The sequence below is a fragment of the Steroidobacter cummioxidans genome (assembly GCF_003104955.1).
In genome coordinates this window covers 115,343-163,924 of the sequence record NZ_LSRW01000035.1, presented here as the reverse complement: position 1 = coordinate 163,924, position 48,582 = coordinate 115,343, and the positions used below count along the sequence as shown (strand labels likewise).

The 48,582-nt window shown below is 61.8% G+C and carries 39 protein-coding genes (1 of these 39 running past the window's edge); 10 read left to right on the top strand and 29 right to left on the bottom strand.

Annotated features, from left to right (window positions below; all coding sequences use genetic code 11):
- Positions 1–103: 103 nt before the first annotated feature.
- From D0550_RS18180 to D0550_RS18170, 3 genes are all read left to right on the top strand, one after another.
- Entirely contained in the window at positions 104–637 is a 534-nt protein-coding gene (locus D0550_RS18180; protein WP_116810600.1) for a glycosyltransferase family protein, read from the top strand.
- A gap of 182 nt (positions 638–819) precedes the next feature.
- Positions 820–1,722, top strand: a complete 903-nt coding sequence (locus D0550_RS35545) for a glycine zipper 2TM domain-containing protein (protein WP_116810599.1) — start codon at positions 820–822, stop codon at positions 1,720–1,722.
- A gap of 87 nt (positions 1,723–1,809) precedes the next feature.
- Entirely contained in the window at positions 1,810–3,198 is a 1,389-nt protein-coding gene (locus D0550_RS18170; protein WP_116810598.1) for a M23 family metallopeptidase, read from the top strand.
- Between the two features lie 133 nt (positions 3,199–3,331).
- On the opposite strand, the gene D0550_RS18165 is transcribed toward D0550_RS18170, so the two are convergent.
- A complete protein-coding gene (locus tag D0550_RS18165; protein ID WP_116810597.1) occupies positions 3,332–3,586 on the bottom strand; it encodes a hypothetical protein in 255 nt (84 codons plus the stop codon).
- A 677-nt stretch (positions 3,587–4,263) separates the two neighbouring features.
- Between D0550_RS18165 and D0550_RS18160 the strand changes: the two genes are divergently transcribed.
- Both D0550_RS18160 and D0550_RS18155 read left to right on the top strand, forming a co-directional pair.
- Positions 4,264–5,166, top strand: coding sequence for an NAD(P)-dependent oxidoreductase (locus D0550_RS18160; protein ID WP_116810618.1), 903 nt, complete (start codon positions 4,264–4,266; stop codon positions 5,164–5,166).
- Positions 5,163–5,906 (top strand): SDR family NAD(P)-dependent oxidoreductase, encoded by a 744-nt coding sequence (locus tag D0550_RS18155; RefSeq protein ID WP_116810596.1) that lies wholly within the window; start codon positions 5,163–5,165, stop codon positions 5,904–5,906. The genes D0550_RS18160 and D0550_RS18155 overlap by 4 nt, the downstream gene beginning before the upstream one ends.
- Positions 5,907–5,930: 24 nt before the next feature.
- Here D0550_RS18155 and D0550_RS18150 read toward each other — a convergent pair whose 3' ends face one another.
- The 8 genes from D0550_RS18150 to D0550_RS18115 form a co-directional block, all read right to left on the bottom strand.
- Positions 5,931–6,884 (bottom strand): MBL fold metallo-hydrolase, encoded by a 954-nt coding sequence (locus D0550_RS18150; protein ID WP_116810595.1) that lies wholly within the window; start codon positions 6,882–6,884, stop codon positions 5,931–5,933.
- A 100-nt stretch (positions 6,885–6,984) separates the two neighbouring features.
- On the bottom strand, positions 6,985–9,960 hold the full coding sequence (locus D0550_RS18145; RefSeq protein ID WP_116810594.1) for a TonB-dependent receptor plug domain-containing protein: 2,976 nt from the start codon (positions 9,958–9,960) through the stop codon (positions 6,985–6,987).
- Between the two features lie 55 nt (positions 9,961–10,015).
- A complete protein-coding gene (locus D0550_RS18140) occupies positions 10,016–10,282 on the bottom strand; it encodes a hypothetical protein (RefSeq protein ID WP_116810593.1) in 267 nt (88 codons plus the stop codon).
- A 267-nt stretch (positions 10,283–10,549) separates the two neighbouring features.
- The gene (locus D0550_RS18135) at positions 10,550–11,632 is read right to left on the bottom strand and encodes a hypothetical protein (protein ID WP_153067222.1); all 1,083 of its coding nucleotides are present in this window, start codon (positions 11,630–11,632) and stop codon (positions 10,550–10,552) included.
- Between the two features lie 17 nt (positions 11,633–11,649).
- Positions 11,650–13,005 (bottom strand): COG4315 family predicted lipoprotein, encoded by a 1,356-nt coding sequence (locus D0550_RS18130; RefSeq protein ID WP_116810591.1) that lies wholly within the window; start codon positions 13,003–13,005, stop codon positions 11,650–11,652.
- A gap of 23 nt (positions 13,006–13,028) precedes the next feature.
- A complete protein-coding gene (locus D0550_RS18125) occupies positions 13,029–14,372 on the bottom strand; it encodes a DUF1552 domain-containing protein (RefSeq protein WP_116810617.1) in 1,344 nt (447 codons plus the stop codon).
- Positions 14,373–14,411: 39 nt separating this feature from the next.
- Positions 14,412–16,148: a DUF1592 domain-containing protein gene (locus D0550_RS18120; RefSeq protein WP_161965908.1), complete on the bottom strand. Its 1,737-nt coding sequence runs from the start codon at positions 16,146–16,148 to the stop codon at positions 14,412–14,414.
- A 222-nt stretch (positions 16,149–16,370) separates the two neighbouring features.
- Positions 16,371–16,793: a c-type cytochrome gene (locus D0550_RS18115; RefSeq protein WP_206606384.1), complete on the bottom strand. Its 423-nt coding sequence runs from the start codon at positions 16,791–16,793 to the stop codon at positions 16,371–16,373.
- A 69-nt stretch (positions 16,794–16,862) separates the two neighbouring features.
- On the opposite strand from D0550_RS18115, the gene paaX reads away from it, so the two are divergent.
- The gene (gene paaX, locus D0550_RS18110; protein ID WP_116810588.1) at positions 16,863–17,795 is read left to right on the top strand and encodes a phenylacetic acid degradation operon negative regulatory protein PaaX; all 933 of its coding nucleotides are present in this window, start codon (positions 16,863–16,865) and stop codon (positions 17,793–17,795) included.
- On the opposite strand, the gene D0550_RS18105 is transcribed toward paaX, so the two are convergent.
- From D0550_RS18105 to D0550_RS18085, 5 genes are all read right to left on the bottom strand, one after another.
- Entirely contained in the window at positions 17,788–18,264 is a 477-nt protein-coding gene (locus tag D0550_RS18105) for an Lrp/AsnC family transcriptional regulator (RefSeq protein ID WP_116810587.1), read from the bottom strand. The genes paaX and D0550_RS18105 overlap by 8 nt on opposite strands.
- A gap of 20 nt (positions 18,265–18,284) precedes the next feature.
- Positions 18,285–19,157 (bottom strand): creatininase family protein, encoded by an 873-nt coding sequence (locus D0550_RS18100; RefSeq protein WP_161965907.1) that lies wholly within the window; start codon positions 19,155–19,157, stop codon positions 18,285–18,287.
- Between the two features lie 25 nt (positions 19,158–19,182).
- Entirely contained in the window at positions 19,183–20,496 is a 1,314-nt protein-coding gene (locus tag D0550_RS18095) for an MFS transporter (protein ID WP_206606383.1), read from the bottom strand.
- Positions 20,497–20,665: 169 nt separating this feature from the next.
- On the bottom strand, positions 20,666–21,757 hold the full coding sequence (locus tag D0550_RS18090) for a hypothetical protein (protein ID WP_206606382.1): 1,092 nt from the start codon (positions 21,755–21,757) through the stop codon (positions 20,666–20,668).
- A gap of 13 nt (positions 21,758–21,770) precedes the next feature.
- On the bottom strand, positions 21,771–23,207 hold the full coding sequence (locus tag D0550_RS18085; RefSeq protein ID WP_116810585.1) for a COG4315 family predicted lipoprotein: 1,437 nt from the start codon (positions 23,205–23,207) through the stop codon (positions 21,771–21,773).
- 466 nt (positions 23,208–23,673) lie between these two features.
- On the opposite strand from D0550_RS18085, the gene D0550_RS18080 reads away from it, so the two are divergent.
- On the top strand, positions 23,674–25,260 hold the full coding sequence (locus D0550_RS18080; protein ID WP_116810584.1) for a PQQ-dependent sugar dehydrogenase: 1,587 nt from the start codon (positions 23,674–23,676) through the stop codon (positions 25,258–25,260).
- Positions 25,261–25,275: 15 nt separating this feature from the next.
- Here the strand turns inward: D0550_RS18080 and D0550_RS18075 are convergent, their stop codons facing one another.
- The 6 genes from D0550_RS18075 to D0550_RS18050 all read right to left on the bottom strand — a co-directional run bounded on the left by D0550_RS18075 (position 25,276) and on the right by D0550_RS18050 (position 33,968).
- The gene (locus D0550_RS18075) at positions 25,276–26,346 is read right to left on the bottom strand and encodes a hypothetical protein (protein WP_153067221.1); all 1,071 of its coding nucleotides are present in this window, start codon (positions 26,344–26,346) and stop codon (positions 25,276–25,278) included.
- 23 nt (positions 26,347–26,369) lie between these two features.
- Complete coding sequence (locus D0550_RS18070; RefSeq protein WP_116810582.1) at positions 26,370–27,746, bottom strand: COG4315 family predicted lipoprotein; 1,377 nt, start codon at positions 27,744–27,746, stop codon at positions 26,370–26,372.
- Positions 27,747–27,761: 15 nt separating this feature from the next.
- A complete protein-coding gene (locus tag D0550_RS18065; protein WP_116810614.1) occupies positions 27,762–29,099 on the bottom strand; it encodes a DUF1552 domain-containing protein in 1,338 nt (445 codons plus the stop codon).
- 5 nt (positions 29,100–29,104) lie between these two features.
- Positions 29,105–30,889: a DUF1592 domain-containing protein gene (locus D0550_RS18060; RefSeq protein WP_116810581.1), complete on the bottom strand. Its 1,785-nt coding sequence runs from the start codon at positions 30,887–30,889 to the stop codon at positions 29,105–29,107.
- Positions 30,890–31,057: 168 nt separating this feature from the next.
- Positions 31,058–32,095, bottom strand: coding sequence for a TonB-dependent receptor domain-containing protein (locus D0550_RS18055; RefSeq protein ID WP_161965906.1), 1,038 nt, complete (start codon positions 32,093–32,095; stop codon positions 31,058–31,060).
- A complete protein-coding gene (locus D0550_RS18050) occupies positions 31,989–33,968 on the bottom strand; it encodes a TonB-dependent receptor plug domain-containing protein (RefSeq protein WP_116810579.1) in 1,980 nt (659 codons plus the stop codon). The genes D0550_RS18055 and D0550_RS18050 overlap by 107 nt, the downstream gene beginning before the upstream one ends.
- 121 nt (positions 33,969–34,089) lie before the next feature.
- Between D0550_RS18050 and D0550_RS18045 the strand changes: the two genes are divergently transcribed.
- Positions 34,090–34,557 (top strand): Lrp/AsnC family transcriptional regulator, encoded by a 468-nt coding sequence (locus D0550_RS18045; protein WP_116810578.1) that lies wholly within the window; start codon positions 34,090–34,092, stop codon positions 34,555–34,557.
- A gap of 1 nt (position 34,558) precedes the next feature.
- Here the strand turns inward: D0550_RS18045 and D0550_RS18040 are convergent, their stop codons facing one another.
- The 4 genes from D0550_RS18040 to D0550_RS18025 form a co-directional block, all read right to left on the bottom strand.
- A complete protein-coding gene (locus tag D0550_RS18040; protein WP_174842502.1) occupies positions 34,559–35,020 on the bottom strand; it encodes an Lrp/AsnC family transcriptional regulator in 462 nt (153 codons plus the stop codon).
- 226 nt (positions 35,021–35,246) lie between these two features.
- Positions 35,247–36,305: an AraC family transcriptional regulator gene (locus D0550_RS18035; RefSeq protein WP_116810577.1), complete on the bottom strand. Its 1,059-nt coding sequence runs from the start codon at positions 36,303–36,305 to the stop codon at positions 35,247–35,249.
- Between the two features lie 186 nt (positions 36,306–36,491).
- Complete coding sequence (locus D0550_RS18030; RefSeq protein WP_116810576.1) at positions 36,492–36,914, bottom strand: hypothetical protein; 423 nt, start codon at positions 36,912–36,914, stop codon at positions 36,492–36,494.
- A gap of 226 nt (positions 36,915–37,140) precedes the next feature.
- Positions 37,141–39,807, bottom strand: a complete 2,667-nt coding sequence (locus tag D0550_RS18025) for a glycosyl hydrolase (RefSeq protein ID WP_116810575.1) — start codon at positions 39,805–39,807, stop codon at positions 37,141–37,143.
- Between the two features lie 101 nt (positions 39,808–39,908).
- Here D0550_RS18025 and D0550_RS18020 point away from each other — a divergent pair, with 101 nt between their 5' ends.
- Positions 39,909–41,330 (top strand): glycoside hydrolase family 88/105 protein, encoded by a 1,422-nt coding sequence (locus tag D0550_RS18020; RefSeq protein WP_116810574.1) that lies wholly within the window; start codon positions 39,909–39,911, stop codon positions 41,328–41,330.
- 4 nt (positions 41,331–41,334) lie between these two features.
- Here the strand turns inward: D0550_RS18020 and mltB are convergent, their stop codons facing one another.
- Positions 41,335–42,354, bottom strand: coding sequence for a lytic murein transglycosylase B (gene mltB, locus D0550_RS18015; RefSeq protein ID WP_116810573.1), 1,020 nt, complete (start codon positions 42,352–42,354; stop codon positions 41,335–41,337).
- 235 nt (positions 42,355–42,589) lie between these two features.
- Here mltB and D0550_RS18010 point away from each other — a divergent pair, with 235 nt between their 5' ends.
- Positions 42,590–43,315, top strand: coding sequence for a DUF2238 domain-containing protein (locus D0550_RS18010; RefSeq protein WP_116810572.1), 726 nt, complete (start codon positions 42,590–42,592; stop codon positions 43,313–43,315).
- Here D0550_RS18010 and D0550_RS18005 read toward each other — a convergent pair.
- From D0550_RS18005 to D0550_RS17990, 4 genes are all read right to left on the bottom strand, one after another.
- Entirely contained in the window at positions 43,305–44,165 is an 861-nt protein-coding gene (locus tag D0550_RS18005; RefSeq protein WP_116810571.1) for an aldo/keto reductase, read from the bottom strand. The two genes, D0550_RS18010 and D0550_RS18005, sit on opposite strands and share 11 nt — an antisense overlap.
- A gap of 90 nt (positions 44,166–44,255) precedes the next feature.
- The gene (locus D0550_RS18000) at positions 44,256–45,875 is read right to left on the bottom strand and encodes an amidase family protein (RefSeq protein ID WP_241520835.1); all 1,620 of its coding nucleotides are present in this window, start codon (positions 45,873–45,875) and stop codon (positions 44,256–44,258) included.
- A gap of 228 nt (positions 45,876–46,103) precedes the next feature.
- Positions 46,104–47,882, bottom strand: coding sequence for a CocE/NonD family hydrolase (locus D0550_RS17995; protein ID WP_161965905.1), 1,779 nt, complete (start codon positions 47,880–47,882; stop codon positions 46,104–46,106).
- A 71-nt stretch (positions 47,883–47,953) separates the two neighbouring features.
- Positions 47,954–48,582: the final stretch of a metal-dependent hydrolase family protein gene (locus D0550_RS17990; protein WP_116810568.1), read on the bottom strand. It continues 637 nt past the right edge of the window; the window shows 629 of its 1,266 coding nt (coding positions 638–1,266); its start codon lies beyond the right edge, outside the window; it ends in the stop codon at positions 47,954–47,956.

Below are 48,582 nucleotides of genomic sequence, written 5' to 3'. Positions count from 1 at the left end.
GGCTCGGAGATGTGTATAAGAGACAGGGCGCGACCCAGGCGGCGCACGACTGGATCTTGTATCTCGACGCGGACGAGTATCTGTCGCCGAACTGGTCGGCGAAATGATGCGTCATCTGCCCGCCCTGCTCGCTTCGGAGAGTGCTGGCGCGACGTTGGTTCGCGCCTCCTGGTTCATGGGCGCGCCGATGCGCTGGTATCGGCCCATGGCGCGAGAAAAGATCACGCGTCTGTATCATCGACGACGTGCCCGCTGGCGCGACGTGCGTGTGCATGAATCGCTGGAATTCACCGGGCACGTCACCCGCTTTCGCGCCCCGGTCTACCACGACCACAATCCCACCCTCGTACATCGTCAATGCAAGCTGCTGCGTTATGCGGAGCTGAAGATGCTCGACTGGCGCGATCGCGGCCGACCCACGCGGCTGTGGGAATGTCCCTTCGTATTCGCGGCGATCTTCAGCAAGGACTACCTGTTGCGGCTCGCGTTTCTGGACGGCTCGCGCGGCTTCGTGGCCGCGTTCATCGAAGCGAGCTATGCAGTCTACAAGCGGCTCCGCTATTTCGAGCTGATCCGCAACCCGGCATCGGCCCACTCCTCTGCCGAGGAGTTCGGTCGGCGCAACCTGCGACTGTAGGAAACAAAGGGGCGCCGTCGGCCCTCAGCGACATCGTCAATCGCCTGAGACGATTTCGAGATGCCGGCTGGTATCGACCCGGTTCGAGAATCTGTGAAATGCGTGTCGGGACGCACCGTCTCGATGACGTAATTTGTGCGTCACTGTCATAACGCGGCCAACGCCGCTGAAGGATTTTCCCGATGAAATCTCAGCACTTGGGTATGTATCTGGCCACCTGCGTGATGGCGGTTGCGCTGACCGGTTGCGGCCGCCAGGACGCCGCCCCTGCAGCGGCCAATACGCCTGATGCGGCGGCTGCGAAGGCAGCCGAACTCGAAGCGCGAGAGCAGCAGCTCGCCCAGCGCGAGGCCGAAATCAAGACCAAGGAAGCCGAGCAGGAGGCGCAGCGCCGTGCCGAGGCTGAAGCAGCTGAACGAGAAGCGGCGAAGGTCGCGGCAGCCAAGAAAGCTGCCGATGAAGCCGCCGCAAAGCGCGCGGCCGCCAAGAAGGCCGCTGAATCACGCCCGGCTGCCGTTGCTCAGAACCCGACGCCGCCGCCGGTCACCGCACCAGTACAAGTACCCGTGGAAATTCGCGCCGGTACGCAACTCGTCGTGGCGCTTACGTCCGACGTCACTACCAAAACCGCCAAGGTTGGCGATCGATTCGAGGCGCGCCTGGCGACGGCATTGCGCAGCGGCGATCGTCTGGTTGCGCCCGAAGGCTCGCGTGTCACCGGAACGGTCACTGAAGTCGTCTCTGGCAGCAGCCAGATTGGCGCGGTGCCGGCGCTCGGCCTGCGCTTCGATCAACTCGAGCTGGCCGATGGCCGGCAGATGCCCATTCGCGGCGAGCTGCAGCAGCTGGGCGAAAGCGAGAAAGGCGCCGACGCCGCGAAGATCCTCGGTGGCGCCGCCGCTGGCGCGGTGATCGGTCATCAGATCAAGCACGGCACCAAGGGCAAGGTGATCGGCGGCATCCTGGGCGGTGCGGCCGGCGCGGTAGTGGCAAAAAATACCGGCTCGGAAGTGCTGCTGCAGGCGGGCTCGCAACTCACGATCGCGCTCGAGCAAGGGTTCGTCGTGACCCAGCCGTCGAGCTGACCTGCGGGATCCTGTAGCTGATTCGAGTCACACAAGCTGCCACAATCGGGCCCGGTAACATTCCAACCGGTGAATCGGGGTTGATCGATGCGAACGTTTCTTGTCCTGCTCGTGCTGCTCGCAGCTGGTGCCGGAGGTGTCTGGTATTACGCGGGCACCCTGCCCGGCCCGACGGTCGAAATCCTCGAGCCCACCAAGGGCGTCGGGCAAAGCGGCCAGCTGACGGTCGAGGTGGCCACGCCGCGCGAGCGCTTGCAGCAGCTGGATGTGTGGCTCGAGCAAAATGGCGAACGCAAGGCGACCTTGTTCAGCCTGAGCGACAGTGCGTCGGCTGCGCAGCTGACGCCGCTGCCGGATCGGGTCCGCGTCACTCGAACGGTGGGCAAACAGGATGTGCCCGAACTGCAGGCAGGTAACGCTCGCATCGTCGTGAGCGCCTCCGGCCCGGTGTTCTTTGGATTGCGGACCGCCTCCGGTGCGGCGGACCACGAGTTCGAGGTTCACCTGACGCCGCCGCAGATTGGCGTACAGTCGGTGCATCACTTCATCAACCAGGGCGGCTCGGAAGTGGTCGTGTATCGCACCACCGCCGGGGCGAAGTCCGGCGTGCGCGTCGGTGACAAGGAATATCCGGGGTATCCCGCCGCCGGCGCCGGAATTGCCGGTGCCAGCCCCGACCTGCATGTGGCCTTCTTCGCGCTGCTGTGGGATCAGGATCCGGCCACCCCGATCAGCCTGTTTGCGCGCGACGACTACGGCAACGAAAGCCGCGCCAGCTTCGACTACCGGGTGATCCCGAAGCGTTTCCGCCAGAGCCGCATCGGGCTGGATGACCGCTTCCTGGGCAAGGTCGTGCCTGCGATCCTGCAGAACACCGCCGACTTCAAGGTGCAGGATCCCGCCGATCTGCTCGCCTCGTTCCTGGCGATCAACCGGGACTTGCGCCGGCAGAACAATGCGACCATCACCGAGCTCGCCAGCCACTCCGCGCCGCGCGTGCTGTGGAAAGACACGTTCAAGCAGCTCGCCAATACCGCGGTCGAGGCGGGCTTCGCCGATCAACGCAGCTACATCTATCGCGACCAGTCGGTCGACCAGCAAACCCATCTCGGGTTCGATCTGGCGTCGACCTCCAATGCGCCGGTGCATGCTTCAAATGCCGGCACTGTCGTCTTCGCGGGCTGGCTGGGCATCTACGGCAACTGCGTGATCGTCGATCACGGTATGGGCTTGCAGTCGCTGTACGCGCACTTGTCCTCCATCGGCGTCAAAGTCGGCGACCCAATCACGGCGGGTCAGGACCTGGGCCGTACCGGCGCCACCGGCATGGCCGGCGGCGATCACTTGCACTTCACCATGCTGCTCAATGGCAACGCGGTGACGCCGGTGGACTGGTGGAGCAAGCAATGGATCCAGGACCGGATCATTCGCAAGTTTCGCGAAGCCGACAGCGCTGTGGCTGCCGGCGGCAACTAGACCCGAATCCAAGCCCGGCACCATAGCACTAGCTATGTGTGCCGCGGCAACGGTGGAACGACCCTCCTGAATGCGCCTTCAATTTGATCGATACGAAGGCCTGCCCCACTGCAGCTCAACAGATCTCCTCTCGTTAAGTCGTCGTCCGTACGTAACCGATTCGGCAATAGCCGGTGCCCGCATCACGAGTTGAATAGACGGTTACGTGAGCCCCGGACGCCTTGGCGGCTAGCAGCGCCGCAACGTACACATGGTAGTTTGGATTGTCCGTGTTGATGTACGCCCAAGTGGCCGTGCCGCCGCACATGGCTGGCGAGCCTTGCAGATCGATTCGGAATGCGTAACTGGGACCGTCGGCGACATCAGCTCCTGCGAGGTAACCCGCCACTGCGCCATCCCATGCCAGTGCAGTTTGCGGGAACGCTAGATAGAGGACGCAGGCAAGCGCAGTAAAGGATCTACGGCGTTGAATTCTGCACATGAGAAAACGCATGGGCGCCGAAACTACGGAAAATTCCCGGTGACTCATTCTTCTGGCCTTCCCTGGTAGCGCTGTTGAGCGTAGCTGAGGTTGCAACTTGTTTTGTATCGTGTCAAGCGAGACACCGTCGCGCAGGCTTGCAACGCCTGCCTCATGCGGGCGTAGCCAGCGACATTGGGATGCAGGCCATCTTCTGAGAACGCAGCATCGAGATGACCGGCGATATTGCTCAGCACGCGGTGGTAGTCGATGCACGCAACGAACGCGCGTCCGGCGTGACATTCAACGTATTGCGGCCCGGTGCCATCCTGACGGATCGATCGCTCGCGTCTCGATGTTCGCTGTGAGGTGTAACGGCTCAATTGACCCGCAACTGTGTCTGCACATTTCAAATCACCGCGACCTGCACGAGATCATTGGCTGGAAAAATCACACCAGCAATAACAAAAAATTGATCCTGCCAGCGCACGCATCATAAATGTTTGCAGCAGCCTCATTATCACGATGCGTTTGCTTGCAATGAAGCATCGATGCTTCCATGATCTTTGCATCCTCGGTTGCAAGCAGACGCGCTCAAGCTCGTGATGAATGAAGATGTTTCGCCGCGCAGTCGCATCGGCTTTCTGGGTCTGGGATTGATGGGACAACCGATGGCGGCGAATCTGTCGCTGTCGGGCACACCTCTCATGGTGTGGAACAGAACGTCCGGCAAGACCGAGCGCATCGTCGAGGCTGGCGCCACGGTCGCGATCGATATCGATGCAATCTTCGATGCGTGCGAGACACTCGTCATGATGCTGGCAACGCCAGCCGCCATCGACGAAGTGCTCGGTCGCGGCGGCCCGCAGTTCAAGCAGCGTCTGCAAGGCCGCCTCATCATCAACACCGGCACGGCGTCGCCTGAATATTCCAGCGCGCTGGCTGCGGACATCCGCGCTGTCGGCGGACGCTACGTGGAAGCGCCCGTATCGGGCTCTCGAAAGCCAGCGGAGGAGCGGCAGCTGGTCGCAATGGTCGCCGGCGATCCGGCGGATGTTGCTGTCGCCAGGCGGCTGCTCGGCCCGATCTGCCGCGAAACCTTCGACTGCGGTCCGGTGCCCGGCGGCCTGAGGATGAAGCTGGCAGTCAACCTGTTCATGATCGTCATGGTGACGGGCCTGGTCGAAACATTTCATTTCGCCGAGCGCGCGAACATCGACGCGAACGCTCTACGCGACGTGCTCGCCGTGACTCCCATGGCGAATCCGGTATCGCAAGTGAAGGCCGCAAAGCTCGCAGCACAGGACTGGGCGCCGCAAGCGGCGCTCGCCGACGTTTTGAAGAACGTCGATCTGATCCTGGATGAGACTGGCGCCGCAAGCGCAGCCACTCCACTCATCGAAACGTGTCGCCGCCTGTACGGCCAAGCCGTGGCACTCGATCGCGGGACCTTCGACATGGTCGCCGTGCAAGCGGCATACACTCATCTCACAGGGACTCGTCCATGAATTCGCATGTGTTGGTCGTCACGGGCGGTGGTCGCGGGATCGGGGCAGAGATCGTGCGCGGCGCGGCGGCTCGCGGCATCGCCGTCGGCTTCTCTTATCAATCGAACGAGCAGGCGGCCCTCGCGCTGGTCGAGGAGATTACCGGTGCAGGCGGAGTCGCATTTGCCGTTCGTCAGGACGTCGCCGCCCCGGAGTCAGCGCGCAGTCTGATGGATGCCATCGAAGCGCGCTTGGGTCCGGTCTCCATGGTGGTCAACAATGCCGGCATCACGGGCCCCATTGGTTCGTTCGTCGCTGCAACCGTCGATACGCTGCGACGAACCACCGAAGTCAATCTCCTGGGCACCATGTGGCTCGCTCAAGAGGCAGCGCGACGCTGGCTGGCGCGTGGCACCGCCGGCCGCATGGTCAATGTTTCTTCGATTGCCGCGACGCTCGGCGCGCCTGGTGAATACGTGCACTATGCCGCGACCAAGGCGGGGGTCGAAGCGCTAACGGTGGGTCTAGGCAAGGAGCTCGCACCCAAGGGCATCCGCATCAATGCGGTGTCGCCCGGCACCGTCTTCACCGACATCCACGCGGCTGCCGGTGAGCCCAACCGCCCCGCTCGTGTCGTCTCGCGAATCCCGAGCGGGCGTGTCGGTGAACCTGAGGAAATTGCTGCCGCTGTGCTGTGGCTGCTTTCGGACGAGGCGTCCTATGTGAATGCGACGGTGCTGCGAGTGTCGGGTGGGATCTAGTTTTAGATCCCACGCCGAATTTGCTCAGGGCAGCTTGCCTTCCAGCTCCTGATAAACCTTCGCAACCGCCACGGGGCCCTGACTGCCGCTCGCCGGCCACTTCTGATACGGACCCCAGTTCGCCTGTTCCATCGCCGGACACTCCCTCGGCGACTCGCACTTCAAACCCGCCGCGTGCAGGCGCTTCGACTCGACCATCACGGCCTCGATCGCCTTCTTGAACTCGACGAGATCCTGCTTCATCACCGCCGGACCATCGGTGAAGCCGTGACCGGGGATGTACAAGGAAACATCCATCGCCAATGCCTTGTCGATGGTCGCAATCCACTCACTCGGATAAGCGCTGCGCATCGCGGGGAACAGGCCGCGCAGATACACCTCGCTCATGAACAAAACCTTGCTGGCCGGCAGATAGACCACCAGATCGCCGCCAGTATGTGCGCGCCCCAGGTTCAGCACTTGAACCTCGGTGCCACCCAACTTGATCGTCTCGCGATCTTTCACCAACTTCGTCGGCACCGCGGCGTTCTTGTTTTTCGCAAGCGCCTCTTTCGAGAAGGCGGTTGCAACAAACACAGCATCGGGATACGCAGCCGTCAAAGCCGCGTTGCCGGCGGTATGGTCACCGTGGTCGGAGCCAACCACCACATACTTGATGGGCTGGGATGTAACTTTCTTGATCTGATCGATCAGCTGCTGGCTCTCGGGCACGCTGCCCTGGCCGTCGACCACCAGCACGCCCTGCTTCGTAATCACCACGAGCGAAACCGTGGTGAAGATGGCACCGCTGGTATCCGGAGAGTGCACGCCCTCGAAGATATAAGCGTCCGGCGCGACCTTTTGCCAGCGCGGGAAATCTTCCTTTTTCAAGCCATTGTCGGCGAGCGCCGAAGAGCGAACCGAATCCGGGCCGGCGGCCAGCGCGGGAAGGGTCAGGAGACCGGCCAGCAGGCCAGCAAGCAGACGATGAGATCTCATGCGATTCGACTCCAGCTACGCAACGATGGAACGGACATCACAACATCTGGCAGTCCGGGGCGGACGTTACCGCCCGCCCCGTCTGCGCAATCACCAGCTCTTAGAACTGGAAGCGAACACCCGCGCGATAGTAACGACCCAGACGGTCGTAATAATCGGCGTTGTCCTGGCCGTTGTAGTAACCGCCGTTGCGGGTACCGGAAACCAGCGCAGGTTCCGTGTTCAGCAGGGTTCTCGAACGAATGAAAAAGAAACAAGCTGTGCGCCCGTGTCGAGCAAGCTTTGCCGTTGAAAACGAACAAGGTCGAAGTAACCTCCGGCCATCGATGTGATTGCTGCTGATGGTCGGATTGTTCAGCGTGGACGGCGGGCAGTCCTCGGTGCAGGTGATGAACGTGTTGTTGTTGTACCTGCCCGAGCTGACACCGCGCATCGTCAGCGTCGTCGTGACCGGATCCCAGTTATAGGAAGCGGACACGAGATAACGATACTTCGGTGAGATCAGCGCGTTGCCGAAGCCGACGCCGGCGCCGCCGGCATTCATGCCGGAGCCGTCGACGGTGCGACCGTTGCTGTCCTGGGTCTCCAGCTTGTCGAAGTACGTGCCCAAAGCACGCAACTCGAGGTCGCCAGGTCCGAAGGGCAAGCGGTAGCTCATCTCGAGGTCGTAGCCAGCAGCGACCTGACCCAAGATGTTCTGCGGCTGGTTGATCACGGTGATGATCTTGTCGTCCTGCGCAGGGTCACGAATCACGTACTGGCACAGATTGGTAGCACCAGCCTCGCAGCGGTCGGCGATGTTCTGCGCACCGAGCGACGCAATCGCGCCGTTGATCTCGATATGGTAGTAGTCGAGCGACATCGTGAAGCCCGGGACGAAGCTTGGCGAGAACACCACGCCGACACCCAGGGTATCCGCCTCTTCAGGCACCAGATTCGGATTGCCGGTGGTGACGCTGGTCACCAGATACTGGCGCTCCGCCCGAGTCACCCGCGGATCGTTGAAGTTGCTGCCGCCGCTCTGGCCTGCATTGAACAGATCGCCGAGGCTGGGAGCACGGATATCGCGCGAACGAGTCACACGGAAGCGAACGTCATCGATGGGCTGCCAGGTCGCGCCCAACTTCCACGTCACCACGTCGCCGGAAGTGCTGTAGTCCGTCCAACGAGCAGCAGCGTTCAAGTCCAGCGCCTGCGCGAAGGGCAGATCTTTCGCCAACGGCACGACCGTCTCGAGGAAGGCCTCCGTCACATTGTAACTGCCGTGCGATGCATGCCAGTTGCCGGCGAAGAACTTGCTCGCCTCGTCGAGCTCGCTGGCGACGCCTTCGACCTTCTCACGACGATGCTCGGCACCGAATGCCACCGAGATCGGACCGGCCCAAGACTCGAACGGCGTGCCGCTGGCGCTGGCCGCAACCACGTCCTGCGTCAGCTCCTGCTCGGCCCAGCCCATTTCGGTGATGTAGTCGATCACCGCTTGCGAGTTCACGCCCACGCCGAACGGGTTGTACGGCAAGCACGCGGGATCGGCTGCGAGCGTAGGGTGGGGAGCGCATACGATGCGGCCCGACGCGTCACGAGTGGTGTTGATGGCACGCGAGTAGTTGTCGTTGATGCGATTGCCGGGCGCTGTCTGCAACGCCTCGGTGGTGCTGCGCTGAGCGTAGATATCCCACGACCACTCGTCGCCGCCGATTTCCAGGCTGCCTTCGGCACCGAGCGCGTAGCGCTTGAAGGTACGCGTGTTGTCGCCTTGCACCGGTGGCAGGTCGCCGTTGATCGTGCCGAACGCGAGCCGGTCATAGCCGTTAGCGTCCATGTAGTCCCGCATATCTTCCGGCAGGTACGGATTGTTGCGCGAAATCTGCAGATTGAAATCGAACGTGCGCAGCGCATGGTGGTTGATCGCGCGCGTCTTCGAATAACCCAGCTCGCCATACACTGTCGCGTTGTCGGTCACGTCGAAGCTGGCGCGGCCGAACGCGGTGCTGCGCTCCATCTGCATCGTCAGCGACTGTTCGTTGTAGGTGCGCGAACGCTCCCAATCGCCGCCCGACATGTACGGGTTGCTGATGATGTTGCCAAAGTTGAACGGCAACGGCTGGCCACCTTCGACGAAGTCAGTGCCACTCAGGCCGCAGGTCGACACAGTGTTGGAGCCCACGCCGTAGCATCCGCGGATCAAACCGCCACGCGTGGCCTGACCCAAGCCCGCGTTATACACATGGATCAGCGCCGGCTGGCCGTTGGTCGGCGTGTAAGTCGGGTTGTTGATGAGCTGATAGCCCTTGGAGTTCCACGGACGATTGTTGCCGCGGATTTCGTCGGAGCCGGTCCATTCGGCGCTGAGCAACAGGTGGCCGCGGTCATCGGCGAACGGCGTGCCCATGGCCAGCGAGTACAGCTGGCTGTCGCCGTCGTGATAGGTGCTCTGGCCGTACTGGGCCGTGCCCTTGATGCCAGTGAACTCCTTATCGAGGATGAAGTTGACCACGCCGGCCAACGCATCGGAGCCGTACACAGCGGACGCACCGCCGGTCACGATTTCCATACGTTGAATCAGTGCGGTCGGAATGGCGTTCACGTCCGGCGCGCCGGTGGCGGTGTCGCCCGTGCCCAGCGTGGCCGGGACCATGCGCTTGCCATCCAACAACACCAGCGTGCGGTTGGCGCCCAAGCCGCGCAGGTTCAAGGTGTTGATGCCGGCGGTGCCGGAGCTGACGTTACCGGAATAGTTGTGCGAGCTACGGCCACCCGACAGCGCCGGCAAACGGTTCACCGAGTCGGCGAGGTTGGTGGTAGCCATTTTCTCGAGCTGCTCCGAGCCCAGCACTGAGACTGGCGTGGGAGCTTCGTAGCCGTCACGCACGATGCGCGTGCCGGTCACAGTGACTTCTTGCAGCACACCGACGCTCTGTGCGTCCTGTGCCTCTTGTGCCATCGCTGTGCCAGCGGCCAGCGATGTAAGCGCCAGCAGCGTGCTGCCAGCAACCCCCAGCGTACGACGCACGGCGACGGCCACCGTGCAATCCTGCCGCCGCAGGATTGAGCTTCTTTCCATCATCATCGTCATTCGGACTTTCTCCCCTTAAGAGATTGGTTGGCGTCCTTGAAAAATCATTACGAACTCAAAACTCGAACCGCACGCCGCCCTCGCGGGCGCGACCGCTCGTGTCATACAGCTGTGGGTTGGTTGACATCAGCGACGGCTTCGCGCTCGCGACCAACGGTGGCTGCTCATCCAGCACATTCGCCACGTTCAAGAACAGCTGGATCTCGGTGCCCGCGATGGCCAGCTGCTTGCTGAGCGACAGGTCGTGATAGAACCGGGAAGCGATCTGGTTGTAGTCGATTGTCTGTGCCGTCGCGCTCGACGGTGGGCAATTCGTGCGCATTCTACCCGCGTTTGTCGCGGCTAGTGTCAACGGAGTGAGCGCACCGTGCGCGCTATCTCTGTTACCAACGCTCATTTCATTTCCCTGCATCGAATTCAGCCAATGTCTGATTCACAACACTGCATGCACTTTTTCCGCTTCGTCAGGCTCCGTTGACTTCGAAACACCCCGATCGGCTCGTCGCCCCCATGTTTTAGAGCAAACCGGGGGTAGGCGCCGGCTCCATAGCCGGCGCAGACATTCAATTGAGTGGGATGATTTCGTCGGCTAGCGAGACTGAGAGACAGTGATATTGGGCTCGCCGCGATCCAGATAGACTTGCACCATGTAAATGTTCACCGACGAGGAGATGGCCGTCATTTTGCCGCTCTCATCGGGATACCCGTCGGCGTGTTGCCACAGCTTGCGCCAGAAACCGGAAGGGTCGAGCTGACCGTAGGACAGGTGGTGCGTCGACCAGCCCATCACCGTGCGGTAGTAAGTATCGACATCCGCATAGCCGGCCATCAAGCCTTCCGCTCTGCCCTCCTCGGTCAGCTGCAACTTGAACTGCATGCCGCGAAACTTGTATTCGTTGGTGTTGCCGAAGAACACCGCCCACGGCCAGGTCACATCCTTCGCTTCCGTCTCCAGCACGCCGTTGACGATCTTGCCCTTGAGCGTGTTGTGGAAACGCTTGCTGAAGCGGTTGTCGACGCGCTGGGTGCCGCCCGGCATGATCTTGTCGCCGCCGGCATCGGTGAGCAGCGGGTCCAGGCCTCGCAGAATCGTCACCTGCACCGAGTCATCGTTCAGCAGACTGTCGACGCCGGTGATCTCGATGATCGAGCGGTTGTAAGTCAGCTGCCGGACCAGACGATTGCCGAACAAGCGGAACTGTCCTTCCGGCCCACGAAATTGCGGGCTGCAGCCGATCACGCGATACAACGCGTTGTCGATGCCTCGCTCGCCGCTGGGACTGGTGAAGTCGTTCGGACCGACTTTGCCGTCGAGATTCAAGCCGATCGCGATCGGTCCGCGGGCTTCCGGCATGGGAAAGTTGTCTTTCGAATCTTCCGGGTAGTACTTCAACGCTTCGCGCGCCAGGCGCGTGTCGATCTCGGTGCCGCCCTTCGGATACAGCTTGGAGAACACTTCGCGCGGGCCGTACTTGTTGAGGCCTTCGGGACACTCCGCCTTGCCATCGGGCGTCTGATAGACGCCCCAGTACATGTCGGTGGTGACGTAAGCGATGCGCCCATCCGGAGGCGCCGTGCCGTCGGCGGCGAAAGAAATCGCAGGCGCCGCCGCGAGCGTCGCCGCCGCAGTGAGCGCACGCCATCCAACCTGCATAAGGAATGAATTCTGCATCGTTCCCCCGGAATCGCTCAGGTCTCGCTGTGCGAGAAGTCGTCTCGCACCCACAGCACCGTGAACCCATTGCGCTGACCGTACATCTCACCGACCTGGTCGCCTCTCACATCGCCAGGCTCGGTGTCGTCGGCGTAGGTGTAGAGCGGACTACCACGATAGGCCCACACGCGCAGCGCACCCGATTCACCGGCAGTCGCGAGACGACCCGAGCGCGGCTCGATCTCGATCACCGACCACAATTTGCTGTCGCTCTTGGCATTCGCATCCGCGACCACGTACGGCCACCTCTTCAGGCAACGGTCGATATCGCCGCCACCGCAAATGGCGATTCGATATTCGGACGGCGAGCCGGGGTAGTCGCAGGCCAACTGATCGAATGAGTCGTCCGAGCACAAGTACGCGTACACCGCCTTGCCTTTCGCGTCCGCAACCGCAACGCCCTTTTGCGTGTCGATCAGCTGGAACGGCTTGGGCAGCGCTGCGACCTGCTGCGTGTAGACGTTGTGCCAGCCTGGTACATCGGAGCCCTGCTGGCTGTAGAGGCTGGTGTCACGGTTGTACGTGTACAGCGGCTTCTTGCGGAAAGCCCACTGACGCACGCCGGCGGCGCGCTCGACGATCGTCCACTCGCCATCGGACTTGGCCAGCGCGGGCGCCAGCATCGGCTTCCACGTGTCCTCACAACTTGCGCGGCAATTGGATTTATCCGGACCATCCTGATCGGAGACATATACCGAGTAACCATCGGCATTGACCATCAGGCGGCCATTGAACGTGGTCACGACGCTGAAGCCCGGAGGAATCTTCGGCGCCGGTCCGACCGGATAGCGGCCGGCCATTTGTTTCAATTGATCGCGGTTGGTGCCACCAAGCACATCGCCCGCCTGGCGATCGAGCACGGACGTGTACAACGCCTGCCCGTCATAGGCCCACTGGCTCGAACCGTCCGGTCGCTTGATCACGGTCCACTTGTCGACCGGCTTGGCGTCAGCGGGCGCGGTCACCGGCGGCCACATCGCAGCACAACTCGGGCGCGTGTCGAGATGCGGCAGCACCAGCCCCGGCGGATACGGACTGAACAGACCTTCGCTGGTCCTGCTCACCTTGGTCGTGCACGCGGAGCGACCCTTCTCATCGCCGACATAGCCGGCCCGCAATGACTGATAGGGCCACTTATAAAGCGTCTTGCCGTTGGCATCGGCGAACACCGGGCCTTCGAGCTCGGTGACGATGACCTGGATGCCCGGCGGCATCGGGGCGCGAACGTATTCTTCCTTGACGGCCGGCGCGGCAGGAGCAGCAGCGGACGCAGCCTCGACGCCGCACACCGCTGTGACGCCAACAGCCAGGATGGAAATGAAGTGTCGCATCGCCGCTCCTTTCTCGTTGCCGATCAGGCGAGGATCTCGCCGATCTCCTGCGAGGTGGTATTCGACTGAGTGCCCCACGACTGCACATCGACACCCATCAGTTTCAGCGCGGTGTAACCCATGCGTGTGCTCGCCGAACCCTTGCCGTCGATGTGCAGACCGGTCTTCATCTTGCCGCCCGCACGGCCCGCCGTGAGCATGGGCAGGCCATCGATGGAGTGAATCTTGGCGAACGACTGATCGGTGGTGCCGTAGATGAGGATGTTGTCCAGCAACGTGCCGTCGCCTTCCTTCACCTTGGAGAACGCTTCGACGAAGTACGCCCAGTTCTCCATCGCGCGACGCGTGAACCACGACGCGTTCGGCTGATAGCCCACGCTCTCATCGATCGGCTCTTCGTGAGTCGCCGTGTGATGAGGCTTGTCGTAGCCATTCTTGGTGGTGCCCGAGAACGGCTTGGAGTACAGCATGTTGAACACGCGCGTTTGATCGCAGGCCACCGCCATCACCAGCAGATCGGTCATGATCTTGTGACGAGCCGCGACATGCTCCGCGTCGATGCCGGTGATCGCCTGCTCGACCGATTTCTTGGTCGGCACCACGCACGCCTCACGAGGCTCGGGCCGCGTAATTTGCAGCTCGAACTGGCGCTCCAGATCGCGCAGCGAGCTGAAGTATTGATCGAGGCGCTGCTTGTCGGCCGCGCCCACGCTCGCCTGCATCTTCTTGGCATCTTCCAGCACGCCCGACAGCGCGCTCTTGCGCACCATCGTCATCGGGTCCGGCTTGAACTCCGGTGCGTTGGGATCCTGGAAGCCCGCGCCGAACAGCTTCTCGTAAAGCGCCAGCGGCGAAGCGATCGCTGTGTTGACCGTGGTGGCGTTCTCATAGCTGAGCGTATCGCGCTCGTCGCTCGTGGCAGTCACGCTCAAGGATTGATAGCGCGTGCCGGCGGAGATCCTGCGTGCCACCGTCACATCGATGGTCTGGCCGGGGCGATCGAAGTTGGTCATCGGCGGCGTGCCGGCGCGCTGAATCACCCAGCCTGTGTAATGGCACAGGTTCGGCGCCGCGTCTCGAAAGCCATTGAAGTTGGTGAGCAGGTTGATGTGCTGACGCACCGGCTTGAAGGAGACGATCTCCTCGGGCAGGTCGTAATCCGCGCCGAGCTTCTTCGGCACGAAAATCGACTTGCTCATGCCGCAGCCCCAGGACCACGTACCAAAGCGCACCGGCAGCGGCTTGCCATCGGCCAGCGCAGTGCCATTGCCGTTGAGGAAACAATCGAGCAGCGGCAGCGCGACGCTCACCGCGGCGCCACCCAACATGCCACGCAGCACACGTCGTCTTGTGATGGGCCGTTTCATAATCATTCCCCGTAAAATCGCTGCATAATCCCAGCTCGCTCAATGCAAGGCAGTGAGCATCTCGATTTCGATCTCCTCGGTCGGCGCCGCAGGATCCTGATTCTTGCCCGGCGCCGCCGGGCCCGGAACGATTCGCGAGAACGCTTCGCTCAGCGCGATCTCGCGCAGCAGATCGACCACGCGATAACCGGCCTCGGCAAAGTCCTGTTCGAAAATCTTGAGCATCGGATCGCGATGGTTGACCGGACCGCCGGTGGCATAGCCGTACACCTGCTTCACCAGACAGGTCGGCAACGCCGGGCTGTTCCTGAGCGCCTCGCCCAAGCCCACCGCGTCTTTGAACGGCTGGCCGTCCAGCTCGCCGCTCGAGTCGATCTGCGCGCCGTTCTCGGTGGTGCGGAACTGGCCGGCGCCATCGAAGCTTTCCAGCGTCAGTCCGATCGGATCCGTGATCTTGTGACAACCCGCGCACGACGGATTGGTGCGATGGACTTCCAGCTTCTCGCGTGCGGTCTTCAAGCTCGAATCGGGATCTTCGACCGCCGAGAAGTCGACATCCGGCGGCGGTGGCGGCACCTTCTGACAGAGGAACACTTCACGCAGTGCCTTGCCACGCAAGGTCGCCGAGCTGCGCGCAGGATGCGCGTGCAACGTGAGGAAGCTGACGTGCGTCAGGATGCCAGCACGACCGCTGTCGGCAGGCAGTTCGTAAGGAGTCCATCCCGGCGCGGCACCCACGTGATACACGGGACCGAGTGCGCGTGAAATGAATGTCGAGCGAGTCGTGAACAGATCGCGATAGTCCGCGTTCTTGTGGAGCAGATGCTCTACGACGGTACGCAAGGTCTGCTCGCGGGCGTCCTGCAGCGTCGCACCGGTGATCGTTGGATATTGCTGCGGATCCTTGGTCAGCGAATCGAAATGATCGAAGCCGAACATGTCGTCGAAGAACGCACGCACGCCGTTCTCCAGACGCGGGCTGGCGAGCATTCGCTCCACTTCGCGCTTGCGGCCGCGCTTGGTGTACAGCTCGCCCTTCTCGGCGGCATCGAGCAGCTCTTCGTCAGGCACGGAATTCCACAACAGGAAACTGAGCCGCGACGCCAGTCCATAACCATCCAGGCGGCGCTGGCCGGGTCGATCCGGATCGGGCTCGGTGGAGTCCTCGATCAACAGGAACTGCGGATTGATCAGCATGCTTTCCAGCACGACCTGCAAGCCGCCGTAGAAGTCGTTGAGAGATTCCGACGCCTGATGGGCATTGCCGACCAGCTCGGCCACCTTCTGTTCGCTGAGCGGACGACGGAACAGCAACCGTCCGGCCTGGCGAACGAAGGTCGCCGCGCACTCGTCATCCGGCTGCGTCGCAGACGCTGGCTGACAGGGAACCAGTGCATCTCGATGAGAAGGAACGCCGCGATCCAGATTGCCGTCGCTCATCACCTGCGAGGCGATCGACACCGCCGCTCGCTGGAAGTCCTGCATCTGTCCCATCGTGACGCTCACCTGCGACGCATTCAGCGCCAGCAGGCCGTCGACACGCTGTAACGGAGCGAACGCCGAGCCGACATCGATGCTTGGCCCGAACATGTAATGGATGGAATTCGCGAACTGCGTGCCGGTCATCAATCTGACGCGCGCGGGACTACCGGCACTGGGCGGCAGCGAAGGCTCCCTTGTGAGGAAGACCACGGTAGCCACCGCTGCGACAGCAGCGACGCCACCCGCGATCAAAGGCCAACGCCTGGCCTTTTCCCCCTGACTCGAGTCACGCACGTATCCGTTTCTCCGGTTTCGGCTGGGTAGAGAGTCTCCGGCCAGCATATGACTTCGGAACGAATGTGACACACAAAATTTTCCAACTCAATACTTCGTGTGTCATTTAATCCGTAAATGCGACTTGCGAGGAAATTGCCTGGCGGCAGCATGCTCGCAAAGAATCTCTTCAGCGCCGGCCGTCACTCACGATAATTTTGCGCAGACCGGCCATTTGTCGCATTACTTCGGCGGACAGATGGCGGGATCGCTGCCAACACGCTGTAAATATGCAATCAGGTCGGCTCGATCCTGCGCATCGTGAAAGCCGACAAAGCCCATCATCGTGCCAGGCACATAGGAGATGGGTGAGGTGAGAAATTCGTCGAGCGTCTTCACGTCCCACGTCAGCCCGGAGCTGCGCATCGCTTCGGAGTAAGGGAAATCCGGCACGCTGGCGGCCTTGCGGCCGACCAGGCCACAGTGCATCGGCCCCGTGAAGTTCTCTTGCGCCTTGTGACAACCGGCGCACTGTGCGTACAGCGTCTCGCCTCTCGCGGCGTCTCCCTTGGGGCCACCGCCACTGCAAGCGGCCAGCAATGCAGTAGCCGCCACGGCGAAGGCGACACGGAAACCTGCCATCGGCGATGTTTTGTGTGTCATCATTTTTTGCGCGCTGGTTGTGTCGTCCACGGGGTCCAGAGCTCATTTTGAAATACCAACAACAAAACTGTCATGTCATCGGAAATTGATGCAAAGACACGCGAATTGACGACGGAATTTCGTCGCCAGCGACCACTGCGAGGCGGGTCGTTGATAATTACTATCTTCGGGGATGCGATCGCGCCGAGAGGCGGCGCCATTTCGCTGGGCAGCCTGATCAAGCTGTGCAGCCCATTCGGGATCACCGAGAGGCTGGTGCGAACCTCGGTACAACGCCTGACGCAGGACGGCTGGCTCAGTGGCATGCGTTACGGCCGGCACAGCGAGTATCGCTTGTCGGCTCGCGGCCTCGAGCGCTTTGCCGATGCAACCCGACGCATCTATGCGGCGGGCCCCGATCGCTGGCGCGGACTGTGGACCTTGGTGCTGCTGCCGCCGGGCGACACCGAGGGCAAAGAGGCCTTGCGCAAGGAGCTGTCGTGGCTGGGCTTCGGTCAGCCCATGCCGGGGATCATGACGCATCCGACACGCAGCGCTGCGAACACTCGAGATCAGCTCGCCGATACGCCGTACGCACCGCTCGCCCACATCTTCGAAGCTCGCTGCGACGATGCCGAGGCGGATCAGCGCTTCGCCGCAGAAAGCTGGGATCTACGAGAGCTCACCGAGCGATATCGCAAGATGCTCGCTGCCTTCGAGCCTATCGCAGCGGCCGCGGCTTCCTCTTCTCGCCCCGCGCCGCTGACGGCCTTCCTCATCCGCACTCTGCTGATCCACGAGTACCGCAAGATCCTGCTGCGCGATCCGGTGCTGCCGACATCGCTGCTGCCCGTCGATTGGGTCGGCACCCGAGCGTACGAGCTGTGCCGCTATCTTTACGGCTACGTCTTCGAGTCCGCGGAAATGTATCTATCGAACGAAGGCTCGCGCTTGGATGACGAGCTGCCGCGGGTCGACGAAGATGCCCTGCAGCGGTTTGGCGGCGTGCTGCAACTCGCTACATGAGCGGCAGCGAGGTCGTGTACTTGACCTCAGCCACCGACGCCATACAACGCACCTCGCACACGTGCGGCACGTGATCGAGCTTGTCGAAATGAAAGCGGTGGTAGGCATCCAGATCCGGCACGACCACCCGCAACATGAAATCGAAGGCCCCCAGAATCGCGTGGCACTCGAGCACTTCCGGCAACTCGCGGATGGCTCGCGAGAACTCCGCGAGACTGGTGGGATCCTTTCTGGCGACTCTGATGTGCACGAACAGCTGCGTGCCGACGCCGAGCTTGGTGCGATCGAGTAACGCGACCACGCCCGAAATCCAGCCGTCTCTTCTGAACTGCTGGATGCGACGCCAGCATTGCGGTTGAGACAGACCGACTTCGGACGCAATCTTGCTGCACGGGAGCGACGCATCGCTCTGCAAGAGAACGAGAATCCTGCGATCGATCTCATCGATGACGGGGGTCCCGTTCTCCATGCGCGTGCTCCGGCGATACGTTAGGTCGACGGCGGAATGAAGCCTTGAATCTGCTTCACCGCGTATTCCACCTTGAGATCGAAGGCGCGCTTGCCGAGCTTGGCGCTCGAGCGACGGCCGTCGCCGACGATGCCGTTCTTCAGCTTCGGATCGTCGGTGGCTTGCGGCCTGCCGTCTGCACCGACCGGAATGCCCACTGCGTCTTTCAGCAGCTTCTTGCGCACGTAAGTGCCGTCCGTGTCGAGGTACATCATAATGGATGTATCGGTCAGGCCGCCGTGCAGGCTGGCCGGATAGCCCTGCGCGGCGACTTCCTTATCGAACGCCGTGTTCGCCGGCATGTACACCTCGTCGCAATAGAACACGTGAATGCCCTGCGCGCTGTACTTGTCGTTCAACTTGGTCGCCACCCGACGATAGACGTTCTTGTCGCCCTCACCCTGGCCGCCGCCGTGGTCGCCCATGAGCACCACGTTCTTGAAGCCGGTCGCGATCGACTGTTCCGTCATGCGCTCCAGCACGGCTTCCAGCAGATCGGGCGTCAGACCGATCGTGCCAGGCAGCTGCGCGCTGGCATTGTTCGGCGTGAGCGGCAGCACCGGCATCGCGATGGCGTTGCCGAGCTTCTGCGCGATCGCTTTGACGATGCCGCGCGCCATCAGATTGTGGCCGCCGTTGGCGTTCTGCGGACCGCGCTGCTCGACGCCACCGGTGTAGATCAGAGCGGTCGTCTTGCCGGCAGCAAGCGCATCCCTCACTTCGGGCCAGGTCATCAGCTCGAACTCGACCAGCTGCGAAGAGGCGGCGGGCCTGGCCGCGCTGGACAGCGTCGGATTCAGTGCTGCCGTTGCCAGGAATGCGGCCGTCAGGCTTGCCTTGAGAACTTTGTGCATGTCGTTACCTTCTACTCTGAAGCGATCAGCCGGCACTCGCCGGAACCGAAACCGTTGCTGGCGGAACTTCATCGTCACGCTGTTCATCGCGATCCATCTGGCCGCCATGGCGCTTGACGAACAGGCTCGACACGAGGCCGATCAACGCCGCCGCAGTCATGAACCATGCAGGCGCGGACAACGATCCCGTCTCGCGAATCAACGCGGTTGCAGCCAGCGGCGCCGCGCCACTGAAGCAGGTCATGCTGACGTTGAGCACCAGCGCGATGCCCGTGAAGCGGATGCGCGTCGGAAACAGGTCCGCGATCAGGAAAGCAAACGACCCATTGAACAACCCGGCCGCGACGCCGCCCAACACGAGCGGCAGCCACGGATTCGAGCCACTGGCGACGATGGCGTCGTACCACGCGAAGGAGAACAGCGTGAACAGCAACGTGCCGACCGTCATGAGATGGCGCGGGGCGATGCGACTGCCGAGCCACGCCGTCGCCAGCAACGCAAAGCTGTGGACGATCAATGCTACGTTCTGAGCCACGATCGCCTTGTCGGGATCGACGCTCAAAACGGTTTTCAGATAGGCGGGCATGTAGGCGAACAGCAGACCGTTGAACGCTGCCGTGCATGCCACCAGGCCGATGCCGATCAACACCGCGCGCGGGTGAGTCCGCACCAGTTCGCGGAACGGGCTCGTCGACGTTTGTTTCTTGACGCGCTCGAACTCGGGCGATTCTTCCAGCGAGCGGCGTACCCAGAAACCCAGCAGGCCCAGTCCGCCGCCGATCCAGAACGGAATGCGCCAGCCGTACGTAGCCACCTGTTCCGGCGTCATGACGTTCTGAATCAACAGAGTGAGCAGGGTCGCGACCACGACGCCGCCCATGACACAGAAGAACACGAAGCCGCTAGTGAAAGCAGCGCGCTTCGGCGCGACTTCCACCACGTAAGTAATCGCGCCCGGCAACTCGCCGCCCAGACAGAATCCCTGCAGCAGACGCAGGAACACCATCAGCATGGGCGCCGCAAGGCCCCACGATTCGTAGGAAGGCACCAGGCCCATGCCCAGCGTCGCGCCCGACATGCCGAGCAGCGAGATGACGAAGACTTTCCGGCGACCGAAGCGATCGCCGAAATGACTCAGCACGATGCCGCCGAGCGGTCGCGCCACGTAGCCGACCGCGAAGGCGCCGAACGACGCCATCAACGAAACCAGCGAGGAAGATGCCGGGAAGATGGCGCGAGCGATTTCCGCCGCGAATATTCCGTAGATGATGAAGTCGTAGTACTCGAGCGCACCGCCGAGACTGGCGAGCAGCGTGGTACGCCTGCTCGATGCGGACATTTGGGATGTTTCCGGTGTAGCGCTCAACTCTGCCTTCCCCCTGCTCTGCAACCATGCTGAATCCATGGTGCACGCCAGACCGTCAGCTGCCCCGCGCGCTCGCGCGTGAGCCGACCATCGATATACCGTGTGGAGCTGCCGGCGGCTCGATCAGCCGCGCGGCGCCGCTTCAGCGCTTGCTCACCAGCTCCTGATCGGGACGCTGGATGAAGACCTGTGTGAATTTCACTCGCAACGCCGATGAAATCGCGGTGTTCTTGCCAGTCTTCGGATCGGGATAGCCGTCGGCGAGACGATTCATCGCCTGACGTTGCGTGATCGATGAGAACTGCCCGTAGCTCTGGTGGTGCGTGGACCAGCCCTCGTTCTTACGCAGCGTGTAGCTGTCCACATCGGCGTAGCCTGCCAGCAGGCCCTCGGCGGTTTCCGGCGTCAGCTTCAATTTGAAACGAGCGCCGCGGAACACCTGGTACTGGTACGACACACCGCGACCCCAAGGAATGAGCAGCGTGTCCATCGGCTCGGAGATCAAGGTCCCGTCGACGATCTTGCCCTTCGCCTTGCTGATGTAGCGCTTGCCCCAGCGCATGTCGATCCGCTGCGTGCCGCCGGGCACGAAGGCGTCGCCGGTGGCGTCGGTCAGCAGGTTTTCCAGGCCGCGATAGGTCGTGATCGTGACATCGTCGTCGTTGTTCAGATCGTCGATGCCGGTGATCTCGATCAGCACGCGGCTGTCTTCGCTCGACTTCATGAACAGGTTTTCGAAGTGCGCGAACGAGCCGCCTTCGCGATAGCCGGCGATGCAGCCGTTGGCGCGATACAGCTGATTGTCGATGCCCTTCTCGCCCTCGGGGCTGACGAAATCGTTGGGGCCGACTTTGCCGTCCAGGTTCAAGCCGTAGGAAATCTTGCCCTGCACGTCCTTGGTCGGCATCTTGTAGGTCGCCGTCTGCGGATGCCACTGCTCGCCTTCACGCTTGAGCTGCGTCTCGACCACCGTGCGCTGCTTGCCATCCTCGGGGAAGATCTTCTTGAACTCTTCGCGATTGCCGTCGTTGAAGCCCTGCGGACATTCTTCCTTGCCGTCCTTGGTCTCGTAGACGCCCCAGACCCTCTCGGTCATCACATAGCCGATGGTGCCATTCTGCAGCACCAGGCTTTCCTCTTTCGGAGCCGCGCTGGCGGAGCTAGCGAGGCCTGCGAGAGCCAGACCCGTTGCGACGCCGAGCGTCAGCGAAATCTGTTTGCGAGTGCATCTCATGGGGAGCCTCCGACTAGAAACTGTAGGCGCTGTTGCCGAAATCGTCCCTGAGCCAGAACGCGCGATAACCATTGCGGCGTCCATTGAACTCGCCGAAGGAATCGCAATTGGCATCGCCGGGCTGACGATCCAGCGAGCAGGTGTACACCGGCCGCTCGCGATACGCCCACACGCTCAACGCGCCCTGCTGGCCCTGCTGCGCGCGTCGGCCCGTGTTCGGGTCGATCAGCATCACGCTCCACAGCCCGCTGTCGCTCTTGGCGTTCGGCGCAGCCTGCACATACGGAAAGCTTTCCAGGCACAGCTTCGGATCGCTGTTGCCACAGATGGCCAGACGATAGGCCTGCTCGGTGTCGGGGTGATCGCAGGCGAGCTGGTCGCGCGCGTCATCGCCACAGTTATAGATGTAGACCGTCATGCCCTTGGCATCGCCCAGCACCTGCCCGGCAATCGAGTCCTGCACGGTGAAGTCCTTCGGCGGCGTGATCGCGCGCTGGGTGTAGACGTTGTGCCAGCCTGGCACATCGCTGCCGACCAGACTGCGCGTGCTCCGGTCCAACACGTAGGTGTAGAGAGGCTTCTTACGGAAGGTCCACTGCTTGATGCCCGGCGAGCGCTCGATGATGCCCCACTCGCCGTTCGGCCGGGCCGTGACGGCCGCGGTCACTGGCGTCCAGTCTTTCAGGCACTCGCGCGTGCACTTCGACTTGTTCGGCTCGTCGCCATCCCAGGTGTAGACGGAGAAACCCTTGTGATCGGTGAGCAGCCGGCCAGTCGCCGTCTGCAGCGGACCGTAACGACTCGGGTCGGCGTCGGTGCCGGCAAACTCGGGCGGAACATTCGCGGGCGGTCCCACCGGAACGCGCGCCACCGGCGAATCGCCAGGGCGCTGGATCTTGGAGCCGCCGAGCACATCGCCCTGCTTCTTATCCAGATCGGAGGTGTACAGAGGATAGCCGCCGAAGGTCCACTGCAGCTTGCCATCGGCACGCTTGATGGTGGACCACTGGTTGTGCCCCGAACCGATGGGCTTGGCATCCGCCGGCGCAATCAACGGAGGCCACACCTGCGTGCAGCTCTTGCGAGTCTCCACGTTAGGCAGCAACAGTCCGCCCGGATACGGACTCATGAGACCGGAGGTCACTTTCTGCACCTCGTCGGTACAGCTGGAGACGCCGCTGTCCTTGCGGTCGCCGGTATCGCCGTTGCGCAGATTCTTCAGTGGCCAGCTGTACAGCGTCTTGCCGTTCGCGTCGGCGAACACCGGGCCCTCGAGCTCGCTGTTGACGACCTGAATGCCCGCTGGCATCGGCACGCGCACATAGTCTTCTTTGTCCGTGCTGGAGGGCGCTTGCCAATAGTCGGCAGCAGGCTGCCCCTGCGCCATGGCAAGTGTGGCGAACGCGGTCGCCCCAACCAAAACCCCCACTGAACCCCGCAGTCGTCGCATATCTCTCTCTTATACCAAACGAGCCCTTCGATACTGCCTTCCTGCGGTCCGGCAGCGGTGACCGAAAAGAATTTGACACACAAATTCACGGCTGGCAACAAATCGTGTGTCACAAAAAATTAAGCCAACGAAAAGGCGATTCGCGCATTAATTTCTCACGCGCGTGCCACGAAATTCGCCACCGGCAGGCAACGGCTCACGCCAGGCAGAAGTCGGCGCTCGCACGAAGGCAGGGAGGATAGTTGCCGCCCAGACAATGAAGAAGCAGCCAATCTCCCAATCCGATCGGGTTGCAAGCTCTGTAGGCGGAAGTCGGTTCGCAATGAAGTCGGCGCCGGCCGGAACTCGCCAAGGGTCGGGCATTCGTCACGCCGATCCTCCATTCGTCCCATTTCGCTGGCTCCGCCTGTTCGGCCCCGCAATGCTCGATGGTCGCGGATACCGCGACTATCACCAGGGATGATCGATGGACATGCGCGCTCTGCTCGCCCTCGCCTTGATCGCCAGTTCAGCACTGGGTGCAGAAAACTCAACCCGATTCGGAGTCGGCACGACGATCGAAGCTGAAGCGCTGCGAGCCGATCGTTCCGCCGGCTATGCAATCACGCAGCACGGTTCGGACCGCTTTCTGCAATTCATCGATCGCGGCAGTCATCTTTGTTACGACGGCGTCGATCTGAGCGGCGTCAAAAGCATCGAGTATCGATACGCCAAAGGCGACGGCGAGCCGCCGCGACGCTTCGCCGTCGTTGCATTCGCCGGGCGCGACTTCGATTCGGCCACTCGCATCAACCTGGGAGAAAGAATCACCACGCTGACCGGCGGCTGGGAAACATTTCGGACCGAGCGCATCGGCCTGTCGCAACAGCTCACCGGCCTGCACCGTCTGTGCATCATCGGCATGGAAGGCGGCGGGGTCTTCAATCTCGATCGGCTCACCTTGAGCGATCAGCCCGGTCGCAACGACGGCATCACGATCGACTATCAGATGCCCATCGAGGCCCGCAGCGCCGCCGGGGAAAGATTCCGTCTGGAAAAAGTGGCTGAAGTGTCGGGCGAGTTATGGTCGATGGATTTCCTGGACCAGGACACCGTCATCGCTGCCGAGAAAAGCGGCAACTTGTGGCGCTTCGACAATGGCAAGCGTAGCGGGCCCATCACCGGCACACCGCAAGTCAGGTTCGTCGGTCAGGGCGGCCTGCACAGCGTAAAGGCGCATCCGGACTACCACAACAATGGCTGGATCTACCTGAGCTTCGCCGATCCCACGCCGCAAGGCTCGATGACTGCCATCGTGCGCGGACGAATCCGAGATAACCGCTGGGTGGATCAACAAGTCATCTACAAGGCAGCGCCGGCTTTCTATCTAAACTCCGAAGCGCACTATGGCTCGCGCCTCGCTTTCAAAGGCGACTATTTATATTTCAGCGTCGGCGACCGGTTGCAGCAGGACCAAGCCCAGGACTTGACCAGTCCGTACGGCAAGATTCATCGGATCTTCGCGGATGGACGCATCCCCAAGGACAACCCATTCGTCGCTCGGCCGGGCGCCGTGCCGACGATCTGGAGTTATGGTCATCGCAATCCTCAAGGCCTGACCATGCATCCGCAGACCGGCGAGGTCTGGGCCACTGAACACGGCCCGCGCGGCGGCGATGAGCTCAATCTCATCATCAAGGGAGCGAACTATGGATGGCCGGCTGTTACATTTGGCACCAACTACGACGGTACCATCGTCAGCACCGAGACACAGCGGGACGGCATGGAGCCGCCAAGAACCCACTGGACGCCATCGATCGGCGTGTCAGCACTCACGTTCTACAACGGCCCCCGCTTCGCCACCTGGCGCAATCAACTGCTGGTAGGCAGCCTCGCCTACCAGGAGTTGCGACTCGTACACATCGAGTCCGGCAAAGTGACTAGAGAGGATCCCGTGCTTCAGGGCATGGGGCGCATTCGCGATGTGATGCTCGGACCCGACGGCACCCCCTACGTCGTTCTGAATTTCCCGAACGGGATGATTCTGCGCCTGGTGGCATTCGACAGGACCTGATTGAGGGCCGCGAGCTCAACGCTTAGCCGCCGCGAGCGTGGTGTCGGACTCGTGTTGAATGAACACCTGAACCATAGAGAGGGTCAGCGCCGAGGAAATCGCGGTGTTGCGGCCGGACTCATCGGGATAGCCATCCGCCAACTTGCGCAACTGGGGATAAAGCGAAGGCTGTGACAGCCCGCCGTAGCTCGAATGATGTGTCGACCAGGACCGCACCAGCTGCGACGCCCATGAATCGACATCTGCATAACCACCAGCCAGTCCCTCTGCCTGGTCCGGCGTGAGCTTGAGGCTCAAGCGCAGACCCCGCATCTCATATCCGCCGGGGCGCCGGAAGAACACTGCCCAAGGCCAGTACACGTCGGCGGGCTCGGTCGTCAGAACTCCATTCTTGATCTTGCCCTTCATGTGATGAATGAAGCGTGCGCCAAAGCGCGTATCGATGCGATTGGAACCGCCCGGCATGATGTTCGCGCCGGTGGCATCCTGCATCAATCGATCTCGGCCCCGATACAGCGTGACGTTGACATCATCGTCATCGGTCAGGCTGTCGACGTCGGTCAATTCCATCAGGATGCGATTGAAGCCGAACTCCTTGACCCACATGTTCGTGAAGTGGGCATACGTGCCATCGGGAGTGCGGAACAGTCGCGTGCAGCCGATCGCACGAAACAGCTGATTGTCGACGCCCCGTTCGCCATCCGGCGAAGTGAAATCCGCCGGGCCGATCTTGCCATCGAGATTGAGACCGAGTGCCGTGGGCCCTTTGGCTTCGCGATACGCAAACTTCAGCGGCTTGTCGAGCGGATAGCGAACCATGCTTTCGTAGGCCAGCTGCGTTTTCTCCACCGAGCCGCCATTGGGGAACAACGCCTTGAACTGCTCGCGCGGTCCTTCGTTGAATCCGTCGGGGCACTCGCTCTTGCCGTCCGCCGTCTGATGAATGGCCCAGCGCGCACTGGTCAGTGCATAGCCAATCGTCCGATTGTTGATCACGCCTTCTGCGCCCGCCGTTGCCGCTGCCGCACTCACGGCAATGGACACGAGCAGCACACGCGAGACCCAAACCTTAGATGGATGTTTCACAGTTCCGCCCTCAGCTGCAACGCTCAGCTGGCGTTGTTGAAGAATTCATCGCGAAGGAAAAATGCCTGGAAGCCATTGCGGCTGCCGCCGAACTCGCCGTTGCCATCGCCTCTGATGTCACCCGGTTGCTTGTCGCCCGAGTAGGTGTACACCGGCGAGCCCAAGTACGACCACACTCGTAGCGCGCCTGGCTGTCCAGGTTTTGCGAAGTGTCCGGTGCGCGGATCGATCTCGATCACACGCCACGTGCGGCTCGTGCTTCGAGCGCCCGGTTCCGCGACCACATAAGGCCAGGTGCGCAGACATCGATCGGGATCGCCGCCGCCACAGATGGCCAGCCGATAGACCTGCGGAGCATCGGGATGGTCGCAAGCCAACTGGTCGAACGAATCATCGGCGCAGTTGTAGACGTAGACGGTTTTGCCTTTCGCATCCGCCAATACGACACCGCCTGGACTATCCTGCTTCGTGAAACCGGGCGGCGGCGACGGAGCCAGTTGCGTGTAGGCGTTGTGCCAGCCGGGCACATCGCTACCTTGCAGGCTGCCAGTGGTCGGGTCCAACACATTTGTATAGAGCGGCTTCTTGCGAAACGCCCACTGACGAATGCCGGGTGAACGTTCGAAGGTGGTCCATTCTCCCTTTGACTGCGCCGCGGCCGACGCGAGCACCGGCACCCAGGTTCGCGCACACGCGGTATCGCAGGTCGATTTCTCAGCGCCGTCCCGCTCCGACCAATAGATCGAATAGAACTTATCGGTGACGAGCTGACGACCCACTGTCGTCGTAATGACGGCAAAGCCGGGCGGAATGGCCGGCGGAGCTGTCGCAACCTCACGCGCCGCCGGACCGTCGCCGCCTGTCTTGCGCGTGGTCGCGGCGAGTACATCCCCTGGCTGCTTGTCGAGGATGGACGTGTAGAGTGCGTGCTCGTCGTAAGCCCACTGCTTTCGGCCATCCTTGCGAGTGATGATGGTGAACGCGCCCACCGGCTTTGCATCGTCGGCGGCAAACACAGGCGGCCACACGTCCGTGCAGCTCTTGCGCTTGTCCAGCTCCGGCAACTCCAGCCCCGGCGGATACGGGCTCATCAACCCGGCGGTTTTCGTCGACGGTGTATCGGTGCAGTTCGATGCATTCTTGGGATCGCCTGTCACCCCGTTGCGCATCGTCGTGTTCGGCCAGTAATACAGCGTCATTCCCTTGGCATCGGCGAACACCGGCCCGTCGACTTCGCCGATTTCCACTCGAAAGCCCGCTGGCATCGGCACGTGCTGATAAGCCTCGCGCTCGGAGGCGGCGCCCTTCGCATCGGTATTCGACGCGGAATGCGCCGCCAGCACGATCGCGCACAGGGACGCTACGCTGGCAATGCCGGCAATGTTTGTAATGTGTCGCATGGCATCTCTTCAGGTTCAGGCCAGCATTTCGCCAATCTCTTTGGACGTGCCGTTCGACTGGGCGCCCCACGAAGCATTGTCCAGCGCAAAGATTTTCATAGCCGTGTAGCCCAGGCGCGTCCCCGCCGTACCGCTGCCATCGATGTGCAGTCCGGTTTTCACGCGTCCACCGGCACGTCCCGCTGTAAACATCGGCTGGTTGTCGATGGAGTGGATGCGCGCCAGCGACTGATCGGTGCTGGCATAGATGAGCATGTTGTCCAGCAGCGTGCCGTCGCCCTCTTTGACCTTGGAGAACGCTTCGACGTAGTACGCCCAGCTCTCCATCGCTCGCCGGATGAACCACGAAGTGTTCGGCTGGTAGCCGAGCTTCGCATCGACGCCCTCCTCGTGCGATGCCGTGTGATGCGGCTTGTCGTAGCCGGACTTGCTGGTGGCCGCCGCGGACTGCGAGTAAGCCATGTTGAAGACCCGCGTCTGATCGCAGGCAATCGCCATCACCATCAGATCCGTCATCATCCGATGGCGCTGAGTGACCAGCTCGATATCCAGCCCCGCCTTCGGATCCTCTTTGGGCACAGGAGGAATCACGCAGGCCGGTCGCGGCTCCGGCTTGGTGAGCTGTTGATCGAACTGGCGCTCCAGATCTCGCAGCCCGGAGAAGTACTGGTCGAGCCTTTGGCGGTCTTCGCTCCCCACCGCTTTGCTCAGATCCTTGGCGCTGTCCATCACGCCGGAGAGCACGCTCTTGCGCAACATGACGCGCGGATTCAACTTGAACTCCGCCGCGTTCGGATCCTGGAAATCCCCGCCGAACAGCTTGGCGTAGAACTGCACCGGCGACCAGTCGGCGATATTGATGGAGTTGGCGCTCTCGTAACTGAAGCTGTCGCGCACGTTGCCGGTGGCCGTCGCGGTCAGCGTCTGAAACCGGGTGAGGCTGCCGATCTTTTTGGCGATGGTCACATCGAGCGTCTCGCCCGGCAGGTCGGTCTGAGTCATCGGCGCAATGCCGGCGCGCGCAATCACCCAACCGGTCTTGTGACAAAGGTTGGGCGCGGCATCGCGAAAGCAGTTGAAATTCGTGTACAGATTGATGTGCTTGCGCACCGGCTGCAGCGAAATGATCTCCTCGGGCAAGTCGTACTCCGCGCCAAGCTTCTTGGGCACGAAGATTTCCTTGTTCATGCCGAGCCCCCAGAACCACGTGCCGAAGCGCATTGGCAGCGGCGCGCCCGAGGCGAGCGCAGTACCGTTGTCGTTCAGGAAACAATTCAGCAGCGGCAACGCGACCGAGACCGCGACACCGTCCAGCACACCTCGCAATACGCGACGCCTAGTCAGCTTGCTCATCTGATTCACTCCCGCGCATTCAACGCAGTCACCGTGGCTCGAATCTGGGTCTCTTCGATCTGGATTTCTTCGGTCTCGCTGCGCTCGTTCGAGGAGCTCGATTGCGTACGCCGCGCAGACAGCGGTTGCGCAAAGCCCAGGGCAATCGCGCCCATCAGATCGGGCACTCGGTAGCCGCTCTTGGCGAAGCGCCCATTCAGGTAAGAAAGCACGGGGCGGTCCGGGATGGATGTGGGAGCCCCTGCACCGTAGCTGTACATGCGTTTCACCAGACAGCTGGTCAACTCAGGATGGTTGCGCAGTGCCTGCGCCAGGCCGGCAGCATCATTGAATTGCGTACCGTCGAGATTGCCGCTGCTATCGATGGGATTGCCACGCTCGTTATCGCGGAAGCGGCCAGCCCCGTCGAAGTTCTCGAGGGCCAGTCCCATCGGATCGGTCAGCTTGTGACAACCAGCGCACGCAGGCTCGTGCAGGTGTGCATTGACTCGATCGCGCTGCGTTTTGTAATCCGCCGCGGGATTCTCCAGCAGCGAAAAGTCCACGTTGGGCGGCGGCGGCGGAATGACCTGACACAGCAGCCGCTCGCGCAAGCCCTTGCCTCGCAGTGTCGGGGAGCTACGCGCCGGATGCGCGTACAACGTCAGGAAGCTGATCTGAGTAAGGAATCCGGCGCGCGCACTGCCCTCCGGAAACTCATGAGGCACCCAGCCCGGCTGAGTCGGCACCTGGTACACGGTGGCTAGCGCCGGCGAGATGAACGTTTCTCGACTGGTGAACAAATCACGGTAGTCGGCTTTGCGAGTCACCAGCTGATCGATCACCGTGCGCAGCGTCTGCTCTCGCGCATCCTTGAGGGTCGCCCCCGTGACCATGGGATACACCGATGGGTCCTTGGCGAGATTGTCGAAGCCCTCGAAACCGAACATGTCGTCGAAGAATGCCCACACACCGGCTTCCAACCGCGGGCTCGCCAGCATGGAATCAACGATGCGCTCGAGGTGGTTGCGGTCGTGAATCTCGCCGCTCTGCGCCGCGCGCAGCAGCTCATCGTCGGGCGCCGAGTTCCATAGGAAGAAACTCAAGCGCGAGGCGAGCGAATAAGCCTCGAGCCGACGCTTGGTCGAATCGTCCGGGTCGGGTTCGGTCACATCCGCGATCAACAGAAACTTCGGATCGATCAACAGGCCTTCGAGCACCGGCGCGAGGCCCGCATAGAAGTCATGCAGGTCCGTGGCTCCCTTGTGAGCTTCGGCCACCAGCGTCTTCAGTCGTTGCTGTTCCAGCGGATGCCGGAACAACAGGCGTCCGACGTGCTGAAGAAATGTCGTGGCACAGGCATCATCGGGCGCCGTCTCGTCGGCCGGCTTGCACGGCACGAGGAAATCACGTCGCGAAGGCGTCTTTTGCTCGATGCTGCCTTTGTCCAGCACTTGCGCCGCGATCACGGCAGCGCTGCGTTGAAGCTGCTGCAACTCGCCCGCCGTCACACCCGCGCTGGCCGCGCCCGCCGCGAGCAAACCATCGGTGCGTCGCAGCGGCGCGAATGGCGTGCCGACCTCGATGTCGCGGCCAAATATGTACGCGATCGTATTCTCGTACTGCTCCTGACTCATGCGACGCACGCGCGTCGGAGTGCGCTCGTAGGCGGCCGCGACCTCCGATGGCACCGACGACTTCGAGCATCCCTCCATACTCATCGCCACGCCGATCGACGCCGCGCCAATCAGCATCAAGCGACATGCCCAGCCGGTTCGAGATTCGGCATTACGATGGACTGCAAACCGCATCGGCCACACCTTTCATTTGCTCGGGACGCGCGCACAGCACCGCATCCGTCCCGATGTTAGAAGACCCTGCCTGCAAAAGGCTCATCGTTCATTGGCATGAAATCCGCCCTCGGTAGGACGAATATCACGCGAAGGGCCCGATCGCAGGCGGACCCTTCGCGTCTGCTCTCACATCTTGAAGCGCACACCCGCGTAGTAGGCACGCCCGATGGTGTCGTACAGCTGCGGGTTCGTCGGCATGTACCAGTACTGGGCGCTCGCGACCGGCGGCGGCTGCTCGTCCAGCGCATTCACCACATTCAGATAAACCTGGGCACTGGTCTGGCCCGGGGTGGCGAAGTCATAGCTGAGCGACAGGTCGTGATAGAAGCGCCCGTCGATGTGGTTGTAGTCGATGGTTTGCGCGCTCGGGATCGACACCGGACAGTTCGCCCGGCACTCGATGTAGTTGGGGTTGTATTCGCCGGAACTGAGCGAGCGCCCCGTCCACACCACCGTCAACTTCTCCAGCGCATACTTGGCCGAGAACAGCCAACGCCAGTTCAATGGCCCTTGACCGGAGTTGTCGCCGGCGAAGTCCTGCACTGGATTGACGCCGTCATCGCGACGCGACGTGATCACATGAGTGCCGAGCGCGCGCAACTCGAGGTTGCCCCGCAACGCCGACACCAGCGTGCCGAGATCCATTGCGTAGCTCGCCTCGATGTCCACGCCCTTCTGGCGCAGGTTGTTGAGGTTGATGGGCAGCGACGTGACCATCGTGATCACGCCATTGCCATCGCGCGCGATGTTGTCGCACATGTTTTGTTGGCCGAGCAGGATGCAACGGTTGAGTGTTTCCTGCGCGCCGACTGAGGCCACTGCGCCAGCAACATCGATGTCGTAGTAGTCCACCGAGGCGCTGAAGCCCCTCAGGAACGACGGCTGAAATACGATGCCGATGCCCGTCGTGTCCGCCTTCTCCGGCTGCAGGTTCGGATTGCCGACAGTCTGGTTCTGGAACGTCGGCAGCGGCGCACTGGTGACCGGATCGAGCACGCCGGGCGACTGTCCGCCCGTTCCAGCCGCGAACAGCTCGCCGAGATTCGGCGCTCTGATGTCACGCGACCGGGTGAAGCGCAGCCGCACGTCGTCGATGGGGTTGTAGGTCAGACCTGCCTTCCAGGTAACAACGTCTCCGGAAGTGCTGTATTCGGTGTATCGCACCGCTGCGTTGAAATCGAGTGCGCGTGCCAGGGAAAAAAAACATCATTTCGCCAGCGGCACGACGGTTTCCAAATATCCTTCGGTCACGTCGTACTCGCCGTTGGTGCCTTTGTAGTTGCCCGCCGTGAAGGCGGTCTGCAAACGACAGCGGATCGGGTCGACCCCACACCTCTTCCTTGCGCCACTCCACACCCGCGGCAAGCGACACCGGGCCTGCCCAACTGCTGAAAGGCTCGCCGGTAATGCCTGTCGTGAACACCGTTTGGGTCACTTCCTGCTCGAGATGCGCGAGACCTTTTGAGTAGCCGATGGCGTCCGCGCCGTTCTGTCCATAGCCGAACGGATTCCAGGGCACGCACGCAGGATCGTCGTTCTCAGTCGATGCGTCGGCGTTGACCCGGCAGACGATCTGCCCCGAAGGCGCCAGCACTGAATCGGTGGCGCGCGCGAAGTTGGCCTTGTTCATCACACGGCCGTTGATCGAGCTCTTGGCTGTGCCGCGCTGAGCGAAGACCTCCCAACGCCAATCGCTGCCAAAGGCGGCGACATTGCCCTCCAGCCCCGCCGCGTAACTGATCATCTCGCGCCTGTTGTTGGTCGTGATCAGCGGCATGTCCAGATTGAAACTGCCCATGGTGAACTGGGTCAGCCCCAGCTGATCCATGCGTGCCGCCAGCGCCGGATTCAAGAACGCGTTGTCGCGCCGGATGACGATGTTGTTGAGCGAGTCGTCGAGCTTGGAACGCGCGAACCCGGTGGAATCGCTCTGAATGATGTTGACGAAGCCCGTCACATTCTCGGTGAAATCGAAGCTGATTCGTGCAAAGGCATTCTGCCGGCGCAGGCGATTGGCCAACGACTGGTTGTAATAGTTCACATCCGACAGGCGCCAGTCGCCGCCAACGTTGAACTGGCTGTTTGCTTGCGGACCGTATTCATATGTCGTGGGTGTGCCATCGGCAGCGAACGAGGTACCCCGTAGCGGACCGCTGGTGATGAGACCGCCGGGTGCGGCCAGCAAGGTTGCAGCCTGGCCGCGAATCACGAACTGCGGGACCGACGTATTGCCGGTGGCCGCGTTGTATTCTGGGTTGGCCAGAATGTGGACGGTATCGAAGCCCCAGTTGCGTGAGGCTAGCGCGCCGAACAAGCCATCGTTGTTGGCATACTCGACGGTCGCAATGAAGTGACCGCGGTTGTCGGCGAACGGCGTGCCGAACGTCAGGTTCGCTTTGTAACTCTCATTGTCGCCGTGCGTGGTCACCCCGCCCTGCACTTCGCTCTTGAAGCCCGAGTACTCCTTGTCCAGCCCGAAGTTCACCACGCCCGCCAACGCATCCGAGCCATAGGCCGCCGAAGCGCCGCCGGTGATCACATCGACGCGATTGACCAGCGACTGCGGCAGATCGTTGATGTTCACGGCGCCATTCACGTCGCCGCTGACGATGCGATGACCGTCGAGCAACACGAGCGTACGAAACACATCGAGACCACGCAGGTTCAGATTGTTCTGCGACTGGCGCCCCTCGGAGATCTCGTTGCCACCGCTGGTCGTGCTCATGCCGCCGCCAAACGCCGGCAAGCGCGTGACGAAATCAGAAATGTGCTGAGTCGGCGCCTGTTGAATCTGCTCCACGCCGATCACCGTGACCGGCGTTGGCGCCTCATAGCCGTCGCGGATCACTCTCGATCCAGTGACCACGACTTCGTCCAGCGGCGGATTCGCTGCCGCGGCGGCGGCAGCGATGGGCACCGTCGTCTCCGTCGACATGGATTGCGCGCTCACTGTTTGCATGGTTGCCAGTGAAGCGCCCAACACCATCGTCGAAAAACTTTCGGCGCCGGTCCAGCGCTTGCCTCTGAATTCGATCATAGATGGTCCCCCTTGAATGCGGCTGCGCCGCTCTAATGTCCGTTCCGATGCTCGCCAAGCGTTGGCTTGCGAGTCGGTTCGATGCGATGATGTTTTGCGTGTCGGGTTGCGCGGAGGCGCTATGGTGGGTCAGGACATCGATGCAATGGATCTGAAGATCCTGCGAGTGCTGCAGCAGAACTCGGAATACTCGATGCAGGAGCTCGCCGAGAAAGTTGGCCTCACTCACACGCCATGCTGGCGCCGTTACAACCGCCTCAAGGAGATCGGCCTGATCGTCGCCCACACGGCCATGCTCGATCCGAAGCTGGCGGGCATCAGCGTCAATGCCATCTGCGATATCGTGCTCCAGCATCACAGCGAGGCGAGCCTGCTCGCTTTCGAGAACGCCGTGCTGGCGCATCCGGAGATCGTCGCGTGCTTCGCGATGACCGGCCCGAAGGACTACACCCTGCGCATTGCGGTGCCCAGCCTGCAGGATTACGAGCGTTTCATGAAACAAAAGCTGTTGCATTTGCCTGGCGTCGCTACTGTGAATACCAGCTTCGCGTTCAGTACCGTCAAATGGACCACCGCATTGCCGATCTGACCTAGATCGGCAATGCCACGGAGAGCTTCACCGTCTTCAGAGCAAAATTGGTGTCGATGGCATCGACACCGGGCAGGTGCAGCAGCGTCTGCTTCAGGAATTTCTCGTATTCAGCGACGCTGGCCACAGCGACGCGCAGCAGATAGTCCCGCGCGCCGCTCATGGCATAGCACTCCATGATCTCGGGACATTCGGACGCGGCGCGCTCGAAGGCAATCAGCGATTTCTCATCGTGGCGCTCGAGCACCACCGTGCACAGCGCGTTCAGTCCCTTGCCGATTTTCTCGGCATCGATCACGACCACTTTCTTCTGAATGACACCGGCCTGTCGCAAGCGCGTGTAACGCCGCCAGCACGGGGTGTGGGAGAGGCCGACGTTTTCCGCCAGCTCGTGCATCGACTGATCGGCGTTCTTCTGCAGCTCTCGCAGAATGCGCAGATCCATCGCATCCAGATGATGCATGTCGCTCCCCCGTCGCTGCCCAAGGACCTGCGTCCCAAGGACATGTTTGTTTTCGTTTTCTTATCCTAATTTCTGCGACTGACTGCGTTTGACAATGAGTGACAGCTGTTTATCCGATGGTGACAGTGGCTGCAGGGGTTTTCCGAGGCGCACGCGGTGATGCCGTGACCAGGCACCACAATGAAGCAAACAAATTGATATGGATGAGTGCGGACGGCGGTCCGCGTTAGCGTGCGCGACTGCGCCGAACAGCGGCGGAATCCCGAGCAGCTCGCTTGGCGACGTCCTGTCGCCACTGAGTTGCGGAACGTCCGAAGGTCACTTTGAACCAGCGCGAAAACGAGCTCAGGTTTTGAAAGCCCGTGACTTCAGCGGCTTCGGTGAGAGACAGGTGACTATTGGCCGCGGCGTGTTGGGCCACCTTGCAACGCGCCTGCTGCAGCAACTGTGAATAGCTTTGCCCGTCCCGCTCCAGGCGACGAGCCAGCGTACGCCGATGTACGCCGAGCGCTTCGGCGACCTCCTCGATCGTGCATGCATCCCGCGGCAACCGTTGCGCGATGATTTCGGCGACCCGCGTGGCGAAGTTCGCCGGCTCCCTGACAAACGAAGCCTCCAGGTACTGTTTGGCAAGCCGGCGCAGAAATGGAGTGGATGTCACGACGCGACGACGCAGCGTTTGTTGATCGATCACGATCCCGGAGACCCGCTGCTCGTACCAGACCGGCGCCTGAAAGAACGCTCTTTGTATCTGCGTGTGGCTCCGGTTGGCGTGCGTAAAGCACACTCGCAGCGGCCGCCAGGTCGATCCAATCAGCCAGCGAATGAGCTGCACCATGCCACAGACGCAGAACTCGGTCGCCTGCCGGGTATCGACGCTTCTCGGTGCCTGGATTCGGAACGAGATGAAGGGCTCGCTGGAGCGCACGTCGATCGCCATGTTCGTGCCGTCGCCATGCAGATGCAGCCGGGAGAGCAAAATCTGCAGCGCATCCTCGATCGATTCCGCTTCCCGCAGCAGCAGACTGACGGGCCCGAGATCCGGCACGCCACGCGCAATGGCCGCTCGCGCGCCGAAATCCAGATGACCCGAAGCAATGGCCGACAACTGCAAAATTTTTACAAACGACAGCCGTGGGATCGGCAGATCCGGCGAGTGCAGGCACTCGGGCTTCAAGCCCGCTTTCTTCAAGGTGGCATCAGCATCGAGCCCGACATCCCGAGCCGCCTTGAGATACCCCGACAACGTTGCACTACGAATGAAGTCATTGCGAATCGTCGCCATCCGGGCGCACACCGATTCATGTGATCTGCCCGCATCCTGCCCCGCCGCGAGCAACGGGCGCAACAGGCTGCATGATCTCGGCGCGAGTCGGAGGAGATTCCGTGATTTTAGCCGCGTGCCGACATGTGCTCGACCAATATCGCCGGTGGACGCGTGGCGCGGCTCGACCGTACGCCTCCACCATGATCACTTGATGAGCATGTCCAGGGACGCGATGTTGTAACCGATCAGCTCCGGCTTGCCGTTCAGGACATGGAAGGTGAAGGTTTCGGTGGCTTCGCCGCTCTCGAAGCGGCTTTGATAGACGAGCGCGACGGTAGTGACGAGATTGTGGGTATTCACATTCCAGTTCACTTGCTTGGTCTGCTGCAGCGGGCCGAGCTTGCGGTCGATGGCGGAGAACAGCTTGATGGCCATATTCTTGGGCACCGCCGACTTGAACTGCTGCCCGGTCGCGGCATACATCGCCTCGAACTCGCGCTCCTTCAGCAGGTCATGAAAACGCTTCACCTCCGGCTCGGCGGCGCTCTTGCCGCCGAGGGTGTCGCGATTGATGCAACCGCTGCCGAAGACCACGAACAGGGCCAGGAGTAAGGGCCGAATCCTCATGATGTCTGCGCATCCCTTGATTGCGATCGTGCGCGGATACTCACCTTCTTATCATTGATTTTCCGCCGAATTTGTCACAAGACCCGCTCACGAACGAGCGGCGCTCAACGATGAGCCGGACGACGCCGCGATGTCTGGTTCCCTGCGCGTAATACCTGGATCGCGCCAAGGATCGTTCTCGGGATGGACAGTATGTAAGCAATCGTCGGGGCTCTAGTGAACGCTGTCAATCCACCGGGTAGGAAGTTGAACGCACCAACTTCACCGGCCGCAGCAACCCGGACGGTGCCGGCTGGATCTTGTCCTGATCCTCTTCGCGGAAGCGCGGCCCGTAACGCAGCTCCAGCAAGCGCTTGCTCACAGGGCGTGCGGATAAAGCATTGATGGCCGTATTCATCACAACCACTTCAATCTCATTTTTACCTGGACGCAGCAGCGACGTCACATCCAGACGCCAGGGCGGCATCCAGACTGCACCTGCATCCTTGCCATTCACGCGGACCAGCGCCGCGTCACGAATTGGCGCTTCCAGCAAAGCTCGCGGTCGGTCTTGCCGAACGTCCGGCAATGCAGTGCCGTCACCAAAATCCAAGAAGAGCCGCGCCTCACTAGTTAGGGCTGCTTTGCCAAGCACGAAGCTGCGCTGATAAGTAACGCTGCCCGAGTAGTGTTGTAACTTCGGTTCATCCGTCCATGACGAGCCGGGTTGCGGCGGTGTCGCCGATGCACCTTTCGCTTGCACACGCCACGCCTTGGACAGATCCAGCACCGGCGCAACTCGATGCACGGTCGCTGGTTCGGCCTGATCGAGCCCACTCACGAACACGAGCAGCTTCGACTCATAAGGCGCCAATTGAACAGCGATGTCCCCAGCCCCCGCTGCTCTACGCTCAGCCGTCACCGGATCCCACCATTCTCCGCGACCGTTGTCGCCCGCGAAGCGCGCTCGCGTTTCGATCGGCCTTGGGCCGGTGTTAGCAATGAAATAGAGAGAACCGTTCTCCAGTCGGCGACGGATGAATCCGAACGCAGCATCCGAAGCAGCGAGCGCTACCGTAGGCTCCAACACAGATCGCAACGTTGCACCGAGCGATTCAGGCGCGACGACATGAACGCGCTGCTTTGACTCCGCTTCGAGCAATCGTCGCGCGAGCTGTTGGATCTTCTGAGCGCCCGCCGTGCCATCCATCAGCCCACCTGCATTGTTGGGCAGCGCGCCCGTGGCGATCACCCAACCTCCATTGTCGACCCAGGCAGCAATGCGCTCGAACGCTGCTGGATCGATTCGCGTGAGCCCCGGAAGTATCAGCAGTCGATGCGTCAGCTTGCCCGCAAGGATCGCGCTCGCATCGATGAAGTCGAATGTCTGTCCCGCATCGAGCACCTGCCCGACGGTGTTCGGCTCGAAACGCTGGCGCATTCCCTCATTCACCGAAGCATGTGCAGGGCGCATGTCGGCGAACGCATCCTCGGTCGGCAGATAAATCGCGACGGCGGAATCCGGCCGCCCCTCGCGCAACATCGCGCTGACTCGTTGCAGATAGCGCGTCACCGTCGGCATGACCGGGTACCAGGGATTGTGATCGTTGAGCGCGGCCGCTGCATAGAACGCCCAGCCCGGCTCCGCGACTTGCGGCGGTGAATAGGGCCAGCCATGGCCGATGATCTGATTCACCCCTTGTAGAAAGTGACGATCGGCTTCGACCTTCAGATCCAGCGGTGTCGCCGCCCACGATGGCGAGTGCAGCCACGTCCAGGTCTCCGACGAGACGACACTGCGCCCATAGATATGAGCGGCCGAACTAGCCCAACGCGTCGAATTGAAGCGTCGCCAGTCCGCGCCCTCACCCTCGGGCAAATCCACGAGCGCATTGCTCGACAGCGTCGGCGGCGGCAATCCGTAGACCTGCGCGCGAAAGCGAGTGCCGCGCTGATTCGCCCAAGCATTGATCGGCTTCAAGTATCTCTCATCGACGAGCTCCGACAAGGTACGCGCCCAGTCGAATCGAACTGCAGCCCCGCTGGAGCCCTCAGCGAACAGCGCCGGCAGATGATCGAGCAAGTCATAACCGCGCCGTCGTTCGAACTCCTGGGGAAGATCGTCGGTCCAGCTCGCGCCATAGGATTCGAGACTGTCGGAGAACATCGCGTACGGTTTGGTCGCGCCGTCGAAGGCACTCAGCAATCGATCACCCACCGCCGCCAGATGATTGGCGACCGCGCCGGAGCTGATGTGATCGATGACGAAGCCTTCGGCTCCCACCGCTGCTCGCTTCACCTGCTGACCGGTGCGTCCAGCAACGAATAAACAGGCCTTGCGCTCCTGCTGAACCGGACGCACGTCCAGCGCCGGTCCGTTCACCAACGGCAGTCGCGCATCATTCAGAAACAAAGCGACAGCGCGCTCCCCGGGCTCCATGACGGGCAGCGTGATCGACGAGGCGCTCGCCGGAATCGTGATCTCGACTCTGCGAATCTCGGCCGCGGCCTGGGTAATGGGAACGTGAGGGCCGCCGAACGGCCAGCCACTGCCAAGTGTTACATCCATGCGCATGCCCGATGCACGCGCCGTTTCGCTCGTGTGGCGAAGTGCTGCGAGAAATGGATCGGACAGATACGGCGTATTGACGATGCCGCTCGATGGATCATCGGTGGACAGCGCATAGACCGGCTGCACCTCGAAACCGCCGAAGCCGCCCGCCTTCATCGCAGCGATCTGCCGATCCAGCTCCACATGCGTGACCGCTGGCCCGAACCACCACCAGCGCATCATGGGTCGAGCAGCGTCTGGCGGCTGCTGAAATCTCTGCCAGAGCAGCACCGAGTCATCGCGCTCCTGTGCAAAACAAACATTGCAGAAGAGCGCGATGAGCAGGATTGTTATACGCTTCACGTGCCTGTTGCCTCCGTGGCGAGGATATCAACGTAGCAGGCGTTCGATCGATGTCATAGCCGCATCGATCAAGTCAAAACAAGCATTGAGGGACTCAATTCATGGCACGTTCGCCCCGGACTTTCGCGACGACCAGCTTGATCTGCACTCTGATGATCTGTGTGATGACCGGCACGGCGGCGGCTCAATCCACGCCCACTGAAATTCACACGTCACCCCAAGTCGATCCTGGCGTCTATTCGGGGCGACTGACGCCGAACTATCCCACTCCGTATGAACCTGCTTCCGCGCAGAGCATCGAGGCGACCTTACAACGCATCCACGCTTATCTCGAGCAAGCGAGTCCTCTGCGTGTGGTGGATGGCACGACGGGTGCGACGGTCTCCAATCTAAAGAAGCTTCCGCCGCTCGTGGCACTGGATCGAACGGATCTGCTGATTCTCACGTATGAATGGGGTGTCACCTACTCCGGCATGCTGCTCGCAGCCGACACCACTGGCGATGCGCGCTATCGCAAGTACACGCAGGAGCGACTCTCGGGGATCGCGACAGTCGCCACGCACGCGAAGAAACATCTGGCCGCCGACGGATCGGTCCCCACCGTGGCCCATGGCATGAGTCTGCGATCGATCCTGAAGCCGCGCTCGCTGGATGATTCGGGCGCCATGTGCGCAGCGATGATCAAAGCGCACCGGGTCGGCGCGGGTAACGACTTGCGACCGTGGATCGACAACTACGTGCAGTTTGTTTCGGGCACGCAATTTCGGCTCTCGGATGGAACGCTGGCACGCAATCGCCCGATGCCCGAGTCGTTGTGGCTCGATGATCTTTACATGAGCGTGCCCTGCCTGGCACAGGCGGGGAAGCTGACCGGCGACAGCAGTTACTTCGACGATGCCGCCAAACAGATACTGCAGTTCTCCGAGCGAATGTTCGTCAAAGAGCGTGGGCTGTTCATGCACGGCTGGGTGCAAGGCATGCAACCGCATCCGGTGTTTCCATGGGCACGCGCCAACGGCTGGGCCATCATGGCCATGGTCGAACTCCTCGAGGTCTTGCCCGAGGCTCATCCCGCTCGCGCCCGGATTCTGGATCTATATCGAGCGCATGCTGCCGCACTCACAGCGGCCCAGGGTCATGCTGGCCTGTGGCACCAGCTGCTGGATCGCCGCGAATCGTATGAAGAGACCTCAGCGAGCGCGATGTTCGTTTTTGCGATCGCGCGGGGAATCAATCGCGGCTGGCTCGACGCCAGGGCTTTCGGCCCAGCCGTGTCACTGGGCTGGAATGCCGTCACGACGAAAGTGAACGCGAAGGGCCAGGTGGAAGGAACCTGTGTGGGCACAGGCATGGGATGGGATCCCATGTTTTATATGTATCGGCCCGTGCACGTGCTGGCCGCGCACGGCTATGGGCCGATGTTCCTCGCGGGGGCGGAGATGCTCGCCCTGCTACGTTCGCAGGCCGACATCGTCGTCAACGACGGCGGCGTGCATTTCGGCAGGGCGCTTACCGCTCACTAGACTGTCAATTGCTCGCGGTCACGTGCGTGCGGGCCTCGCGAATCGCATTGGCGAGGTCCAGCACGGCGGTGGCGTAGAACGTCGAACGGTTGTACCGAGTGATGGCTTCGAAGTTACCGAAGCCGGCCATGTATTTCGGCGCCTTGCCCGGCGTGGGCAGCTCGATGACGGAGCACGCGCCCTCGGGCAGACGCTTGATGGAAAATCTGACGCCTTTTTCCTTCAATGCCGCAACCTCGTGCGTGCGCTCCAGACCGGTCACCAGATCGGCCGCACTGTGCGGCGGCAGCTGCACCGGCACCAACGCGGCCTCGCCGTCGGCCCAGCCGAATGCCTTGAGATAGCTGGCGATGCTGCCGATGGCGTCGGAGGTGCTGCCGATCAGGTCGACGATGCCGTCCCCATCGAAATCCACGGCGTACTTGCGCACGCTCGAGGGCATGAACTGCGGCAGACCCATGGCGCCTGCGTACGAGCCTTTGATGGTGAGCGGATCGATGCTCAGATCGCGTGCCATCAACAGCAGCTCTTTGAGCTCGTCGCGGAAATAGTCCTGGCGACGCGGTCCGTCGAAGGCGATCGTCGTCAGTGAATCGACGACGCGGAAGGAACCGGTGTTCTGCCCGAACGCAGTCTCGACGCCGAGGATGCCGAGGATGATTTCCGGTGAAACGCCAAATTCTGCCTGGGCGCGACGCAAGTCCGCTTCATGCAGGTCCCAGAATCGGGCCCCGGCGGCGATGCGTGCCTGCGTCAGAAACTTCGCGCGATACTTCGGATAGGAACGAACCGGCGGTGGCGCCGTCTTCGGCCGCTCCGGTCCGATCAAGCGGCTCACCACCGGCTGATGGCGCGCGTCGCCAAGAATGCGCTCGAGCTCGGTCGCGTCCAGGCCGTGCTCGGTGTGCATGGTCTCGATGAACTCACGCACCTCGGCTCGGGCCAGATAGCCCGTGCTCGCATTCGCCGAGTGGGCGCCCACGATCAATCCCAGCAGAACCATCCCGGCGCAACGCAAACTCATCGCTCGTTCCCGAAAAAAGTGATGCAACTCTCAGCCCGACCACCGATGGTCCGGGGTATGCCCCGTTGTCTTCTGCATCGGCCGGATGAAGCAGAACATAATGCGGTCGAGCGATTTTTAAAAGTGATCGCACTCACAATCCGCCTTGGAATTCACAGCATTACGGGAATGCCGTAGCCCGTGCTAGCTGCGTTTGCAGCCCCGGAGTACATTGCCGAGCCTCTCGCTCCGGAGATTGTGCGTGACGCGCAAAGCCTATTTGTCGACGCTGGCCGTGCTGTTCGGCGTGCTCTGGGTGGCGCTGGCCATCGCGCCGCTGCATCGGTCGGACTGGTTGCTCGAAAACGTGCTGTTACTGCTGGGCGTCGCCGGCCTCGTGGCAACGGCGCGTGTCTTTCCGCTGTCCCGCATCTCGTACACGATGCTGTTCGTGTTCATCTGCCTGCATACGATCGGTGCGCACTACACTTACGCCGAAGTCCCATACGATCAAGCAGGGCGCGCCTTACTGGGATTTTCCATCGACGAGCTGTTCGGTTGGGAGCGCAACAACTTCGATCGGGTCGTGCACTTCAGCTACGGCTTGCTGCTCGCCTACCCCATTCGCGAGGTGTTCCTGCGCATCGTCTCGGTCCGCGGCTTCTGGGGCTATTTCCTGCCGCTCGATCTGACCATGTCCACCTCCATGCTCTACGAACTGATCGAATGGGGCGCGGCGCTCAACTTCGGCGGCGACTTGGGGATGGCCTACCTTGGCACGCAAGGCGATGTTTGGGATGCTCACAAGGATATGGCACTCGCGTCATTGGGCGCGCTGATCGCCATGACGGTGACCGCCTGCATCAACATCGCCTATCAGCGCGACTTCGCTCGCGAGTGGGCCGACAGCTTTCGGGTTCGCGACCCCGAGCCACTGGGCGAGGTCGCCCTCGCCCGGATGCGCAAAGAAGCTACGCCCTGAGTTTGTTCAGCGCCGTCAGCTCGCTGTCCGAAAGCTGAATGTCGACCGCCGCGATGTTTTCCTCGAGATGTTTCACTTTCGAGGTACCCGGGATGGGCAAGGTCACCGCGCTGCGCCTGAGGATCCACGCCAGCGCGATCTGACTCGGGCCGACACGATGTTCCTTGGCGATCTTATCGAGCACCGAGCCGGAGCGCGCCAGTTCGCCGGCGGCAAGTGGATACCAGGGAATGAACCCGATGCCCTGCTGCTCGCAATACTCCAGTACAGGCTCAGCGGCACGGTTGGCGAGGTTGTACAGATTCTGCACGGTCGCGACCGGGAAGACTTTGGCAGCCGCTTTGATCTCCTCGACGGTGACTTCGCTCAGTCCCGCGAAACGAATCACGCCTTCGTCGAGCAGCTGTTTGACCGCACCGAACTGTTCTTCACGCGGCACCTTGGGATCGATCCGATGCAGCTGCCACAGATCGATGCGCTCCACACCAAGCTGCTTCAGACTGTGGCGTGCCTGCTTGAGCAAATAATCCGGCCGACCATTGGGCACCCACTCGTCCGGACCCGGACGCGTCAAGCCTGCTTTAGTCGCAACGACCAGCCCCTGATACGGATGCAGCGCCTCACGCAGCAACTGCTCCGACACGTCCGGGCCGTAGGAATCCGCTGTATCGATGAAGTTCACGCCCAGCTCGGGCAAGCGTTTCAGTACCCGCAACGCTTCGGCCTTATCTGCGGGTGGCCCCCAGATGCCTTTGCCCGTGATGCGCATCGCGCCGAAACCCAGGCGATGCACTTCAAGCTCACCGCCAATGCGAAACGTGCCCGATCGGGCTGCTGTCAGAGTTGCCATGGTGGCCTCCGGTGCTGGCTCTTCGACGAAAACCGTTGCTGGCGCGGGTTGTTCCGCGCCGGCCCGAGGTCGTCAATTTCCAGTCGGGCGCTAATATTTCAACCGATCCGAGGCCAACGCCGGCGTGTGCTGCGGCAACACGTGGGCTTTGGTCGCCTGCTCGAAGTCATAGCCGTAGCCGATCAGCTTCGCCTCGCTGTACGCCGGGCCGAAGAAGGAAATCGACACCGGCAACCCATCCGACGTCATGCCGGCAGGGATGATGAGATCGGGAAAGCCCGTCAAGTTGGCGATGGCAGTGGCCGATCCGCCGCCGGCGGTACGCTGCCCTTCCGGAGGATTGATCAGTGTTGCCGGCTCTGGCGACGTCGGATAGACAATGGCATCGAGCTTGTAATTCTCGAACACCGCGAGCATCGAAGACTTGATCAGCGGCAACCCGTGCTCTTTGCCAGCCACGTACACTGGATCCGTCTGATCGATCGCAACGGTGGCGTTGTACTGCAATCCCCAGGCCTTCTCGGGGCTGCGATACTGAGTTGCCGGATCGTTGGAGCGCGCCACGATGTCGGCATAGGACTTCGGGAACTTGGGTCCAGTCGTGGCGAGATACTCGCCGATCTGCACCTTGAAGTCGGCGTTCATGAGGGTGGTCAGCAGCGACTGCCGCACGTCCAGCAAATATTTGGGATAGCGCACGTCATCGACCACTTCGGCGCCGAGCTTTTTCAGCGTCGCGATCGCAGCTTCGGTGATGCGATCGGTCTCCTCGTTGCGGCCCATGAAGTCACGCGCGATGCCGATGCGGGCGCCCTGCAACGCGCCGGGTTTCAGAAACTGCGTGTAGTCAGTCTCGAACTTGCCGGCGCTGGTCTGTGTCAATGCGTCCGCAGCATCCACGCCAGTCATCGTGCCGAGCGAAACAGCCAGATCGTAGACGCTGCGTGCGAGTGGACCGCCTGTGTCGAAAGTTAAAGACAAAGGAACGATACCGTCGCGACTCAACAATCCATTGGTGGGCTTCAATCCCACCAAACCATTCACCGACGCAGGTCCGCGGACCGATCCACCCGTATCCGTCCCCAGGCCGACTTGAGCGAACCCAGCGGCGATCGCCGCACCGGTGCCACCGCTCGAACCGGCAGGTCCGCGCGACAAATCATGGGGATTGCGCGTCTGACCACCGGCCGAACTGAATCCATTCGGCACCGCACCTTTCTTGGCGAGCTCTGGATCGGTGGTGCCGTAAACGCCCGCGCCGCCTGCCCACTCGCTCATGTTTACTTTCGCGAGGATGATCGCACCGGCATCACGCAAGCGCTTCACCACGAAAGCATCATCCGGCGGGATCGAGCCTTCGAGCAGTTGTGAGCCGGCGGTCGTCGGCATGTCGAAAGTATCGAAGTTGTCTTTGAGCACGACCGGAATGCCGTGCAGCGGTCCACGCACCTTGCCTTTCTTACGCTCCGCGTCCAACGCTCTCGCTGTTTGCAGCGCCTTCGGATTGAGAGTGATGACGGCGTTGATCGTGGGGCCGCGCTTGTCGTAGGCCTCGATGCGTTTGAGATAGGCCGCCACGACCTTTTCAGACGTGAGCTTGCCCGTGGCATAAGCCTGACTCAGATCGGCGATGCTGGCGCTGCTGATATCCAGCACCTCGGCCTGCGTCGGTAACGCCGACCCCAGGGCAATGGCGACGGCTACAAACAAATTAACCGCAGACCGGGAGCGTGAGATGTTCAAGCGCGGACCTCCGATGATGTGGGCTCCATGCATCCTGCACACGTCGGAACGGTTACCGCAAAATTTGCATTATTGTTTCAATATATTCGCGCCGCTCGCAGCTTTTCCCGGCGTCGAGCGGCTGCCGCGATCAAACTCTCGTGCCCCAATGCGAGGCGGCGCCGGCACTAAAACTGTGCGGCGCCGCCAGCATCGTCAAGGCCGGCCGAACGGCACGAACAGCACGCTCGGATGGGCGCGGTCGTGAAAGAGCTTGACGGTGACGGGACGCGCGTCGCTCATCGACTCCGAGGAAACATCGCCGCCGCTGTTGAAATTCTTCTGGCTGTAGATGGAATGGGCCGGCCCGATGACCAGGCGCAGCCGGCTGCCTTTGGACACCATGCGCGAGGTGAATGTAAAACCGTCAAAGTCGTACTTCAGCGGCTCGCGAGTCGTAATCAGCTTCGCCTGCCGCTTGCTGTCGCGATAGCGGGCGCGTTGCTGATCGTTGCTCAACAGGATGGAGCTGGCATCCGGGCGAATCTCATGCACGGAGACCACGAAATCGGTATCGGGCTGATCGATGGCCAGCCAGGCCGACAGCTTGAAGAAGCCGCTGATCTCCGTGTCACGCTCGAACGGCGCCGTGTGATAAACGAGTTGCTTGCCCTGCTGCGCGTAGATCGTGCGCTGATCCGTGAGCGACCACGGCTCCAGATCGCGCTCGACCTCGGCGATGCTCAGATCGCGTGGATCGTAGATATATTGATCGGGCTTGCCGTTGCCTGGCGAAGTGCCGAGTGAGCCTGACGCCAGCACGTCGGCGGCATTGCTGCTCGAGTCCAGGAAATAGGAGCGCGATTGCGCGGTGACGGCTTCGAGCGAATCGGCATAGCGCCACCGATCCGCATTCATCACATAGTACGCCACGCGTTTCTGCAGAAACTCCGGCTTCTTGCCACCCTGCAGGGTCCATGAATACCAGTCGAGGTGCAGCTTCGGCAGATCGAGCAGGCTCGCCGGCCCGAATGTGAGGCCGCCGAACTGCGCCTGCGGCGTACGGGTTCCGGCGTGATCCCAGGGACCGATCACCAGATAGTGCCGTGCCTTCGCCTGGGCGCTGCCGTGCTTCATATGCTGGCGATAGTGCTCGAGCGCGCCAGGCTGATCGCCGTCGTAAGCGCCCGTGATCGTCAGGATCGGCAGCGACAGCTTGGCGTACTGCTCGGCCGTCGGGTTGTATGAGTCCCAATAGTCGTCGAGGTGGGGATGCGCCACCCATTCCTGAAACGTCGCGGACGGATTGCCGAGCTGCGTGTCGAGCTCCTTGAAGGGCCGACCCGACTCGAACCACTGACGATTCACCGTCGACCAGAACGCAATGTCGCCGAAGATGCGGTCCTGCGAGGCCTTGCCGCTGGTGTGGGTGAGCCATTGCATCTGATAAGGTCCGGCGATGTTCGCGCGCATCGGAAAGTCAGTGCCTGGATACGGCGAGGCCACCGGAACGATGGTCGCCAGAGCCGGCGGAAATTCCTTGGCCGTCACCCACTGGTCGTAGCCCGCGTACGAGCCACCCCACATCGTCACTTTGCCGTTGCAGTACGGCTGTTGCGCGAGCCACTCGACCACGTCGTGACCGTCGCGCGCCTCCTGAATCAGCGGCCGAAACTCGCCTTCAGAATTGCCTCGACCGCGGACGTCGACAGTCAGGAAGGGATAGCCATGCGCGGCGAAGTACATGCCGCGATCGTGATAGTTCTGCGAGATGTACGGCGTCAGCGTGAAGATGCAGGGCGCAGGCTCTTTCTGCTGCCGGGGCGTGTACACCGTGGCGTTCAACTTCACGCCATCGCGCAGGGGAATCTTCACACCCCACTGAAACTTGACCTGCTCCGAATGCGGCGGCGATGCCGGCTGATCGGCCCGAGCCACCACCGTGGCGAATGCTCCCAGCAAGACGATAGATATGAGAGTCGACTTCCGTTGCACGCTTTCTCTCCAAGAGCAGCCGACCGGCCGCAGAAGGACGCAATTCTATCGACTCTGCACGCTCGACCAACTCAATTAGCGATGACTGCCCCACCTTTCACGACGAAACGAATCTGCCGCAGCACGCGGACGTCCTCGGTCGGATTGCCCTCCACGGCAATGAGATCCGCCAGCAAGCCCGGCCGCACCGAGCCCACCTTGTCGTCGATGCGGAAGATTCGTGCGTTCCCCGAAGTCGCCGCGATCAACACTTCGCGGGCCGGCATGCCCGCGGCTTGCATCAATTCCAGCTCGCGAACATTGTCGCCGTGGGCGAAGACGCCAACGTCGCCGCCGGCGCAAACCGTAACTTTGGCGGCGCGAGCTGCGTTGAAACCCGAGCGTGCAAGCTGAACTGCTCTTGGCGCGGGCTCGCGCCCGTCCCAACCTTGATAGCGCGCGACGGCATCCGGCGCCGCCAACGTCGGGCACAACGCTACACCTCGCTCCTTCATGGCAGCGTAGATTTCCTTCGTCCCGCCATAACCGTGCTCGATCGTCTCGACACCAGCGGCAATCGCGCGACGCATCCCTTCTGGGGTGCTCGCATGAATGGCAACAGTTCGGCCCGCATCGTGCGCAGCGTCGGCCGCTGCTTTCAGTTCAGCGGCTGACAAAGTAGGACGACTTTCTTCTCCCGGTCGCCAGCGATAATCTGCAT

Bases quoted from the DNA above. Each gene is read 5' to 3' on its own strand.
- mltB (WP_116810573.1), bottom strand. From the start codon at position 42,354: ATGAGTTTGCGTTGCGCCGGGATGGTTCTGCTGGGATTGATCGTGGGC.
- D0550_RS18065 (WP_116810614.1), bottom strand. From the start codon at position 29,099: ATGAGCAAGCTGACTAGGCGTCGCGTATTGCGAGGTGTGCTGGACGGT.
- D0550_RS18140 (WP_116810593.1), bottom strand. From the start codon at position 10,282: ATGCGCACGAATTGCCCACCGTCGAGCGCGACGGCACAGACAATCGAC.
- D0550_RS18100 (WP_161965907.1), bottom strand. From the start codon at position 19,157: ATGCACAAAGTTCTCAAGGCAAGCCTGACGGCCGCATTCCTGGCAACG.
- D0550_RS18040 (WP_174842502.1), bottom strand. From the start codon at position 35,020: ATGCATCATCTGGATGCGATGGATCTGCGCATTCTGCGAGAGCTGCAG.
- D0550_RS18090 (WP_206606382.1), bottom strand. From the start codon at position 21,757: ATGAGATGCACTCGCAAACAGATTTCGCTGACGCTCGGCGTCGCAACG.
- D0550_RS18045 (WP_116810578.1), top strand. From the start codon at position 34,090: ATGGTGGGTCAGGACATCGATGCAATGGATCTGAAGATCCTGCGAGTG.
- D0550_RS18145 (WP_116810594.1), bottom strand. From the start codon at position 9,960: ATGACGATGATGATGGAAAGAAGCTCAATCCTGCGGCGGCAGGATTGC.
- D0550_RS18035 (WP_116810577.1), bottom strand. From the start codon at position 36,305: ATGGCGACGATTCGCAATGACTTCATTCGTAGTGCAACGTTGTCGGGG.
- D0550_RS18160 (WP_116810618.1), top strand. From the start codon at position 4,264: ATGAATGAAGATGTTTCGCCGCGCAGTCGCATCGGCTTTCTGGGTCTG.
- D0550_RS18155 (WP_116810596.1), top strand. From the start codon at position 5,163: ATGAATTCGCATGTGTTGGTCGTCACGGGCGGTGGTCGCGGGATCGGG.
- paaX (WP_116810588.1), top strand. From the start codon at position 16,863: ATGTCATCGGAAATTGATGCAAAGACACGCGAATTGACGACGGAATTT.
- D0550_RS18180 (WP_116810600.1), top strand. From the start codon at position 104: ATGATGCGTCATCTGCCCGCCCTGCTCGCTTCGGAGAGTGCTGGCGCG.
- D0550_RS18060 (WP_116810581.1), bottom strand. From the start codon at position 30,889: ATGCGGTTTGCAGTCCATCGTAATGCCGAATCTCGAACCGGCTGGGCA.
- D0550_RS18050 (WP_116810579.1), bottom strand. From the start codon at position 33,968: ATGATCGAATTCAGAGGCAAGCGCTGGACCGGCGCCGAAAGTTTTTCG.
- D0550_RS18135 (WP_153067222.1), bottom strand. From the start codon at position 11,632: ATGCAGAATTCATTCCTTATGCAGGTTGGATGGCGTGCGCTCACTGCG.
- D0550_RS18080 (WP_116810584.1), top strand. From the start codon at position 23,674: ATGGACATGCGCGCTCTGCTCGCCCTCGCCTTGATCGCCAGTTCAGCA.
- D0550_RS18030 (WP_116810576.1), bottom strand. From the start codon at position 36,914: ATGAGGATTCGGCCCTTACTCCTGGCCCTGTTCGTGGTCTTCGGCAGC.
- D0550_RS18070 (WP_116810582.1), bottom strand. From the start codon at position 27,746: ATGCGACACATTACAAACATTGCCGGCATTGCCAGCGTAGCGTCCCTG.
- D0550_RS18005 (WP_116810571.1), bottom strand. From the start codon at position 44,165: ATGGCAACTCTGACAGCAGCCCGATCGGGCACGTTTCGCATTGGCGGT.
- D0550_RS18170 (WP_116810598.1), top strand. From the start codon at position 1,810: ATGCGAACGTTTCTTGTCCTGCTCGTGCTGCTCGCAGCTGGTGCCGGA.
- D0550_RS18105 (WP_116810587.1), bottom strand. From the start codon at position 18,264: ATGGAGAACGGGACCCCCGTCATCGATGAGATCGATCGCAGGATTCTC.
- D0550_RS18020 (WP_116810574.1), top strand. From the start codon at position 39,909: ATGGCACGTTCGCCCCGGACTTTCGCGACGACCAGCTTGATCTGCACT.
- D0550_RS18115 (WP_206606384.1), bottom strand. From the start codon at position 16,793: ATGATGACACACAAAACATCGCCGATGGCAGGTTTCCGTGTCGCCTTC.
- D0550_RS18130 (WP_116810591.1), bottom strand. From the start codon at position 13,005: ATGCGACACTTCATTTCCATCCTGGCTGTTGGCGTCACAGCGGTGTGC.
- D0550_RS18095 (WP_206606383.1), bottom strand. From the start codon at position 20,496: ATGTCCGCATCGAGCAGGCGTACCACGCTGCTCGCCAGTCTCGGCGGT.
- D0550_RS18150 (WP_116810595.1), bottom strand. From the start codon at position 6,884: ATGAGATCTCATCGTCTGCTTGCTGGCCTGCTGGCCGGTCTCCTGACC.
- D0550_RS18085 (WP_116810585.1), bottom strand. From the start codon at position 23,207: ATGCGACGACTGCGGGGTTCAGTGGGGGTTTTGGTTGGGGCGACCGCG.
- D0550_RS35545 (WP_116810599.1), top strand. From the start codon at position 820: ATGAAATCTCAGCACTTGGGTATGTATCTGGCCACCTGCGTGATGGCG.
- D0550_RS18125 (WP_116810617.1), bottom strand. From the start codon at position 14,372: ATGAAACGGCCCATCACAAGACGACGTGTGCTGCGTGGCATGTTGGGT.